At 73.0% G+C, this 55,536-nt stretch carries 57 protein-coding genes and 1 pseudogene (1 of these 58 only partly in view); 36 read left to right on the forward strand and 22 right to left on the reverse strand.

The features are described from left to right. Positions 1-73 precede the first annotated feature (73 nt). From VK501_RS11610 to nagA, 4 genes are all read left to right on the forward strand, one after another. A complete protein-coding gene (locus VK501_RS11610; protein WP_324337577.1) occupies positions 74-1,495 on the forward strand; it encodes a DEAD/DEAH box helicase in 1,422 nt (473 codons plus the stop codon). A 69-nt stretch (positions 1,496-1,564) separates the two neighbouring features. Further along, the gene (locus VK501_RS11615) at positions 1,565-2,623 is read left to right on the forward strand and encodes a hypothetical protein (RefSeq protein ID WP_324337578.1); all 1,059 of its coding nucleotides are present in this window, start codon (positions 1,565-1,567) and stop codon (positions 2,621-2,623) included. Positions 2,624-2,681: 58 nt separating this feature from the next. Then, complete coding sequence (locus VK501_RS11620; RefSeq protein ID WP_324337579.1) at positions 2,682-3,140, forward strand: peptidylprolyl isomerase; 459 nt, start codon at positions 2,682-2,684, stop codon at positions 3,138-3,140. A 53-nt stretch (positions 3,141-3,193) separates the two neighbouring features. Further along, positions 3,194-4,345 (forward strand): N-acetylglucosamine-6-phosphate deacetylase, encoded by a 1,152-nt coding sequence (nagA, locus tag VK501_RS11625; protein ID WP_324337580.1) that lies wholly within the window; start codon positions 3,194-3,196, stop codon positions 4,343-4,345. A gap of 16 nt (positions 4,346-4,361) precedes the next feature. On the opposite strand, the gene VK501_RS11630 is transcribed toward nagA, so the two are convergent. The 5 genes from VK501_RS11630 to VK501_RS11650 all read right to left on the reverse strand — a co-directional run bounded on the left by VK501_RS11630 (position 4,362) and on the right by VK501_RS11650 (position 9,521). After that, a complete protein-coding gene (locus VK501_RS11630) occupies positions 4,362-5,711 on the reverse strand; it encodes a sialidase family protein (protein WP_324337581.1) in 1,350 nt (449 codons plus the stop codon). A 239-nt stretch (positions 5,712-5,950) separates the two neighbouring features. After that, entirely contained in the window at positions 5,951-6,988 is a 1,038-nt protein-coding gene (locus VK501_RS11635) for an SIS domain-containing protein (protein WP_324337582.1), read from the reverse strand. Then, positions 6,985-7,746 carry a GntR family transcriptional regulator gene (locus tag VK501_RS11640; protein ID WP_324337583.1) on the reverse strand — a complete coding sequence of 254 codons (762 nt, stop codon included), beginning with the start codon at positions 7,744-7,746 and terminating at the stop codon, positions 6,985-6,987. Before VK501_RS11640 ends, VK501_RS11635 begins: the two co-directional genes overlap by 4 nt. Continuing rightward, positions 7,743-8,873, reverse strand: coding sequence for a substrate-binding domain-containing protein (locus VK501_RS11645; RefSeq protein ID WP_324337584.1), 1,131 nt, complete (start codon positions 8,871-8,873; stop codon positions 7,743-7,745). Before VK501_RS11645 ends, VK501_RS11640 begins: the two co-directional genes overlap by 4 nt. 117 nt (positions 8,874-8,990) lie before the next feature. After that, on the reverse strand, positions 8,991-9,521 hold the full coding sequence (locus VK501_RS11650) for a hypothetical protein (RefSeq protein WP_324337585.1): 531 nt from the start codon (positions 9,519-9,521) through the stop codon (positions 8,991-8,993). A gap of 108 nt (positions 9,522-9,629) precedes the next feature. On the opposite strand from VK501_RS11650, the gene VK501_RS11655 reads away from it, so the two are divergent. Then, complete coding sequence (locus tag VK501_RS11655) at positions 9,630-11,174, forward strand: aldehyde dehydrogenase family protein (RefSeq protein ID WP_324337586.1); 1,545 nt, start codon at positions 9,630-9,632, stop codon at positions 11,172-11,174. 18 nt (positions 11,175-11,192) lie between these two features. On the opposite strand, the gene VK501_RS11660 is transcribed toward VK501_RS11655, so the two are convergent. Genes VK501_RS11660 through VK501_RS11670 form a run of 3 tightly spaced genes read right to left on the reverse strand, consistent with a single transcriptional unit; the run spans position 11,193 to position 14,791 of the window. Continuing rightward, entirely contained in the window at positions 11,193-11,558 is a 366-nt protein-coding gene (locus VK501_RS11660; protein WP_324337587.1) for a response regulator, read from the reverse strand. Then, entirely contained in the window at positions 11,558-12,304 is a 747-nt protein-coding gene (locus VK501_RS11665) for an HD-GYP domain-containing protein (RefSeq protein WP_324337588.1), read from the reverse strand. The genes VK501_RS11660 and VK501_RS11665 overlap by 1 nt, the downstream gene beginning before the upstream one ends. An 18-nt stretch (positions 12,305-12,322) precedes the next feature. Continuing rightward, positions 12,323-14,791, reverse strand: a complete 2,469-nt coding sequence (locus VK501_RS11670; RefSeq protein ID WP_324337589.1) for a hybrid sensor histidine kinase/response regulator — start codon at positions 14,789-14,791, stop codon at positions 12,323-12,325. Positions 14,792-15,039: 248 nt separating this feature from the next. On the opposite strand from VK501_RS11670, the gene VK501_RS11675 reads away from it, so the two are divergent. Together VK501_RS11675 and VK501_RS11680 are read left to right on the forward strand one after the other, a co-directional pair. Continuing rightward, positions 15,040-15,882, forward strand: a complete 843-nt coding sequence (locus VK501_RS11675) for a DMT family transporter (protein ID WP_324337590.1) — start codon at positions 15,040-15,042, stop codon at positions 15,880-15,882. A 3-nt stretch (positions 15,883-15,885) separates the two neighbouring features. Then, positions 15,886-16,776: a cytochrome c oxidase assembly protein gene (locus VK501_RS11680; protein ID WP_324337591.1), complete on the forward strand. Its 891-nt coding sequence runs from the start codon at positions 15,886-15,888 to the stop codon at positions 16,774-16,776. An 87-nt stretch (positions 16,777-16,863) separates the two neighbouring features. Here VK501_RS11680 and VK501_RS11685 read toward each other — a convergent pair whose 3' ends face one another. From VK501_RS11685 to VK501_RS11695, 3 genes are read right to left on the reverse strand one after another with little or no spacing between them, the layout of a single operon-like run. Beyond that, the gene (locus tag VK501_RS11685) at positions 16,864-17,943 is read right to left on the reverse strand and encodes a phosphotransferase family protein (RefSeq protein ID WP_324337592.1); all 1,080 of its coding nucleotides are present in this window, start codon (positions 17,941-17,943) and stop codon (positions 16,864-16,866) included. Then, positions 17,943-19,208 carry an acyl-CoA dehydrogenase family protein gene (locus VK501_RS11690; RefSeq protein WP_324337593.1) on the reverse strand — a complete coding sequence of 422 codons (1,266 nt, stop codon included), beginning with the start codon at positions 19,206-19,208 and terminating at the stop codon, positions 17,943-17,945. Before VK501_RS11690 ends, VK501_RS11685 begins: the two co-directional genes overlap by 1 nt. Beyond that, positions 19,205-19,789: a TetR/AcrR family transcriptional regulator gene (locus VK501_RS11695; protein ID WP_324337594.1), complete on the reverse strand. Its 585-nt coding sequence runs from the start codon at positions 19,787-19,789 to the stop codon at positions 19,205-19,207. Before VK501_RS11695 ends, VK501_RS11690 begins: the two co-directional genes overlap by 4 nt. A 111-nt stretch (positions 19,790-19,900) precedes the next feature. On the opposite strand from VK501_RS11695, the gene VK501_RS11700 reads away from it, so the two are divergent. The 18 genes and pseudogenes from VK501_RS11700 (at position 19,901) to VK501_RS11780 (ending at position 35,484) form a co-directional block, all read left to right on the forward strand. Further along, positions 19,901-21,271, forward strand: coding sequence for a hypothetical protein (locus VK501_RS11700; protein ID WP_324337595.1), 1,371 nt, complete (start codon positions 19,901-19,903; stop codon positions 21,269-21,271). 51 nt (positions 21,272-21,322) lie between these two features. Beyond that, positions 21,323-21,802, forward strand: a complete 480-nt coding sequence (gene sixA / locus VK501_RS11705; protein ID WP_324337596.1) for a phosphohistidine phosphatase SixA — start codon at positions 21,323-21,325, stop codon at positions 21,800-21,802. Positions 21,803-21,843: 41 nt separating this feature from the next. Next, complete coding sequence (locus VK501_RS11710; RefSeq protein WP_324337597.1) at positions 21,844-22,449, forward strand: TetR/AcrR family transcriptional regulator; 606 nt, start codon at positions 21,844-21,846, stop codon at positions 22,447-22,449. A 57-nt stretch (positions 22,450-22,506) separates the two neighbouring features. Then, complete coding sequence (locus VK501_RS11715) at positions 22,507-24,201, forward strand: thioredoxin-like domain-containing protein (protein ID WP_324337598.1); 1,695 nt, start codon at positions 22,507-22,509, stop codon at positions 24,199-24,201. A gap of 36 nt (positions 24,202-24,237) precedes the next feature. After that, the gene (locus VK501_RS11720; protein ID WP_324337599.1) at positions 24,238-25,092 is read left to right on the forward strand and encodes a DNA-formamidopyrimidine glycosylase family protein; all 855 of its coding nucleotides are present in this window, start codon (positions 24,238-24,240) and stop codon (positions 25,090-25,092) included. A 72-nt stretch (positions 25,093-25,164) separates the two neighbouring features. After that, entirely contained in the window at positions 25,165-25,638 is a 474-nt protein-coding gene (bcp, locus tag VK501_RS11725) for a thioredoxin-dependent thiol peroxidase (RefSeq protein WP_324337600.1), read from the forward strand. Further along, positions 25,638-25,916 carry a hypothetical protein gene (locus VK501_RS11730; protein ID WP_324337601.1) on the forward strand — a complete coding sequence of 93 codons (279 nt, stop codon included), beginning with the start codon at positions 25,638-25,640 and terminating at the stop codon, positions 25,914-25,916. The genes bcp and VK501_RS11730 overlap by 1 nt, the downstream gene beginning before the upstream one ends. A gap of 123 nt (positions 25,917-26,039) precedes the next feature. Then, the gene (locus tag VK501_RS11735; protein ID WP_324337602.1) at positions 26,040-26,981 is read left to right on the forward strand and encodes an exopolyphosphatase; all 942 of its coding nucleotides are present in this window, start codon (positions 26,040-26,042) and stop codon (positions 26,979-26,981) included. A gap of 37 nt (positions 26,982-27,018) precedes the next feature. Then, positions 27,019-27,603 (forward strand): GNAT family N-acetyltransferase, encoded by a 585-nt coding sequence (locus VK501_RS11740; RefSeq protein WP_324337603.1) that lies wholly within the window; start codon positions 27,019-27,021, stop codon positions 27,601-27,603. A 109-nt stretch (positions 27,604-27,712) separates the two neighbouring features. Further along, positions 27,713-28,375, forward strand: coding sequence for an HAD family phosphatase (locus VK501_RS11745; protein WP_324337604.1), 663 nt, complete (start codon positions 27,713-27,715; stop codon positions 28,373-28,375). After that, positions 28,372-29,388 carry a lysylphosphatidylglycerol synthase transmembrane domain-containing protein gene (locus VK501_RS11750; protein ID WP_324337605.1) on the forward strand — a complete coding sequence of 339 codons (1,017 nt, stop codon included), beginning with the start codon at positions 28,372-28,374 and terminating at the stop codon, positions 29,386-29,388. The genes VK501_RS11745 and VK501_RS11750 overlap by 4 nt, the downstream gene beginning before the upstream one ends. A gap of 23 nt (positions 29,389-29,411) precedes the next feature. Next, on the forward strand, positions 29,412-29,660 hold the full coding sequence (locus tag VK501_RS11755; protein ID WP_324337606.1) for a hypothetical protein: 249 nt from the start codon (positions 29,412-29,414) through the stop codon (positions 29,658-29,660). An 88-nt stretch (positions 29,661-29,748) separates the two neighbouring features. Continuing rightward, positions 29,749-29,949, forward strand: a complete 201-nt coding sequence (locus tag VK501_RS11760) for a hypothetical protein (RefSeq protein WP_324337607.1) — start codon at positions 29,749-29,751, stop codon at positions 29,947-29,949. After that, positions 29,936-30,940, forward strand: a complete 1,005-nt coding sequence (locus VK501_RS11765; protein WP_324337608.1) for a hypothetical protein — start codon at positions 29,936-29,938, stop codon at positions 30,938-30,940. The genes VK501_RS11760 and VK501_RS11765 overlap by 14 nt, the downstream gene beginning before the upstream one ends. Before the next feature lie 50 nt (positions 30,941-30,990). Beyond that, positions 30,991-32,964 carry an acetate--CoA ligase gene (gene acs / locus VK501_RS11770; protein WP_324337609.1) on the forward strand — a complete coding sequence of 658 codons (1,974 nt, stop codon included), beginning with the start codon at positions 30,991-30,993 and terminating at the stop codon, positions 32,962-32,964. Positions 32,965-32,994: 30 nt separating this feature from the next. After that, positions 32,995-33,162: pseudogene (locus VK501_RS28925) on the forward strand (GNAT family N-acetyltransferase); the annotation flags it as partial. Positions 33,163-33,179: 17 nt separating this feature from the next. Then, positions 33,180-34,028: a hypothetical protein gene (locus VK501_RS11775; protein ID WP_324337610.1), complete on the forward strand. Its 849-nt coding sequence runs from the start codon at positions 33,180-33,182 to the stop codon at positions 34,026-34,028. Beyond that, a complete protein-coding gene (locus VK501_RS11780) occupies positions 33,940-35,484 on the forward strand; it encodes an acyl-CoA synthetase (RefSeq protein WP_324337638.1) in 1,545 nt (514 codons plus the stop codon). Before VK501_RS11775 ends, VK501_RS11780 begins: the two co-directional genes overlap by 89 nt. Here VK501_RS11780 and VK501_RS11785 read toward each other — a convergent pair. Then, the gene (locus VK501_RS11785) at positions 35,472-36,416 is read right to left on the reverse strand and encodes an NAD(P)-dependent oxidoreductase (protein ID WP_324337611.1); all 945 of its coding nucleotides are present in this window, start codon (positions 36,414-36,416) and stop codon (positions 35,472-35,474) included. The genes VK501_RS11780 and VK501_RS11785 overlap by 13 nt on opposite strands. A gap of 107 nt (positions 36,417-36,523) precedes the next feature. Here VK501_RS11785 and VK501_RS11790 point away from each other — a divergent pair, with 107 nt between their 5' ends. Then, positions 36,524-37,444 (forward strand): RNA polymerase sigma-70 factor, encoded by a 921-nt coding sequence (locus VK501_RS11790; protein WP_324337612.1) that lies wholly within the window; start codon positions 36,524-36,526, stop codon positions 37,442-37,444. A 151-nt stretch (positions 37,445-37,595) separates the two neighbouring features. On the opposite strand, the gene VK501_RS11795 is transcribed toward VK501_RS11790, so the two are convergent. Beyond that, the gene (locus VK501_RS11795; protein WP_324337613.1) at positions 37,596-38,243 is read right to left on the reverse strand and encodes an HAD family acid phosphatase; all 648 of its coding nucleotides are present in this window, start codon (positions 38,241-38,243) and stop codon (positions 37,596-37,598) included. Positions 38,244-38,253: 10 nt separating this feature from the next. Beyond that, positions 38,254-39,204: a hypothetical protein gene (locus tag VK501_RS11800; protein ID WP_324337614.1), complete on the reverse strand. Its 951-nt coding sequence runs from the start codon at positions 39,202-39,204 to the stop codon at positions 38,254-38,256. 45 nt (positions 39,205-39,249) lie between these two features. Between VK501_RS11800 and VK501_RS11805 the strand changes: the two genes are divergently transcribed. The 6 genes from VK501_RS11805 to VK501_RS11830 all read left to right on the forward strand — a co-directional run bounded on the left by VK501_RS11805 (position 39,250) and on the right by VK501_RS11830 (position 44,161). Then, positions 39,250-40,107, forward strand: a complete 858-nt coding sequence (locus VK501_RS11805; protein ID WP_324337615.1) for a 3-hydroxybutyryl-CoA dehydrogenase — start codon at positions 39,250-39,252, stop codon at positions 40,105-40,107. Positions 40,108-40,162: 55 nt separating this feature from the next. Next, a complete protein-coding gene (locus VK501_RS11810) occupies positions 40,163-41,296 on the forward strand; it encodes a carboxylate-amine ligase (protein WP_324337616.1) in 1,134 nt (377 codons plus the stop codon). Between the two features lie 30 nt (positions 41,297-41,326). Continuing rightward, positions 41,327-42,349, forward strand: coding sequence for an iron-containing redox enzyme family protein (locus VK501_RS11815; protein ID WP_324337617.1), 1,023 nt, complete (start codon positions 41,327-41,329; stop codon positions 42,347-42,349). Beyond that, positions 42,346-42,579, forward strand: coding sequence for a CDGSH iron-sulfur domain-containing protein (locus VK501_RS11820; RefSeq protein ID WP_324337618.1), 234 nt, complete (start codon positions 42,346-42,348; stop codon positions 42,577-42,579). Before VK501_RS11815 ends, VK501_RS11820 begins: the two co-directional genes overlap by 4 nt. A 50-nt stretch (positions 42,580-42,629) precedes the next feature. After that, a complete protein-coding gene (gene fabI / locus VK501_RS11825; RefSeq protein WP_349261003.1) occupies positions 42,630-43,463 on the forward strand; it encodes an enoyl-ACP reductase FabI in 834 nt (277 codons plus the stop codon). 89 nt (positions 43,464-43,552) lie between these two features. Next, positions 43,553-44,161 (forward strand): PilZ domain-containing protein, encoded by a 609-nt coding sequence (locus VK501_RS11830; RefSeq protein WP_324337620.1) that lies wholly within the window; start codon positions 43,553-43,555, stop codon positions 44,159-44,161. A 98-nt stretch (positions 44,162-44,259) separates the two neighbouring features. On the opposite strand, the gene VK501_RS11835 is transcribed toward VK501_RS11830, so the two are convergent. From VK501_RS11835 to VK501_RS11870, 8 genes are all read right to left on the reverse strand, one after another. After that, on the reverse strand, positions 44,260-44,889 hold the full coding sequence (locus tag VK501_RS11835; protein ID WP_324337621.1) for a TetR/AcrR family transcriptional regulator: 630 nt from the start codon (positions 44,887-44,889) through the stop codon (positions 44,260-44,262). After that, positions 44,886-46,247, reverse strand: a complete 1,362-nt coding sequence (locus VK501_RS11840; RefSeq protein WP_324337622.1) for an acyl-CoA carboxylase subunit beta — start codon at positions 46,245-46,247, stop codon at positions 44,886-44,888. The genes VK501_RS11835 and VK501_RS11840 overlap by 4 nt, the downstream gene beginning before the upstream one ends. 65 nt (positions 46,248-46,312) lie before the next feature. Continuing rightward, on the reverse strand, positions 46,313-47,491 hold the full coding sequence (locus VK501_RS11845) for a beta-ketoacyl-[acyl-carrier-protein] synthase family protein (protein WP_324337623.1): 1,179 nt from the start codon (positions 47,489-47,491) through the stop codon (positions 46,313-46,315). Beyond that, entirely contained in the window at positions 47,492-47,743 is a 252-nt protein-coding gene (locus VK501_RS11850; RefSeq protein WP_324337624.1) for an acyl carrier protein, read from the reverse strand. A gap of 34 nt (positions 47,744-47,777) precedes the next feature. Beyond that, complete coding sequence (locus tag VK501_RS11855; protein WP_324337625.1) at positions 47,778-48,464, reverse strand: SDR family oxidoreductase; 687 nt, start codon at positions 48,462-48,464, stop codon at positions 47,778-47,780. Then, a complete protein-coding gene (locus tag VK501_RS11860) occupies positions 48,451-49,524 on the reverse strand; it encodes a beta-ketoacyl-ACP synthase 3 (protein WP_324337626.1) in 1,074 nt (357 codons plus the stop codon). The genes VK501_RS11855 and VK501_RS11860 overlap by 14 nt, the downstream gene beginning before the upstream one ends. Further along, positions 49,524-50,303: an ACP S-malonyltransferase gene (locus VK501_RS11865; RefSeq protein ID WP_324337627.1), complete on the reverse strand. Its 780-nt coding sequence runs from the start codon at positions 50,301-50,303 to the stop codon at positions 49,524-49,526. The genes VK501_RS11860 and VK501_RS11865 overlap by 1 nt, the downstream gene beginning before the upstream one ends. A 267-nt stretch (positions 50,304-50,570) precedes the next feature. Next, a complete protein-coding gene (locus tag VK501_RS11870; protein ID WP_324337628.1) occupies positions 50,571-52,169 on the reverse strand; it encodes an FAD-dependent thymidylate synthase in 1,599 nt (532 codons plus the stop codon). Positions 52,170-52,401: 232 nt separating this feature from the next. On the opposite strand from VK501_RS11870, the gene VK501_RS11875 reads away from it, so the two are divergent. The 4 genes in view from VK501_RS11875 to VK501_RS11890 are tightly spaced (each overlapping or abutting the next) and all read left to right on the forward strand, a layout consistent with a single transcriptional unit that may run on beyond the window. Further along, on the forward strand, positions 52,402-53,427 hold the full coding sequence (locus VK501_RS11875) for a sulfate ABC transporter substrate-binding protein (RefSeq protein WP_324337629.1): 1,026 nt from the start codon (positions 52,402-52,404) through the stop codon (positions 53,425-53,427). After that, complete coding sequence (gene cysT / locus VK501_RS11880; protein ID WP_324337630.1) at positions 53,424-54,269, forward strand: sulfate ABC transporter permease subunit CysT; 846 nt, start codon at positions 53,424-53,426, stop codon at positions 54,267-54,269. Before VK501_RS11875 ends, cysT begins: the two co-directional genes overlap by 4 nt. Continuing rightward, positions 54,259-55,065, forward strand: coding sequence for a sulfate ABC transporter permease subunit CysW (gene cysW / locus VK501_RS11885; RefSeq protein WP_324337631.1), 807 nt, complete (start codon positions 54,259-54,261; stop codon positions 55,063-55,065). The genes cysT and cysW overlap by 11 nt, the downstream gene beginning before the upstream one ends. Then, positions 55,062-55,536, forward strand: partial view of a sulfate/molybdate ABC transporter ATP-binding protein gene (locus VK501_RS11890; protein WP_324337632.1) — the beginning only. Its footprint extends 533 nt past the window's final position; the window shows 475 of its 1,008 coding nt (coding positions 1-475); it begins with the start codon at positions 55,062-55,064; the stop codon falls past the right edge of the window. Before cysW ends, VK501_RS11890 begins: the two co-directional genes overlap by 4 nt.

Consider the following 55,536-nt stretch of genomic DNA (forward strand, 5'->3'; position numbering starts at 1 on the left):
CGCGCACGAGGACCTTCAGGCGCGCCGGACCAGCGGCAAGCTCCTTCTCGACCCCGCGTCCTAACCTCCCTCCGTGGCCACCTTCGCCGAACTCGGGCTGTCCAAGCCGTTGCTCGAGGCGCTCGCCCACCTGGGCTACGAAAAGCCCAGCCCCATCCAGGAGCAGGCAATCCCGCCGCTGCTCGCCGGCGGCGACATCATCGGCCAGGCCCAGACGGGCTCGGGCAAGACCGCAGCCTTCGGCCTTCCGATCGTCGAGCACGTCGACCCGTCCGTCGGCGAGGTCCAGGCGCTCGTCCTGACCCCGACGCGCGAGCTCTGCATCCAGGTGACGCAGGCGCTGCGCACCTACGGCGCGCGCAAGGGTGTCGACGTCGTCGCGGTCTTCGGCGGCGCGCCCATCCGCAGCCAGCAGTCGCAGCCGCGCGCCGGCGGCCACGTCGTGGTCGGCACGGTCGGCCGCGTGCTCGACCTGCTCTCACGGGCCTCGCTGCAGCTGCACTCCTGCCGCTTCGTGGTCCTCGACGAGGCCGACGAGATGCTCGACCTCGGGTTCCTCGAGGACGTCGAGAAGATCCTCAACATGACGCCGAACGGCCGTCAGACCGCGCTCTTCAGCGCGACGATGCCGCCGCCGATCCGCAAGCTGGCCGACCGCTACCTCTATCACCCCGAGGTCGTCGCGGTGAAGTCGCAGTTCCTCACCGTCGACACGGTCGAGCAGTTCCGCCTCGAGACGAAGGCCAACGAGAAGGCCGAGACGCTCGTGAACGTACTGCGCGCCGAGAAGCCCGCCCAGGCGATCGTCTTCACGCGCACGAAGATCCGCGCCGACCAGCTCTACCGCAAGCTGCGCGACGGCGGCATGAACGTCAAGGCGCTGCACGGCGACATGAGCCAGGGCCAGCGCGACGGCGTGATGCTGTCCTTCAAGGGCGGCCGCGTGCCGATCCTCGTCGCGACCGACGTCGCCGCCCGCGGCCTCGACATCTCGACGGTCACCCACGTCATCAACTTCGACGTCCCGACCTCGCCCGACACCTACGTGCACCGCATCGGCCGCACGGGCCGCGTCGGCCGCTCCGGCCGCGCGATCACGTTCGTGGAGCCCAAGCAGCAGAAGGAGCTGGCGGCGATCGAGGCGCATGTCGGCATGAAGCTGACCGAGTGGGCGCCCGGCGCGAAGACCGCTCCCACCACGGTGGTCGAGACGCCCAAGCGCCACACCAAGCCGCAGATCTCGCGCAACGGCGACGAGCAGTACCGCCGGGTGCTCGCCGGCGCCGGCCGCGCCGACGGCCTCGAGGTCTCCGACGTCATCCGCGCGGTGACCAGCGCCGCCGGGCTCGACGGCGAGGCGGTGCGCGACGTCCGGGTCCTGGAGCGCTTCACGCTCTTCTCGGTGCCCGACAGCGAGGCCGCCCGGATCGTCGAGGCCGTGGACGGCAGCGAGCTCGCCGGCCGCAAGCTGCGGGTGGAGCTGGCGCGCGCATAGTCCGTCTCGGAGGCAGGACCGCAACCCTGACGCCCCGAAGGGCGTTCTGGGTATGGTGAGAACTTGTTCATGAGCCTTCTGCAGCACGATCACGACCCCAAGGCCGACGCCCCGGGCGGTGGGACGCCCGAGGAGGTCGCTCCCGCGGTGCGCGCCTGCCCGACCTGCCAGGCGGAGCTCGCCGACGGCCAGGACTGGTGCCTCAACTGCGGCCAGGCGCAGCCCGGCCGGCTCGCGAACCTCCCCGGCAAGCGCGCCGCGGTGACGGTCCTCGCGCTCACCACGGTGCTCGTCGGCGGCGCGGTCGCCGCCTCCTACGCCGCGCTGCAGGACGGCTCCGCCGCGCCCGGGAGCACGCAGTTGGCCCAGGTCAGCGCGGCCGAGCCCGCCGCGCCGGTCCCCGCGCCCGCGACGGACCCGGCCGCCAGCTCCGCGCTGCCGGCCGCCCCGACGACCAGTGCGCCCGCGGATCCCGGCGGCACGCTGCCCGACACCAGCAGCACGCCGGCCACGCCGACGCCCGCGACCCCGACGCCCACGCCGTCGACCCCGTCGTCCTCGGGCTCCTCGACCTCGTCGGGCACGTCGACGTCCTCCGGATCGACGGGCACCAGCGGCTCGTCCACCGACTCCACGGCCGACACGCGGACGTCGACCACGCCGACCGAGACCGCGCCCACGGCGATCAAGCTGGACGGCAGCGCCGCCGCGCTCTACGACCCGTACACGCGCAACACCGCGACCGGTGACGTGACCAAGACGCTCGACGCCGATCCGGGGACCTCGTTCCCGATCACCGTCGCGCCCGGAAGTGGCTCGATCGGCGCCGGCGTCACGGTCGACTTCGGCAAGACGCGCGGCATCCGCGAGATCGACCTGACGACCAAGACGCCCGGCTTCAAGGTGGAGGTCTACGCGACCGACTCCGACGAGCTCCCGCCCGACGTGCTGGACACCCGCTGGGCGCACCTCAAGGACGTCACCGACGTCGGCACCGGTGCCGGCAACAAGCAGATCATCTCCCTCGGCAGCGGCACGACGAAGTACCGGCACGTACTGCTGTGGTTCACGGCGCCCCCGCCCGACGGCCTGACCGTCCGCGTGTCCGAGCTCAAGCTGCTCGGGTAGCACCGGCGGCGCCACACTCCCTTCGTCTCACCCGACCCGACCCCACGGAGGTCCCCGCATGTCCCAGGCCACGATGACCACGAGCGAGGGCCCGATCACGATCGAGCTCTTCGACGAGGACGCCCCCAAGACCGTCGCGAACTTCAAGAAGCTCGCGGGTGACGGCTTCTATGACGGGCTCGTCTTCCACCGCGTGATCAAGGACTTCATGATCCAGGGCGGGTGCCCGCAGGGCACCGGCACCGGCGGTCCCGGCTACGAGTTCGAGGACGAGATCAACGACCACAAGATCGTGCGCGGCGCGCTCGCGATGGCCAACGCCGGCCCGAACACCAACGGCTCGCAGTTCTTCCTCGTGACGATCCCCGAGGCCGGCTGGCTCGACGGCAAGCACACGGTCTTCGGCCAGATCACCGAGGGCATGGACGTCATCGACACCATCGAGGGCAAGCCCACCGACGCGCGCGACAAGCCCACCGACGACGTGCGGATCGAGTCCCTGACGATCACCGAGTAGCGCAGCGGCCGCCGGCCGGGGAGACGGCCGGAGGGTATAGTGGTCTAGACCACATGACCGGCCCTCCGACTCTCTCCTCCGGCCCGTCGCGGCGGCTGGGCGTCCGCGCCGCGCTGGTCGACGGCGAGCTCGTGCCGGGCGACGTCGTCGTCGCGGGTGCGGGCGTGCTCGAGGTCGGCGCCGGACCGGCAGGCGAGGCGGGCGTCGCGGTCCCCGGCTTCCTGGACCTGCACATCAACGGCCTCGTCGGCGTCGACTTCCTGTCCACCGACCTCGACGGCTACCGCGCCGCGAGCGTGGCGCTGGCGGCCACCGGCGTCACCGGCTACCTGCCGACGTTCATCACCTCGCCGCTGGCCGACTACGACGACGCCCTGGCCGTCGCGCTCCGCGCGGCCGCCGACGCGCCCGGCACCGGCGGCGCCCGCGTGCTCGGCGTCCACCTCGAGGGCCCGTACCTCTCGCCGCGGTGGCCGGGCGCCCACGACGCCGCGCTCCTGCGCCGTCCCGACGTCGACGAGGCGCTCGCGCTGTGCGAGGGCGGCCTGGTGAAGATGGTCACGCTCGCGCCCGAGCTCGACGGCGGGCTGGACCTCGTCAGCGCGCTGGTGGCGCGCGACATCGTGGTCTCCTGCGGCCACAGCGACGCCGACGCGGCGACCGCCGGCGCGGCCTTCGACCGCGGCGCGCGGGCGATCACCCACCTCTACAACGCGCATCGCCGCTGGGCGCCGCGCGACCCCGGCGTCGGCGGGGCCGCCCTCGTGCGCCCGGGCGTGACGGTGCAGGCGATCGTCGATCACGTCCATCTCGCCCCCGAGGCCGCGTACGCGGCGTTCCTGACCGCCCGGGACCGCTTCTCGCTGGTCACCGACGCGATGGAGGCCGCCGGCCAGGGCGACGGCACCTACCGGCTCGGCCGGCGCGCGGTGGAGGTCCACGGCGGCCGCGCGGAGCTCTCCGAGGGCCTGCTGGCCGGCAGCGTGCTCACCATGGACCAGGCGGTGCGCAACCTGGTCGGGTGCGGCGCGTCGCTGGCCGACGCCGTCGGCGCCGCGACCGCCGCCCCGGCGCGGCTGCTGGGCGACCCGGGGCTCGGCATCCTGCGTCCCGGCGCGCGGGCGAACATCACGGTGCTCGACGACGACCTGCGCGTCGTGCGCACGCTGGTCGACGGCGCCGAGCAGTTCGCGGTCACCGCGTAATCGCCGCCCGTCCCCGTCAGGGGGTGACGTCGGCGGCGTAGACGTCGGTCGGGTTGGTGCCGATCTGGGTGGTGTTGGTCTGCACGAAGAAGACCTTGAAGGTCGTGCCGGCGTGGTCGAGCCCTTCGTAGTCGCCGACGAAGTGGCCGCGGGCCATGGGCGCCTTCTTCATGTCGAACGATGTCGGGGTGACGCGCTCCGACGGTGCCCAGGTGGCGGCGCCGTCGGTCGAGGTGCGGATCCAGTAGTCGGTCAGGGCGGTCGCGGTGGTGCGCGTGTCGTTGCGGAAGTCGTAGTACGTCACGGCCACCGCCCCGGCGTCGTTGACGTCGACCGCCGCCGTGAACGCCGGTGTCCCGGTCGGCGAGCCGCTCACCTTCTGCGGCGCGCTCCATGTCCGGCCGCCGTCGGTCGACTTCGAGAGCCGGACGGCGGGCGTTCCGGAGGCCGCGTCCTGCCAGACGACGTAGATCGCGCCGGTGCGGCGATCGACGGCGATGTCGGGCGCGATGTCACCGGTACGGACCGGCCGGCGGTCACCGGGGGTGCGGACGGGGCGCTCGACGACCCTGCTGACGTTGCGCGGCTTGGCCCAGGACGCGCCGTGGTCGGTCGAGCGCATCACGGCGACGTCGAGGCGGCTGCCGGGGTGCTTCCGGCTGTTCCTGGTCAGCGTGAACACGTCGAGCAGCGTGCCGTCAGGTTGCACCGCGATCTGGTTGGCGATCGTCTGGTCGATCTTCCCGGGGTCGTAGATCATCCGCGCCCGCGACCACGTCTGGCCGTTGTCTGAGCTGGAGGCGAACCAGGCCGGGCCGTGGTAGCCGATCGCGTTCTCGCTCTCCTTCAGGTTCCTGTGCGCGTGCTCGGCGACCAGGCGGTCCCAGACCGCGTAGACGTAGCCGCTCGCCGGGTCGGCGGTGATCGACTCCTTGTCGTCGAGCACGTTGCCGCCGTGGTCCTCCTTGAGCAGCTGCGGGTCAGACCACGTGGCGCCGAAGTCGTCGGAGTGGCTGACCAGGATCCCGGCCTCGAGGCCGAGGCCCACGGACGGTTGGCTGACGCTCAGCGCGATCTGGTGAAGGCGGCTGCCGGCGCCCCACGAGACCCACGGGTCGCTGGCGCGATCGTACCTCCTGCCCGGGTCCTGCCCGCCCGGGTCGCCGGAGAGCGCGAACAGCGGGCAGCGGCTGACGTCCGCGAAGGTCGCACCGGTCCAGCTCGCGCCGCCGTCGATCGACGTGCTCGTCGCCAGGCCGTGCGCGCCGCCGTCGCTCCAGCGGTCCTGCTGCCACGCGCCGGCGATGTGATCAGGATCGGCCGGGTCGACCGCGACCCACGGCTCGACCTCGTCGTTCTCGTGCACCGTCCCCGTCCGATCGTGACCCGGACCGGCGCACCCGAGCGCAAACGGCGACGCGCCGGTCACCCGCACCAGCGGCGAGACCGCCGCCGCCGCCGGCGACGCCACAAGCACTGCGGCGCCGCAGGCCACAAGGGCCGCGAGACGACGCAACTTCTGCACTCAGCATCGGAGGCTACGCGCCGCGCGCTGGCGGTGGCAACCACGGACAGCGGGTGGGGGACTGTCCCCTCAGGTCGCGCTCAGTGCGTCTCGGTGACCTTCGACAGGCCGAACGGCGTGTCGGGCTCGATCCCGCGCTGGAGCGAGACCTCGCGGGCGAGCTGCTGGGCGCGGACGATCGCGCCGATCGCGGCCAGCCCCTCGGGGAGCACAGCGGGCAGCGGGAGGTCGGCGCCCGGGCCGGGCGCGATCGACAGCACACGGCCGCCGCGCTCCCGGGCCGCCGCGGCGAACCGATCGACGTCGGGCGCGGCCGGGCCGCCGCCCGCCAGCGTGAGCACCGGCAGCTCCCGGCGCACCACGGCGATCGGCCCGTGCAGGAAGTCGGCCGCCGACGCGCCCTCGGCGAGGATGCCGGTCATCTCCTTCAACTTGAGCGCGGCCTCCAGCGCGGCGCCGAGCAGCAGGCCGCGGGCGATCGCGACGAGGCCCTGCGCGTCGCCGATGGCCTCGGCCGCTGCGACGGCGGGCGCGCCGTCGTCGAGGATCTCCTCGACCGCCCCGGGCAGCGCCGCCCAGGCGGCCGCGTCCCACGGCAGCGTGACGCCGTCGCGCGCGACGGCCTCGGCCAGCAGCGCGAACGCCGCGAACTGCGAGGTCACGGTCTTGGTCGCCGGCACGGCGCGCTCGTGGCCCGCGGCGGTGTCGATCGTGGCGTGGGCGGCGCCGGCCAGCGGGCTCTCGCGGTCGTTGGTGATCGCCACGGTGCGTGCTCCGGCGCCGCGGAAGGACTCGAGCACCGAGACGATCTCGGGCGTCTTGCCCGACTGGCTGACGCCGACGGCCAGCCAGCCGTCGAGCTCGTCCTGCACGCCGTAGCGCGTGACGAGGCTGGGCGCGGCCAGCGCCACCGGGCGCCGCGTGGCCAGCTCGAGCACGTAGCGGCCGAAGACCGCGGCGTTGTCGGACGAGCCGCGGGCGACGAGGACGATGCCCGCGGGCGCAGCGCCGACGGCCTCGCCGACGTGGGCGATCAGCTCCTCGCGGCGGCCGGCCAGCGCCGCGAGCACCTGCGGCTGGTCGGCCATCTCGGCGGTCATCAATGCGGCAGCGGTCATGTACGGCGTTCCTGTCGAAGGCGGATCTCGTAGCGGTCACCGCGAAACAGCGACCAGGCGTAGGCGAGCGGACGCTCGCTCTCGTCCAGCAAGATGGTGTGGAACTTCAGGCCGGCGCGGCCGGGGGCGACGCGCAGCAGGTTGGCGTCCTCGCCGACGATCTCGACCGCGACGACGCGCTGGTTGGCCGTCGGGAAGCGGACGCCGAAGCGGTTCTCGAGCACGTCGAACAGCGACGCGCCCTCGAGGGAGGTCTCGGCCAGGTCGGGGAACCGGGCGGCGTCGAGGAACGCCTCCTCCAGGGCCATCGGGTCGCCGTCGGCCGTGCGCACGCGGCGCAGGCGGACGACCGGCGTGCCCGGGTCGATCTCCAGCCCGCGTGACACGACCGCGTCGGCGGGAACGGTCTCCTGCCCGAGGACGCGCGAGCCGGCGGTCAGCCCGCGGGCCCGCATGTCCTCGGTGAAGGAGCTGAGCGCCGCCGCCTGGGCGACGCGGGGCTCGGCGACGAACGTGCCGCGCCCCTGGACGCGCTCGACCAGCCCTTCGGCGGCCAGGCGCGTGATCTCCGAGCGGACGGTCATCCTCGCCACGTCGTAGCGCTCGGCCAGCTCGCGCTCGGAGGGCAGGGGGTCGCCGGGGCGCAGCGTGCCGATCAGATCCTCCAGGATCGATCGGAGCTGCTCGCCCTTCGGGCTGCGCCCGGAGAGCCGGCGCGGCATCGCCGCGCCGGTCCCCTGCCCTCCACGCGAGGTCACTGGATGCCGGCGTCCTTGCATGCCGCGGCGTAGGCCGCGGTGCACACGTCGGCGGCCTTCAGGAAGCCGTCCTTGATCACGGTGTCGTTCACGTTGTCCTTGGTGATCGACAGGGTGGGCACGAGGACGGACGGGACCTGGCCGGCGCCGTTGTCGGTCTTGCTCGTGGCGATGTTCGCCGGGACCGGCTTGCCCTGGGCCAGCGGCACGGCGATCTCGGCGGACTTGCCGGCGATCTCCTTCAGCGGCTGGTAGACCGTCATGAGCTGCTCGCCCTTGAGGATCCGCTGGACGCCGGTGACCTCGGCGTCCTGGCCGGTGACCAGCACCTTGCTCGGGTCGATCCCCGCGGCCTTCATCGCGGCGATGGCGCCGCCGGCCATGCCGTCGTTGGCGACGTAGACGGCGTCGAAGCCGGTCTTGCCGGCCGACGTGATGGTCTGCTCCATCTCCTGCTGGGCCTTGTCCGGGCTCCAGTCGGGCGTGTCATAGGACTTGACGACCGTCACGCCCGCCTTGTCGAAGATGTCCTTGGCGCCCTTCTTGTAGGGCGCGGAGTTCGAGTCGGTCGGCGACCCGTTGATCATCACGATCTTCGGGCTGGTCTTGCCCTGGGCCTTGAGGCCGTCCAGCAGGACCTGGGCCTGCTGCTGACCCACCTTGTAGGGGTCGATCGACACGTAGTAGTCCAGGGGCGCGTCCGACACCAGACGACCGTAGCTCAGCACGGGGATCTTCGCCTGCTTGGCGCGGTTGACGATGCTGCCGGCCGACGCGACGTCCACCGCGTCGAGCACGAGGACCTTGGCGCCGCGGGTGATCGCGGCCTCCGCCTGCTGCTGCTGCTTGGCGGCGTCCTGCGTGGCGTTCTCGTAGATCACCTCGCATTTGGGACACAGCTGCTTCACACGGTCGGTGAAGAACGGCCGGTCCTGGGACTCATAGCGTGCCGTCTTGTTCTCCGGCAGCAGGAACGCGATCTTGGCGCCGTCCGAGCTGCTGGACGCCGCCTTGGTGCTCGACGTGCCGGACGAGTTGTCGTCGGAGCCGCAGCCGGCGGCGGCGAGCGCGAGCGACGCGGTCAGCAGCGCGCCGACCGTCGCTCGTGGGGTCAACTTGGGGAACATCTCTCCTCCTCGGGCGATGGTGCGGTGAGCGTCCCGAGCGGGCGCCACCGTCCCTTGGGACCGTATCACCACTGGTCTAGACCAGCAAGGGGAAGTGGACTACACCACTTCGGAGGGCTACGGCTGCTGGCCGACCGACGCGTCGGGCGTCGCGGGGTTCGGGATCGTCACGCCCGCGCTGGTTCCGCTACCCGGGGTCGTGGTCTGCGAACCGGAGCCGCCGTCGGCCGGTGCGGAGGGAGACGGCGTCGTGGTGCCCGCGGCGGGGTCGACGGGCGCCGGCGTCTGGGTGCCGTCGTCGTGCGTCGTGGTGGCGGGCGGGGTCTCGCCGGGGACGGTTGGCGTCGGCGCCGGGCGCGTCGGCCCGCTGGCCGAGGACGAGGAGGGCACCGCCGCGCCACCGGTCGCGGGCTGCTTGGTGGCCGCCTGCGCCCCGGCGCTCGCGGCCGGTGCCCGGCGGCGCCGCTGGTGGCGCTGGCGCGCGATGCGCACGGAGCGCGTCAGGCGCGCCGCGTCCTGTGCTCCGGTGGTCGTCGTCTGCGCCATCGGCGCGGTGCCGCCGTTGCCGTTCGCGCCGGGATCGACGACGAGCACGGCGGCGAGCGCGAGGAGCGCTCCGGTCAGGAAGTAGACGAGGTTGCGGCGCATGGGTACGGTCCATCAACGTTTGTAGCGCGTCCAACGTGACGCTCGCGCTGGCGCAGAGAACGCCGGTAGGCTTGACACACCGTCAGCTGAGCGACCGGAGAGGCATCCATGGCAGGTACGGAGCAGGTTCAGGACGTCATCACCCCCGACGCGCCCCGCGCGAAGGAGTTCGCGGTCGAGAACCCCGCCACCGGCGAGGTCATCGCGCACTGCCCCGACGTCGGGCCGGAGGAGATCGCCGCGATGGCGCGCCGCGGCCGCGAGGTGCAGCCCGCCTGGGAGGCCCTGGGCTTCGAGGGTCGCGCCCGCATCCTGACGCGCATGCAGAAGTGGGTCATCGACCACCAGGACGAGATCATCGAGGTCATCCGGTCCGAGACCGGCAAGACCTACGAGGACGCGCTGATCGCCGAGATCTCCTACGGCGCCGCCGCGTTCGGCTTCTGGGCCGGCAACGCCGAGAAGTACCTCGCCGACGAGAAGGTCAAGTCCTCGGCGGTGCTGGTCAAGGGCAAGAAGCTGATGCTGCGCTACCGCCCGCTCGGCCTCGTCGGCGTCATCGGCCCGTGGAACTACCCGCTCACCAACTCCTTCGGCGACTGCATCCCGGCGCTGGCCGCCGGCAACAGCGTCATCCTCAAGCCGTCGGAGATCACGCCGCTGACATCGCTCAAGCTGGCCGAGGGCCTGAAGGCGTGCGGGATCCCGGACGGCGTCTTCCAGGTCGCCACCGGCCTCGGCGCCACCGGCGCCGCGCTGGTCGAGCAGGTCGACATGATCATGTTCACGGGCTCGACGGCGACCGGCAAGAAGGTCATGAAGACGGCCGCCGACACGCTCACGCCCGTCTCGCTGGAGCTCGGCGGCAAGGACCCGATGATCGTCCTGGCCGACGCCGACGTCGACCGCGCCGCCAACACCGCGCTGTACTACGGCATGCTCAACGGCGGCCAGACGTGCATCTCGGTCGAGCGCGTCTACGTCGAGGAGCCGGTGTACGACGAGTTCGTCGCGAAGGTCACCGAGAAGGCCAGGGCGCTGCGCCAGGGGACGGGCGCGGCCGGCTCGGTCGACGTCGGGTCGATGACGTTCCCGCCGCAGGTCGACACGGTCGAGCGTCACGTCGAGGACGCCAAGGCCAAGGGCGCCCGCGTGGTCGTCGGCGGCTCGCGCGGCCAGCACGACGCCGGGTACTGGTTCGAGCCCACGGTGCTGGTCGACGTCGACCACACGATGCTGGCCATGACCGAGGAGACGTTCGGCCCGACGCTGCCGATCATGAAGGTCCGCGACGAGGAGGAGGCCATCCGACTGGCCAACGACTCGCCGTACGGGCTCGGCGCATCGGTGTTCGGCAAGGACACCAAGCACGCCGAGGCGGTCGCGCGCCGCGTCGACGCCGGCGCCGTCTGCGTCAACGACGCGCTGGTCAACTACAGCGCGCTCGAGCTGCCGATGGGCGGCGCGAAGGCCTCCGGCCTGGGCTCCCGCCACGGCGCCGGGGGAATCCGCAAGTACTGCCAGCAGCAGGCGATCCTCGTCACGCGCTTCGCGACGAAGCGCGACCCCCACATGTACCCCTACAGCGCGAAGATGACGGGGCGCCTGAGCAAGTTCTTCAAGTTCCTCTACGGGCGCGGCAAGCGAGACTAGGCCGCGGCCGCCGCCCGCTCAGGCCAGGTCGTCGACCAGGCGGAGCAGGTCGAGCGGGCTGAACGGCTTGGTGAGGAAGAGATCCGCGCCCGCCGAGCGTGCGCGGATCTCGTTCTCCGAGGCGCCAGCGGCGGTCAGCATCACGATCGTCGCGCCGGACGCGCCCTCGTCCTGCTCGCGCAGGAGCCTGCAGGCCTCGATGCCGTCCATGCGGGGCATGTCGATGTCGAGGAACACCAGTTCGGGGTGGATCTCGGCGGCGCGCGCCACGGCCTCCAGGCCGTTGGCGGCCTCGTGGAGCTGAAAGCCCGCGACGTCCTCGAGCGTCGTCGCGACGAGCTTGCGGATGAAGGGGTCGTCGTCGACGATCAGCACGCTGCGCATCAGTCGCCGGCCTCGAGGCGGATGCGGTCCAGGCGCTCCAGCGGGATCTGCAGGAACGCGCCGACCACCTCGGGGTCGAACTGGGTGCCGGCCGTCTCCTCGATCATCGAGCGCGCCTCGATCAGCTCCGACGGCGCGCGGTAGGGCCGCACGGTCGTCAGCGCGTCGAGCACGTCGGCGACCGCGAAGACGCGGGCGGCCAGCGGGATGCTGTCGCCCGACAAGCCGTCGGGGTAGCCGGCGCCGTCCCAGCGCTCGTGATGGTGGCGGACGACGAGCTTGGCCTCGCCGAGGAAGTCGATCTCGCGCAGGATCTCCCAGCCGACGAGCGGGTGGCGCTCCATCAGCGTGCGCTCCTCCTGCGTCAGCGGCTCGGGCTTCCACAGGATCGCGTCCGGGACCGCGACCTTGCCGACGTCGTGCAGCAGGAAGCCGAACTCGACCTCGGGGTCGTCGGCGAACGGCGCGTCGAGCACGCGCGCGATCTCCATGCCGTAGGCGGCGACGCGCTCGGCGTGCTTGCCCGTGTAGGCGTCGCGCGCCTCGACGGCGTTGCAGAGCGCGCGCACCGTGGCCATGTAGGAGCGGCGCAGCTCGTGGCGGCGATCGCGCTCGCGCTTGAACGTCTCGCGGAGGTCCGCGGCGTAACGCTCGAGCTGCTGCTCCTTCTCAGCGGCAGATCGCTCGACCGTGGCCAAGCGCTCCTGCAGCACCGAGATGTCGGTGGTGATCCCCTTGCCTGGCATGTCCTCCAGCCGACGAGCCTACAAGTCCGCCGCGGCGGCGGGTTCCAAGAGCGCCAGGACGGCCGCCCCCGCCTCGCCCACCGACACCGGGTCGGCATCGAGCCGCGCGAGCCCCGGGACGCCGTGCTCGTCGGCGGCGACGAGCACGACCGAGCGCCGCAGGCGCCGTCCGCGCAGGTCCAGGCCCGCCAGGGCCGCCTCGACGTCGGGGAGCCCCGCGTCGACCAGCGCGACCTCGAAGCGCCGCATCGCGCACAGCCGCGCCGCCTCCAGGGGCGTGCCGGCCCACTCGTGCTCGATGGCCAGATCGTCCAGGGCCTCGCGCATGTGGTTGCGCATGCCGGCGCGACCGACGGCGAGCACGCGCACGCGCCCGGCCATCACCGCGGAGCCCAGCGCGTCGGCCAGCTCCTCGGCGTCGATCGGCTTGCTGACGACCCACTCGCCGGCGAGCGCCTCGCGGCCGGAGAAGACCGAGACCACCACGACAGGCATGTCGGCCAGTCGCGGGTCGGCGCGCAGCTCGCGCAGCACCTCGAAGCCGCTCATGCCGGGCATGAGGACGTCCAGGGTCATCGCGTCGAAGGCCTCCGTGCGCAGCCGCTCGAGCGCCGTGGCGCCGTCGTTGACGACCTCGCACTCGACGCCGAACGGCTCCAGGCGCTCGACGATCAGCCGCGCCGTCTCCGGCTCGTCGTCCATGACCAGCACGCGGCGGCCGCGCAGCGCGTCGCTAGGGCGCGTGACGACGCCCGGCGCGGGCGCGGCGGGCAGCGTGACCGCGAACGTGGTGCCCTCGCCGGGCGTGGAGGCGACGTCGATGGTCCCGCCGTGCAGGTCGACCAGCGACTTGACGATCGACAGCCCCAGGCCGGTGCCGGGCGTGCCGGTCGAGCCCGAGCCGCGGGAGAAGCGCTCGAAGACGTGCTCCAGCTCGGCCGAGCTCATGCCGCGGCCGGTGTCCGAGACCTCGATCCGCACGCCCGAGGGCGACGTCCCGGCCCTGAGCGTGAGCGTGCCGTGCTCCTCGGTGTAGAGGTGCGCGTTGGTCACCAGGTTGGTGAGCATCTGGCGCAGGCGCGTCGCATCGGCCAGGACCCGCGGCGTGCCGTCGTCGACCTCGATCACCACGCGCTGGTGCTTGGCCTCGATGCGGCCGCGCAGCAGCGTCGTCACGTCGTCGAGCACCTCGCCGATCTCGATCGGGCGGCGGTGGACCTCGACGCGGCCGGCCTCCAGCCGGGCGACGTCGAGCAGATCGTTGACGAGGTCGACCAGGCGGTTCGTGGAGACGAGGACGATGTCGAGGAACTCGCGCTGGCGGTCGTCGAGCGTCTCGCCGGTGCGCAGCAGCTCGACGAAGCCCTTGATCGAGGTCAACGGGGAGCGCAGCTCGTGCGAGGCGGTCGCCACGAACTCGCTCTTGAGGCGCTCGAGGCGCGCGCGCTCGGTCGCATCGCGCATCGTCCACACCACGCCGCCGTCGGCGTGCTCCTCCAGGCGCGCCGAGGTGACGGCCAGCGTGCGGCCGTCGTGCTCGAGCAGCACCTCGACGCCCAGCGCCTCGTCGGTGTTGGGCAGCGCGAGGCCGCCGAGCTCGGGCGGATGTCCGGTCTGCAGGTCCGGCGCGAGGCGCAGGGCGCGCGGATTGGCCGAGGCGACCAGCCCCTCGTCGTCGACGATGACGAGGCCGTCGCCGAGGCTGTGGACCGTCACCGCCAGCCGCCTTCGCTCCGCGTCCAGGCGCCCGTTGGCCTGCTCGAGGTCGGTCGCCATCGCGTTGAACGAGCGGCCGAGCTGGCGGAGCTCGTCGGGGCCGGTGTTCTCGTTGACGCGCGCGGTCAGGTCGCCGCCGGCCAGGCGCCCCGAGGCGTCGACGAGGCTCTCCAGCGGGCGGCGCACGCCGGCCAGCAGGAGGGCGACGAGCGCGATCGCGCCCGCCAGGGCGAGGCCGCCGGCGGCCGTGATCGACGCCAGCGCCTTGCGCGAGTCGTCGCGCGCGTCGTGGTCGGCGGCGGCGAGGCGCTGGTCCTGGCGGCGCGACAGCGCGGTGATCGGCGCGCGCGCGGCGAGCGCCGCGCCCGACGGGGCGCGCGGGCGCCGCAGCTCGGCCTGGGCGGCGCCGGCACGGTCGACCAGCCTGAGGCTCTGCGGGTCGTCGTCGGCGCGGCGGCGGGTGTCGGCGAGCTCCTGCGCGTAGGCGCGGCGGGCGCGCTGCTCGGCCGCCGCCGAGGCGCCGCCGGAGCGCTGGGCGCGCAACGTGGCCTCCTCGACGACCGATGCCGCGAGCAGATTCCCCGATTGCGCCTTGACCTCGAACGCCCGGGCGAGCTGGTCCTCGTAATGCTGCCGGGAGGAGTACAGGGCGCCCACGCCGAAACCAGCGATCGCCGTGAGAGCGATCGTCAATCCCAAGAGCGCCAGTTGGATGGAGCGCGCGATGGAAAGCCGGCGCACGCGCACGAAGGTACCGGGGACGGGGGACACGCGTACGCGGATCTCCCGCGCGGCGCTTCCGGGCGTGCTCGTCGGCGTCGCGGTGGTGGCGGTCGCGACGGCGGGGACGGGCGGGTTCGGGCGCGCCCACTACCTGCGGCAGCTGATCTTCGGGCCGGCCGGCCCCGGCGTGTCGCAGCGGTCCGCGCCGGCCGCCGAGAGCGCCGGGACGAGCGTCCCCGCCATCCCCCTGCAGGGCGGCGACCTCGAGCCGCGCGCCCTGCCACGATCCCCGGTCCATGGCCATCGCCCTCGCGATCACCGCCGCGGCGTGCTGGGGCCTGTCGGACTTCCTCGCCGGGCTCGCTAGCCGCCGCGTCGCGGTCCCGATCGTCCTGCTGCTCGTCGAGGGCGGCGGGCTGCTGGTCGTCGCGACGATCACCGTCGCCTCCGGGGAGCCCTTCTTCACCGAGACCCGCGACGCGCTTTCGGCGATCGGCGGCGGCCTCGCGGGCGTGCTGGCCCTCGGCTGCTTCTACCGCGCGCTGGCGATCGGGACGATGAGCGTGGTCGCACCGATCTCCGCGACCGGCGCCGCGCTGCCGGTCGTCGCCGGCGTCATCTCGGGCGACCGGCCGTCGCTGATCGCCGCGGCCGGCCTCGCCGCGATCGTCATCGGCGTGGTGCTCGCCTCGCGCCAGGAGCACGCCGACGCCGAGGCCGCGGCCGCGGGGCGCACGGCCATCGTCCTCGCGCTGATCTCCGCCGTCGGCTTCGGCGGGTTCTTCGTGCTGACCAACGCGCCGGCCGACGCCTCGGTGCTGTGGACGATCACGCTGGCCCGCGCCGCGCCGATCCCGCTCGTCGCGGCCGTGGTGCTGGCGCAGCGCCCGCGTGCGCGCCCGAGCCGGCGCCTGGCGCTCGGCATCGCCGCGGTCGGCACGATCGACCTCGCCGCCACGTCGCTGGTCATCCTGGCCAACACGAAGGGCGACCTCAGCGTCGTCGGCGTCCTCGGCGGGATGTACCCGGTGGCGACCGTGCTGCTGGCGGCCGTGGTCCTCCACGAGCGCCTCGCGCGTCTGCAGCAGGTGGGCGTGGTCCTGGCGCTCGGCGGCATCGCCGCGGTCGCGGCGGGGTGAGCGATGCTTGCCGCCGCGTTCCAGGTCGCACCGCTGCAGCTCGCCCCGGCGCTGATCAGCGTCGTGCTCTACGCGCGGCGCGTCGCGACGCTCCGCGGGACCCCGCGCGCGGTGCCGCCGATCCGGCAGGCGGCGTTCTCTGCGGGCGTGCTGGTGATCGCCGGCGTGCTCGTCTCCCCGCTGGGGTCGCTGAGCGAGGAGCTCTTCTGGGCGCACATGGCCGAGCACCTGCTGATCGCCGACGTCGGCGCGCTGCTGCTCGTGCTCGGCCTCACCGGCCCCGTGCTCGCGCCGATCCTGCGCATCAGGGCCTTCGACCGGCTGCGCATCCTGGCGCATCCGCTGGTCGCGCTGCCGCTGTGGGCGATCGACCTGTACGCCTGGCACGTCCCGGCGCTGCACGAGGCGGCGCTGCACCACGACGGCATCCACGCGCTGCAGCACCTGTGCTTCGTCTACTTCGGCGCGAACGTCTGGATGTGCCTCTTCGGCCCGCTGCCGATGCCGGCGTGGTTCACCACCGGCTGGAAGGCGGGCTACATCCTCGCCGTGCGGCTCGTCGGCGCGGCGCTGGCCAACGCGCTGCTGTTCGGCGGCAGCGCCTTCTACCACGCCTACGCGGCCGGCGAGGCCGCGCACGGCCTGTCGCCCGACAGCGACCAGGTCGCCGCCGGCGCGGTGATGATGGTGGAGGAGTCGCTGCTGACGATCGGCCTGTTCTGCTGGCTGTTCCTGCGCGCCGCCCGCGAGAACGACGAGCGCCAGGAGCTGCTGGACCTCGCCACCGCGCGGGGCGTGCCGCTGACCGACGAGCGCGCGGGGCGGGCGGTGGCGGCGGGCCGCACGGCCGAGCTGCGCGCGCGGATCGAGCGGGAGGGCGGCGGGGAGGAGTGATGGTCGCGGCGCCCTACGCGCTTGAGACTCCGGTTTGCGGCTCGATGCGCACGCGGTCGCGGCCGCGGCCGCGACCGGCCGGCCTGATCAGCGGGCCCGCGTCAGCCCCTCGGCCCGCTCGGCCAGCGCGGCGACGCCGTCGCCGAAGGCCTTGAGGTACGGGTCGTCGCTCATGCCGGAGGAGGCGCGCTTGAAGTTGCCCTCCATGAACACGATCGACTTCCACAACGCCAGCGTCTGGTACCAGCGGATGTCGGTCATCGAGCGCCCCGAGCGCTCCTCGTAGCGCGCGATCAGCTCGGCCCGCGACAGCCAGCCGTCGTCGCGCGTGACGCTCGACATCTCGAACTTCCCGAGCGACGGGTCGTCGCGGTCGACGTACAGCGTGCAGAGGTAGCCGAGGTCGGCGAGCGGATCGCCGATCGTCGACATCTCCCAGTCGAGCACGGCCAAGACCTCAGCGGGCGCCTCGGGCGCCAGCAGCACGTTGCCCAGCCGGTAGTCGCCGTGCACGATCGTCGCCGGCGGCGACGCGGGCCGGTGCTCCGCCAGCCACGCGCCGACGCGCTCGACCGCCGGGATGTCGCGCGTCTTGTTGTGGTCCCACAGGCCGAGGAAGCGGCGCAGCTGGCGCTCGAGGTAGCCGTCGGGCTTGCCGAAGCCCTCCAGCCCCGCCGCGCGCCAGTCGACGGCGTGGATCTCCACGAGCGCGTCGATCAGCTCCTCGGCGGTGCGGCGGCGCTGCTCCGGCGTGTCCAGGATGTGCGGCATCGCCGTGGTGACGACGTGGCCGATCACCTCCTCCATGACGTAGAACGGCGCGCCGAGCACCGCCTCGTCGTCGCAGACTGCGAGCACGCGCGGCACCCGCGCGCGGCCCTCCAGCGCGCCGAGCACGCGCGCCTCGCGCAGCATGTCGTTGGCCGAGGGTGGGATCGGCGGGCGCGGCGGCCGGCGCAGCACGAAGCGCGACCCGCCGCGGTCGAACAGGTACGTCGCGTTGGAGTGCCCGTCGCCGATCGGCCGGATCTCGGGCTCGCCGTCGCCGAGGTCGTGCCGATCGAGGAACGCCAGCAGCGGCTCCAGCACGAGCAGCGGCGGGCGCTCGCCGGCCGCGGCCTCCTCGTGGGTGCGGACGACGTCGTCGGGAGCGATCTCGTGGGCCATCAGGCGAGATCTCCGGTCGCGGCCTTCGTGGACTCGCCCTGCATGGCGAGCTTCAGCAGCTCGCGCGCGATGGTCATGCGGTGCACCTCCGAGGCGCCGTCGTAGATGCGCGCGGCACGCGCGTCCTGGTAGATCCGCCCGACCGGCAGGTCGAGCGCGATGCCGGCGGCGCCGTGGATCTGCACGGCGCGGTCGGCGATGCGGCCGAAGGCCTCCGACACGAAGGTCTTGGTCATCGCGACCTCCTGGCGGTGGGGGAGCCCGTGCTCGAGCTTCCAGGCCGTGTGGAGCACCATCAGCCGCGAGGCGTAGAGGTCCATCGCGCTGTCGGCGATCATCGCCTGCAGCATCTGGTGGCGCGCGAGCTCCTTGCCGAACGACTCGCGCTGCAGCAGCCGCGCGGTGCTCAGGTCCAGCGCGCGCTGCGCCATGCCGATCCAGCGCATGGAGTGGGCGAGCCGGCCGCCGGCCAGGCGCTTCTGGGCGATGACGAAGCCCTCGCCCTCGGCGCCGAGCAGGTTGCCGACCGGCACGCGCACGTCGGTCAGGTCGATGATCGGGTGCCCGCCGGGCGAGTGGCTGCCCATCCACTGCGGATCGCGCTGCACCGTCCAGCCGGGCGTGTCGGTCGGGACGAGGATCAGCGAGTAGTTGCGATGGCCGGCGGCCTCGTCGGTCCCCGTCTTGGCGACCACGATCGAGAAGGCCGCGCCGATGGCGCCCGTGATGCACCACTTGCGGCCGTTGATGATCCACTCGCCGCCGTCCTCGGAGCGGACGGCGCTGGTCTCCAGGTTGGTGGGGTCGCTCGAGGCCACGTCGGGCTCGGTCATCGCGAAGCACGAGCGGGTGCGTCCCTCGGCCAGCGGGCGCAGCCAGCGCTCCTTCTGCTCCTCGGTGCCGGCCAGCAGGAGGGTGTGCATGTTGCCCTCGTCGGGCGCCATGCAGTTCATGCCCAGCGCGGCGAGCGGCGCCGCGCCGACCTCCTGGGAGATCAGCGCCATGCCCAGCACGCCGATGCCGAGGCCGCCGTACTCCTCGGGCAGGTGCGGGGTGAAGACGCCGCGCTCGCGCGCGCGGTCGCGCAGCCGCTCCACGACGTCCCAGGACGCGAGCACGTCGTCGGGGTCGGCGATGTCGCCCTCGGCGGGGAGCACGTCCTCGGAGATGTAGGCCTTGATCCGGCCCAGCAGCTCCTGCAGCTCGGGCGGGATGGTGAAGTCGATGCTGCCGGCGTCGGCGCGCGGCGGGGCGGCGGTGCTCACAGGAGGTCCTCCATCAGGGAACGGAACTTGGCGATCCACCGGCGCTGCGCGGTGGGTGGCTCGAGCTGCTGGGTCAGGAAGCCCTCGAGCGCGGCGTTGACGGTGAGGCCGACGGCCTCGGCGTCGAGGTCGGCACGGATCGACCCGTCGCGCTGACCCTGGCGCACGAGCTCGATCATGAAGTCCCGCTGGGTGCGCTGCGCGCGCCGGGCGGTGTCGGCGAGCGCCGGGCGCTCCATCGCGGCGGCGAGGTGCAGCGAGACCAGCAGGCGGTAGAACGGCGTGCGCGAGCCGTAGAGGCGGGCGGACGCGTCGACCAGCGCGAAGAGCCGCTCGCGTCCGGCGCCGCTCTGCGACGCCTCGATCACGCGGCCGGCGTGGCGGCGGATCGCCTCCTTGTAGACGGCCTCGACGAGGCCCTCCTTGGAGCCGAAGTGGTGGTACAGCGCGCCCTTGGTGACGCCGACGTCGGCGGCCACCGCGTCGAAGCTGGCGCCCAGGCCGTCGGCGGCGAAGCGCTCGATCGACGCGTCGATCAGGCGCGCGCGTGTGACCTCCGCGGCGGCGGCGCGAGTTGACATACCTACTCGAAGGTATGCCAATACGGCGGCCGGCGCAAGCTCCGCGCAACTTCCTTCGTCGCTAGCGTGTCCCAACCTGTGATGACCCGACTTCTCCGCCTGCTTCCGTTGATGCTTGCCGCGCTCCTGCTCGTGGCGGTGCCCGCCGCGCACGCCAGGACGAGCCAGGAGGTCACCTTCGAGGCGCCGCGCGACCTCTTCGATCCCGCGCAGCGCGAGGGCGCGTTCAACGAGATCGACGGCCTCGGCGCCCACGCGCTGCGCATCGTCCTGTACTGGCACGACGTGGCGCCCGACGCCGACTCGCGCGTCAAGCCCAAGCTCGACATGACCGACCCGGCCTCCTACGACTGGTCCAAGTACCAGCCCGTGCTCGACGAGGCCAAGCAGCGCGGCTGGACGGTGCAGCTCACGGTGTCGGGCTTCGTGCCGCGCTGGGCGACCAACGGCGCGGTCGACACGGTCACGCGCCCGAGCCCGAACGAGTTCCGCATGTTCATGACCGCGGTCTCCAAGCACTTCGGCGACGAGGTCACGCGCTGGTCGATCTGGAACGAGCCCAACCATCCGCAGTTCCTGCTGCCGCAGTACGACAGCAAGGGCCGCCCGGCCTCGCCGGCGATCTACCGCGGGCTCTACGCCGCCGCGCTGCGCGGGCTCTCCGCGGCCGGCGACACCAAGCCGGTGCTGATGGGCGAGACCGCCCCGACCGGCACGGGCAAGGACGTCGCGCCGCTGACCTTCCTGCGCGGCGCGCTGTGCCTCAACGACAAGTACAAGAAGACGGGGAGCTGCACCAAGCTGCGCGTCGACGGCTACGCGCATCACGCCTACACCAGCGCCGCGGGCCCGCAGTTCAAGACCACCAAGCCCAACGACGTGATGATCGGCGTGCTGCCGCGGCTGGTCTCGGCGGTGGACAAGGCGGCGAACGCCGGCGTGCTGAGCAAGAACCTGCCGATCTACCTCACCGAGTTCGGCATCCAGAGCACGCCGGACCCGATCTTCGGCGTCAGCCTCCAGCGCCAGGCCGAGTACCGGTCCTACTCGGAGCGCATCGCCTATTACAACTCGCGCGTCGCGGCGTTCTCCCAGTACCTGCTCACCGACGACCTGCCCAAGGAGGGCGTCGCCGCCAGCGAGAAGTACAGCGGCTTCGAGTCCGGACTGCGCACCTCGGACGGCAAGGCGAAGCCGTCGCTCGAGGGGTTCCGGCTCCCGCTGGTGGCCAAGGAGTCGGCCAGCGGCGCCAAGGTGACGCTGTGGGGGCTGGCCCGCCCGGCCACGGGCGCGACCAAGGTGACCGTGCAGCAGCACGAGGTCGGCAGCTCGTGGAAGACGCTGACCACGGTGACGACCAACAGCCACGGCTACTGGACGCGCAGCGCCAGTCGCGGCGACGCCAAGCGCGAGTGGCGCGTGCGCTGGACCGCTCCCGACGGCAAGCAGTACACCGGCCCCGCCACGCGGGCGATGAAGTAGCGGGACGGCGTGTCCCGGCCCGGGCCGCGCGCCGTCGCTAGATTGGCCGCCATGGCGAATCAGCTCTGGTTGCTGCGGCACGGCGAGGCCGAGCCCCACGATGCCCGGCCCGACGACGAGCGGCGGCTGACGCCCCGCGGCGAGGAGCAGTCGCGCGTCGCGGGCGCCGCGCTCGCGGCCCTGGGCCTCACGTTCCAGCACATCTACACGAGCCCGAAGGCGCGTGCGCGCGACACGGCGCGCCTCGCGGCCGAGGCGCTGGGCGTCGAGCCGGCCGAGCGGCCGGCGCTCGCGGAGGGCTTCGACGGCGCGGCCGCGCTCGAGCTGCTCGCGGGCGCCGAGCACCAGGAGCGCGTGCTGATCGTCGGCCACAACCCCGACTTCGCCCAGGTCGTATACGACCTCACGGGCGGGCGGGTGGACTTCAAGAAGGGCGGCGTCGCGGGCATCCGCCTCGACGGGACCCGGGGCGAGCTGATCGCCCTGCTGCGTCCCCGCGAGCTGGAGAGGATTAGCCGTTCGGGTCGTTGATCGGAGGCCACCGGGAGGCGTACGCTCCGCGCATCGGTCCCATGCTCGACTCCGTGAACGTCACCCCACTGGACGGTCGCGTCGCCCGGTCGGTGCGCACGCGTGCGGCGATCGTCGACGCGCTGGTCGCGCTCCTCGAAGAGGGCAGCGCGCAGCCCACGATCGAGGAGATCGCGGTGCGCGCCTCGGTCGCGCCGCGCACGGTGTTCCAGCACTACGCCGACCGCGAGGCCCTGTTCGCCGCGGTCAGCGAGAGCCGCTCGGCGCACCTCACGGTGCTCATGGGGGCGATCGACGCCGGCGGCGAGCTCGAGGAGCGCGTGGCCGCGATCGTCGCCCAGCGCGCCCGGGTGTACGAGTGGATCGCGCCCGTGCGACGGGCCGCGCTGCTCATGGAGCCGTCCTCCGAGAGCGTCCACGCGGCGCTGGAGAGCTTCCGGGCGACCAAGCGCGAGGAGCTCGCCCGGGTCTTCGCGACGGAGATCGCGGCCTACCCGCAGCGCGGGCGCGCCACGTTGGTGGCCGCGCTCGGCGCCGCAGCGTCCTACTCCTCGTGGGCGGCGCTGCGCGAGCAGCAGGGCCTCGACGTCGAAGCGGCGTCCGCGGCGCTGGAACGCACGCTGCTCGCGCTGCTGACGTCCTGCTGAGCCGCGCGCGACGGCGGCCCGACCGAGCGGCCATGTCGAACGCGGCACACTGAGGGCATGGATCGCGTACGCGTGCGCGCGCCCGACCTGGAGGGCGAGGGCGGATGGATCGGCGTCGACGACCTCACGCTGGCGCAGCTGCGCGGCAAGATCGTGCTGCTCGACTTCTGGACGCTGGCGTGCGTCAACTGCCAGCGCGTGCACGAGGAGCTGCGCGGCCTGGAGCGCCGGTTCGCCGACGTGCTGACCGTCGTGGGCGTGCACTCGCCGAAGTTCCCCCACGAGCACGAGCACGCCGCGGTGCGCGCCGCCGTCGCCCGCCACCGCATCGAGCATCCGGTGCTCGACGACCCCGCGAAGACCACCTGGAGCGCCTACGCCGTGCGCGCGTGGCCGACGCTCGTGCTCATCGACGCCGAGGGCCGCGTCGCGCTCACGGTCTCCGGCGAGGGCCACGTCGTCGCGCTGGCGAGCGCGATCGAGCGGCTCGTCGTCGAGGCGGAGGGCAACGGCACGCTGCGGCGCGGCGCGCTCGAGCTCGACGGCGATCCGCAGGGCACGGGCGAGCTGGCGTTTCCGGGCAAGCTCGCGATCGAGGACGGCGCGACGACCGCGCCGCGCCTGGCGATCGCCGACACCGGCCACGACCGCGTCCTGGTCTGCACGCTGGGCGGGGAGGTGCTGCAGGAGCTGGACGGCCTCTACCAGCCGCAGGGCGTGCGCTTCGACAGCGTCGGCGACACCGCGTCGGTGCTGGTGTGCGAGACGGGCGCCGACCGCGTGTGGCGCATCCCGCTGGACGGCCGCAGCCCGCGCGAGCTGATCACCGACCGCCTGCGCTCTCCGTGGGACGTGCTGCGCTGGCACGGCCACGTCGTGATCGCCGAGGCGGGCCGGCACCGGCTGTGGGCGGTCGATCGCGCGGGCGAGCTGCAGATCCTGGCCGGGACCGGCGCCGAGGCGCTCGTCGACGGCCCGGGCCTGGAGGCGGTGCTCGCCCAGCCGTCGGGCCTGGCGGCCACCAGCGACGGCGACCTCGCGTTCGTCGACGCCGAGGCCAGCGCGCTGCGCCTCCTCCGTGCGCAGACCTTCGACGTGCAGACGCTGGCCGGCGCCGGCCTGTTCGCCTGGGGCGCCGAGGACGGCGAAGGTTCCCGCGCGCGGCTGCAGCATCCGCTCGGCCTCGCGCTCGGCCACCGGGGCGAGCTCTACGTCGCCGACACCTTCAACAGCCGGATCCGCGTCTGGCGCGGCTCGCACCTGTGGACGGTCCCGGTCGACGGCCTCTCCGAGCCCGGCGGGCTCGCCGTGCTGCCCGACGGACGCCTGCTCGTCGCCGACACCGGCAACCATCGCGTCGTGCTCGTCGATCCGGTGCGCGCTCGGGCCCGCACGCTGAACGTGGGCCGGCCGGGATCGAGCGACCTGCCCGAGGAGCTTCCGGCGTCGGTCGCCGAGACGATCGTACAGGAGGCGGGCGCGACGGTGACGATCGACCTCGACCTCGACGCGGGTGACGACGCGCTCGACGGCGCCGCGGGGCCGCCGGTGCGGGTCCGCGCCGTCGCCAGCGATCCGGACCTGCTGCGCGAGCCGACGGCGTGGACGGCCGCGGCGCTGCCCGCGAAGATCGACCTGGCCCTCGGTCACGGCTCGGGCCGCGTGACGATCGAGGTGCTCGTCGCGACCTGCGGTCCCGACGCCTGCCGCCTGCGTCGCACGCAGCGCGCCTACGACGTGTTGCTCAGCTGACCCGAGCGCTTGACGGCGCCTTCTACCCTGGAGGGCGTGCCCGAGCTGCCCGAGGTCGAGATCACCGCGCGCCGGCTGAGCGACGCGCTCGCCGGCGAGACCATCGAGTCGACGCTGGCCCCTGGGATCAACGCGCTCAAGACGTTCGACCCGCCGCTGCACGCGCTCGACGGGCGCAGGGTCGAGGGCGTGCGCCGCATCGGCAAGCACCTCGTCATCGACGTCGAGGGCGACCTGCACGTGCTGGTCCATCTCATGAGCGCCGGGCGCCTGCAGCTGTGGACCAAGCGCGCCGGGCTGCGCGACCGCACCTCGCGGCTGCTGATCCGCTTCTCCGACGACCGCGAGCTGCGGCTGCGCGAGTTCGGCACCAAGCAGGCGGCCTGGGTCAAGGTGCTGACGCCCGAGGGGCTGGCCGCCGACGAGGCGATCGCCAACCTCGGCCCCGAGGCCTGGCCCGACCCGCCCGACGACCTCGCCGCGCTGCTCGCGCCGGTCGGCGCCCGGCCCCTGCAGGCCGCGCTGCGCGACCAGCGCGTCATCACCGGCATCGGGCGGTCGTGGGTCGACGAGATCCTGTGGACCGCGCGGCTGTCGCCCTTCAAGCGGGCCAACGACCTCGACGCCGACGAGGCCGCCCGGCTGCGCGCTGCGATCGTCGAGCGCCTCGGCGACGCGATCGCGCACTACGAGGAGGTCGTGCACCTCCCGATCCCCGACAAGCTGCCGCTGCCCCTGCAGGTCCACCGCCACCAGGGCGAGCCGTGCCCGCGCTGCGGGACGACGATCGAGGCCGTGCACTACGAGGACTACGTCCTCTGCTACTGCCCGCAGGAGCAGACCGGCGGCCGCGTGCTCAAGGACCGCCGGCTGTCGCGGTTGTTGAAGTAGTCGGTCGGCGGCTGCGCAACGACAGCCACGCCGCGCGCATCGCAGGGGTTCGGCGCGCCGTATCATGGAGGCATGATCAAGGAGGGCCAGCCGGCGCCGGACTTCGAGCTTCCCGATCAGTCGGGCAACCCCGTGCGCCTTTCGAGCTTCCGCGGCCGCAGGGTCGTGCTCTACTTCTACCCCAAGGCCAACACGCCGGGGTGCACGACGCAGGCCTGCGGCGTGCGCGATCACGAGCTGGACTACGAGGCCGCCGACGCGGTGGTGCTCGGCGTCTCCCCGGATCCGGTCAAGGCCGTCAAGAAGTTCTACGAGAAGCAGCACCTCAACTTCGAGCTGCTCGCCGACGAGCACCACGAGGTCTCCGAGACCTACGGCGTGTGGGTCGAGAAGTCGATGTACGGCAAGACCTACATGGGCGCCCAGCGCTCGACCTTCGTCATCGACGAGGACGGGATCGTGCGCAAGGTCATCAAGAAGGCCAAGCCGGAGACGCACGACGAGCAGGTCCTGGCCGCCCTCGGCGACATGACCGCGGCAGCGTAGTGTCGCGCCGGGAGGAGCTCGAGGCGCTCAGCTCCAAGGAGCTGCACGACCGCGCCGTCGCGCGCGCCCAGAGGCACCTCGACGTCAAGTTCCTCTGGAACCTGATGAAGCTGGTTCCGGCCGCCGAGGCCGCCGCCGGCCAGGGCGATCAGGCCGACTACGACGTCGCGCACTGGTCGGGCCAGGTCGCCGACACATTCCGCGACGACGATGGCGCCCTCTCCGACGCCCTGCGTCCGGTCTACCTGGACTACCTCGAGCGGCACGCCGACGGCTGAGCCGCCACCGCTGGGCGCGCCCGTGTCCGCGCGGCGCAGCCCGATCCTCAGGAATCCGCGCGGGATGCCGACCATCCGGAGGAGCACCGTGACGAACTCCGTGAAGGGACGAGGACACTCCGCATGACGACCCAGGTGGCCGAGCGATACCGGCTGGTGACGCGCTCCGACTTCGACGGGCTCGTCTGCGCCGCTCTGCTCAAGGAGCTCGGGATCCTGGACGACATCAAGTTCGTCCATCCCAAGGACATGCAGGACGGCCTCGTCGAGCTCACCGACCGGGACATCACGACGAACCTGCCCTACGTCGCCGGCGTCCACCTGGCGTTCGACCATCACGACTCGGAGACGGTGCGGGTCCAGGACTCGCCTGAGAACCACGTGATCGTCGCCGGCGCCAAGTCGGCCGCGCGCGTGGTCTACGACTACTACGGCGGCGCCGGGCGCTTCACCGCCATCGGCGAGGACATCATGGCGGCGGTCGACAAGGCCGACGCCGCGGACTTCACGCGCGAGGACATCCTCGAGCCGCAGGGCTGGGACTACATCTCGTTCCTCATGGACCCGCGCACCGGCCTGGGCCGCTTCCGCGACTTCCGCATCTCCAACTACCAGCTGATGATGCAGCTGATCGACGACATCACGGCCAAGACGATCGAGGAGATCCTCGAGACGCCGGACGTCGCCGAGCGCGTCGAGCTCTACCGCGAGCACGCCGACGCCGCCATCGATCAGGTCGCCCGCTGCGGCACGCGCCACGGCAACCTCGTGGTGCTGGACTTCCGCGACGAAGACCTGATCTACGCCACGAACCGCTTCACGGCCTACGCCCTCTGGCCCGACTGCAACGTCTCGATCCACGTGCTCTGGGGCCTGCGGCAGCAGAACACCGTCTTCGCGACGGGCAAGTCGATCCTCGACCGCTCGTCGCGGACCGACGTCGGCGAGCTCATGCTGGCCTACGGCGGCGGTGGCCACGAGGCCGCCGGCACCTGCCAGGTGGCCAACGAGGACGCCGAGCGCGTGCTCGGCGAGCTGATCGCCCGGATCAACGCCGACGGGTAGGGCCGTGGCGCCGGAGCACCACTAGAGTCCGGCCGCAATGGCCGTCCGACCGGTACGCCACGACGACGTCGAGCCGCTGGCCGCGATGCTCGCCCGGTCGTTTCACGACGATCCGGTCACCGCCTGGGTGTACGCCCGGGAGCAGCGGCGGGCGCATTGGGCGCTGCGGTTCTTCGGCTGGCAGCTGCGGCGGCTGCGCGACCAGGACGTCGCGTGGACGAGCGAGGACCGCGCCGGCGCCGCGCTGTGGGCGCTCCCCGAGCGCTGGCGCGAGGACACGCGCGAGACGCTCGCGCTGCTGCGGCTCACGCTGCCCGGCGTGCTGCCGCGGCTGCCCCGCGTGCTGGCCGGCCTCGGCCAGGTCGAGGCGCGCCATCCCACCGAGCGCCACTTCTACCTCGCGGTCCTCGGCGTCGACCCCGGTCGCCAGGGCGAGGGCGTCGGCTCGCAGGTCATCCGCCCGGGCCTCGACCTCTGCGACGCCGAGCGCATGCCCGCCTACCTGGAGACCGGCAAGGAGCGCAACCTCGCGTTCTACGGGCGCCACGGCTTCGAGGTCGTCGACCGCCTCGACCTCCCCAAGGGCCCGCCGGTCTGGTTCCTGTGGCGCGAGCCACGCTGATCCACGACGTGCGCCGCATCGAGCGGTCGCCCCATTAAGGGGTCTGACCCCTTCATGAAGGGGTCAGACCCCTTAATGAACGGCGGAGGGGTGTCCTAGGGTGGAGGGGGTGACCCCGCCCGACGCGATCGTGTTCGACAACGACGGTCTCCTGCTGGACACCGAGGAGGCGTGGACGCGCGCCGAGAGCGCGCTGTTCGCCCGCTACGGCGGCACGTTCACGGTCGACCACAAGCGCGAGCTGATCGGCTCGTCGCACACCATCGCCGCCGGCAAGCTCGAGGTCATGCTCGGGCGGCCCGGCGAGGGGCAGGCCCTCATCGACGAGCTGCATGCGCTCGTCATGGCCGAGGCCGCGCACGACGTCGAGCCGCGGCCGGGCGCCGTCGCCCTGGTCGACGCCCTGCTCGCCGCGGGCATCCCGGTCGCCGTCGCTAGCAACTCGCCGCGCGAGTTCCTGGATCGCGTGCTGCAGACCTCGGGCATGGCGGAGCGCTTCGCGGTCACCGTCGCCGGCGACGAGGTGCCCAGCCCCAAGCCGGCGCCCGACATCTACCTCGAGGCGTGCCGGCGCCTCGGCGCCGATCCGGCGCGGTCGGTGGGCCTCGAGGACTCGCCGACCGGCGCGCAGGCCGCCAAGGCCGCCGGCCTCACCGTCATCGGCGTGCCGTATTTCGCCGACATGGACATCCCGGACGCGGACATCACCGCGGCCTCGCTGGCCGACGCGATCGTCTCCGAGACGGTCGGGCTCGTACCCTCCCGCGGGTGACCGCAGCTCCGCCCGCCCCGATCGTCGCCGGCCTCGGCGGCTTCTTCGACGCGGTCGGCCAGTTCGCCAGCAGCCTGGCCGAGATCAGCTGGGGATCGCTGGCGCTCGGGCTGCTGTGCTTCGGCACGTACCTGACGATCCGCTCGCGCGCCTTCTACAACGTGCTGCGCGCCGCGTACCCCACCGAGCAGATCGAGTTCAAGCGGATCTGGGGCGCGTACATCGCGGCCTACGGGTTCAACAACGTCGTCCCCGCGCGCGGCGGCGACGTCATCAAGCTCTTCCTGGTCAAGACCTCGATCCCGAACTCGACCTACTCGGCGATCGCCGCGGCGTTCTTCGTGGAGTTCGGCTTCGACGCGTCGATGGGCGCGCTCATCCTGCTGTTCGCCTTCTCGCAGGGCGTGTTCCCCAAGCCGCCCGACTTCTCCACCCTGGGCGCGTTCGACCTGAGCTTCTTCGCGTCGCATCCGCGCTTCCTGCTCTTCGCGCTGACGTTCCTGGCCATCGCCGGCCTCGTCGGCTTCGCGCTGCTCAGCACGCGCGTCAAGGCGTTCTGGGCGCGGGTGCGCCAGGGCCTGACGATCATCTTCGACCGCAAGCGCTACTTCCGCGAGGTCTGGCTCGTGCAGTTCGTCGGCTGGCTGTTTCGCTTCGCGGCGTTCTGGTTCCTGCTCGACGCGTTCCACATCGGCGGCTCGGTCCGCAACGTCCTGCTCGTCCTCGGCGTCAACGCGGTCGCCGCGGTCGTGCCGTTCACGCCCGGCGGCGCCGGCGTCCAGCAGGCGTTCCTGGTCAAGGTCTTCGCCGGGACCGCCGCCGGCGCGACGGTCGCGGCCTACTCCGTCGGCCAGCAGATCGCGATCGCCGCCTTCAGCCTGGCGGTGGGCTTCGCGGCCCTGGCGACGATCTTCAAGTTCCGCTCCTTCAAGGAGGTCATCGCGGCCGGCCGGGAGCACCGCGAGGCCGAGAAGGCGGCGGCTGGGAACGCGGTCGGCGGCGGGGTACCCTAGAGCCCATGGAAGGCTTTGGTGGAATGTTCGGAGACCCCGAAGAGCTGCAGCGCCGCATGGCGGAGTTCGCAGATCAGATGCAGGGCCAGCAGCGTCTGGCGTGGGCCGACAACGCGATCGGCCTCGCGGTCCAGATGACGGTCGCGGCGGTCAACCGCGTCAACATCCAGGGGACGACGGCCGAGCAGGCCGAGCAGATCCGCGGCGTGATGGCGACCGTCTTCCCGGAGGCCGTCACCCTGGTGCGCGAGGCGCGCGCGGGCCTGCAGTAGCCGCGTCCGGCACCGGGCGTCCCCGCGCGTCGCGGCGCGCCGCTGACCCCAGCCGCGACGCGGAGCGCGCGACGGTAGGATCGAAGACGTGGCGCAGCTCTCGTCAACCCAGCTCCTATGGCGCGGTCGCATCGAGACGGGCCTGCGGTTCGCCGCACCCGTCCTGGACCTCGTCCTCGCCGCCGGCGACCGCCTCTCGCGCGTCGTGGACCGCGACGACCCCGAGCTCGTCCTCCCCGGCCGCCTCGGCCGCGACGACCAGCGCGCGCTGACCGATGGCCGGGACTGACGCCGCCACCGTGCCCGTCGAGGACATCCTCGCGCGGGAGCGGACCAGCAAGCCGCGCGTCGGCCTCGCCGCGCTGGCCGCTGCCGTCCTGGCGGTGCTCGCCGGCGTCCTGCCGCAGGCGATCTACTCGGACTTCCCGCGCGTCTTCGTGCTCGACGCGGTGCGCGACGCCGCGGGCGAGAGCATCGGCCGCGAGGGCCTGCGCACGGCGCAGATCCTCTTCATCGACGACCACGCGCTCTCGCTGCTGCTCGTCGCGGTGGCGCAGGCCGCCACCGCCGTGCTCATCGGCGTGCTGCTCGTCTTCCTCTTCGACGCCTCCGTCGCCCGCGGCGCGGCCACGCCGCGCATCGCACGCCTGCTGGCCCTGCTCGGGTCGGGCGCGACTGCCCTGAGCGCCGTCGTGCTGCAGGTCGCGGTCATGATCAGCGCCAGCGACTTCGCGTCCTCGAGCGACCACAGCACCGCCGCCGCCCACGACGCGCTGCGCGGCGGCGTGGTCGTCGCCGCCAGCGGCCTCGGCTTCTTCGGGAGCATCTCGGTCGCCGCGGCCTTCGTGCTGATCACGATCGGCGCCATGCGCGTCGGGCTGCTCACCCGCTTCCTCGGCGTCCTCGGCGCGATCGTCGGCGCCCTGATCCTGCTGGGCCCGCTGTCGGGCTCGCCGACCTTCATCGTCCAGGCGTTCTGGCTGGCGATGATGGGCGCGCTGCTGCTCGGCAAGTTCCCGCGCAACATCCCGCCGGCGTGGACCTCGGGCGAGGCCATGCCCTGGCCGACGCAGCAGGAGCTCCGCGAGGAGCGCGGCCGCGGCCGGGCCGACAGTGGCGGCGGCGGCTTCGGCGGCTTCGGCGGCTTCGGCCGTGGGCGCCTGGGCCCCTCGCCCTCGCCCTCGCCGGCGCCGCCCGCGCCCAGCGCGCCCGCCGGGCCGTCGAGCGAGGCCCCGAGCCCGGCGACCTCCGCGCGCAAGAAGCGCAAGCGCCGCGGCTGAGCCACACTGCGACCATGGTGATCTGCACCGCGACGGAGGGGGACCCCCACATGGCTGGCACCACGACCGACCTCGAGCGGCAGCTCGACGAGCTGCTCCGGCAGGAGCGCTTCGAGCCGCCCGAGGAGTTCCGGCGCAACGCCCTGGTCAAGGACCTCTCCGTCCACCAGGAGGCCGCCGCGGATCCCGTCGCGTGGTGGCGCAGGCAGGCCGACGCCCTGCACTGGTTCACCGCGCCGCAGCAGACGCTCGACGACGAGAACCCGCCGTTCTACAAGTGGTTCGAGGACGGCACGACCAACGCCTCCTACAACTGCCTGGACCGCCACGTCGAAGCCGGGCTCGGGGACCGCGTCGCCTTCCACTGGCGCGGCGAGGAGGGCGAGGAGCGTGAGATCACCTACGCCTGGCTGCTCGAGCAGACCCAGCGCGCGGCCAACGCGCTCGCCGACCACGGCGTGGGGCAGGGCGACGTCGTGGGGATCTTCCTGCCGATGATCCCCGAGGTGGTCGTGGCAATGCTCGCCTGCGCGCGCATCGGGGCGCCGCACAACGTCGTCTTCGGCGGCTTCAGCGCCGAGTCGGTCAGGGAGCGGATGGAGTTCTCCGACGCCAAGGCGCTCATCACCGTCGACGGCGCGCGCCGCAAGGGCAAGGTCGCGCCGGTCAAGGCGTCGGTGGACGAGGTGGGCATGCCGGTGCAGACGACGTTCGTCGTGCGCCACGTGGGCCTGGACGACACGCCGATGGGCGACGGCGACGTCTGGTGGCACGACGCGCTCCAGGCGGCCGACCCGGAGTGCCCGGCCGTCGAGCTGCCCGCCGAGCACCCGCTGTTCATCCTGTACTCGAGCGGCTCGACGGCCAAGCCGAAGGGCATCCTGCACACCACTGGGGGCTACCTGACCCAGGTCGCGTGGACGCACAAGTACGTCTTCGACCTCAAGCCCGAGTCCGACGTCTTCTGGTGCTCGGCCGACGTCGGCTGGATCACCGGCCACAGCTACATCGTCTACGGACCGCTGCTCAACGCCTGCACGTCGGTGATGTACGAGGGTGCGCCCGACTACCCGCACAAGGGCATCTGGTGGGAGCTGTGCGAGCGCTACGGCGCGACGATCTTCTACACCGCGCCGACGGCGATCCGCGCGTGCATGAAGTGGGGCGTCGAGCACGTCGAGAAGGCCGACCTCTCCAAGTTGAGGTTGTTGGGCACCGTCGGCGAGCCGATCAACCCCAAGGCCTGGCTCTGGTACTGGAAGGTCATCGGCGGCGAGCGCTGCCCGGTCGTCGACACGTGGTGGCAGACCGAGACGGGCGGCATCATGATCACGACGCTGCCGGGAGCCCAGGCGATGAAGCCGGGCAAGGCGGGGACGCCGCTTCCCGGCATCGACGCCGCCGTGCTGGACGAGGCGTCCGGCGAGGAGCTGCCGCGCAACACGCAGGGGCTGCTGGCCCTGCGCCGGCCGAGGCCCGGGATGCTGCGCACGCTGGCCGGCGACGACGAGCGCTACGTGCAGACCTACTGGAGCAAGTGGGACAACAAGACCTACCTCGTCGGCGACGCGGCCAAGCAGGACGAGGAGGGCTACGTCTCGGTCATCGGGCGCGTCGACGACGTGCTCAACGTCTCCGGGCACCGCATGTCGACGGCCGAGATCGAGTCGGCGATCGTCTCGCACGGCAAGGTGGCCGAGGCCGCGGTCATCGGCGCCGCCGACGAGGACAGCGGCCAGTCGGTGGTCGCGTTCGTCACGCTCCACGGCGACCTGGAGGGCACCGACGCGCTCGTCGCCGAGATCCGCGAGCACGTCGCGGTCCGGATCGGCAAGCTCGCGCGTCCCAAGCGGATCATCTGGGCCGACGACCTGCCCAAGACGCGCTCGGGCAAGATCATGCGCCGGTTGCTGAAGGACATCGCCGAGGGTCGCGAGCTGGGCGACGTGACCACGCTGCGCGACCCCGACGTGATGGCCCAGCTGCAGGACAAGGTCAAGGACCGGGCGGACGACGAGGCCTAGCGGCCGCGCGTCGGCGGGCGCTCGGACCTGATCTCGCGCGACTACGCGCACGCCGACGGGGACACGCGCGTCACGCTGCTCGCCCACCTCGGCGACGAGGTCGTCGCGGTGTCGGGCTACGACCGGCTCAACGAGCCCGACGCGGCCGAGGTCGCCTTCGCGGTCGCCGAGGACCTGCAGGGCCGCGGGCTGGCGACGCGGATGCTCCGTTGTTGGTGGTGTCGACCGGCTTCGGCGACACCGACGAGCCCGAGGGACGCGCCCGCGAGGACGCGCTGCTGGCCGAGGTGCGCGCGCACGGCCTGCGGCTGGTGGGCCCCAACGCGCTCGGCGTCGTCAACACCGATCCCGCGGTCAGCCTGCAGGCGCTCATCGGCCGCGTGCCGGTCCGTGCCGGCGGCCTGGGCCTGTCGTCGCAGTCGGGCGCGCTCGGGCTGGCGCTGCTCGGCCACGCCGCCGGGCGCCGCATCGGCGTCTCGTCGTTCCTGGCGCTCGGCAACCGCGCCGACGTGTCGACCAACGACGTCCTGGAGCACTTCGCCGACGACGAGCGCACCACGGTCGTCGCGTTCTACGTGGAGTCCTTCGGCAACCCGCGACGCTTCCCCCAGGTCGCCCGGCGCGTGTCGCGCCGCAAGCCGATCCTGGCGGTCAAGGGCTCACGCCGCGACGCCGACGCGGCGCCGGGCAAGCTGCGCATCGCGGCGGCGCTGACCGACGCGGCGGCCACCGAGGCGCTGCTGCACCAGGCCGGCGTGCTGGGCGTCGAGAGCACGCAGACGCTCTTCGACGCCGCCGAGCTGCTGGAGCGCCAGCCCCGGCGCAGCGGGACCGTCCGAAGACCTGGTGAGGGCGGGCCCGGGCGGGCGCCGGTGCCGCGCAACGCCGAACCTCCCGGTTGCTCGCGCTCCACGCCTCTGACAGGCTCGCCGCATGGGTCGTTACGAGGACGAGGTAGCGAAGCACGCGTGGCACGTGCCCGACCGCTACAACATCGCGCAGGACGTCTGCGACAAGCATCCGCGCGACAAGCCGGCGATGATCTGGGAGCGGTTCGACGGTGAGCGGCGCGACGTGACGTGGGGCGAGCTGCAGGATCTCGCCAACCAGGCGGCGCACGTGCTCGGCGACCACGGGGCCGACGCCGGCGAGCGCGTCGCGGTCGTGCTGCCGCCCACGCCCGAGACGGCCGCGATCTTCTTCGGGACGTGGAAGCGCGGGGCGATCCTGCTGTCGATGTCGGTGCTCTACGGCGACGACGGCATCGCCCACCGGCTGCGCGACTCGCGGCCGCGCGTGCTCATCACCGACGCGGCCAACGCCGACCGCTTCCGCGCCCACGTCGGCGACACGGTCGGCGAGCTGCTCGTGCTCGACGAGGGCGACGGCCTGCTCACCGGCGCGTCGACCGAGCCGGTGCAGGCCGACACCTCGGCCGACGACCCGGCTCAGCTGTACTACACCTCGGGCACGACCGGGCTGGCGAAGGGCATCGTGCACGCCCATCGCTACCTGCTCGCCCACGAGGAGTTCGTCTACTGCCACGACGTGCAGGACGGCGAGCGCTTCCACGGCATGGGGGAGTGGGCGTGGGCCGCGGGCATCGCCCCGCTGCTGGGACCGTGGCGCTACGGCGCGGTGCAGGTCGTCCTGCAGCGCCAGGGCGGCTTCGACCCGCGTGTCCAGCTCGACTTCCTCAGCCGCCACCGGGTCACCAACGTGTTCACCACGCCGACGGCGATGCGCTCGATGATGTCGATCGACGACGCCGGCACGCAGTACCCGTGCGACTTCCGGATCGTCTGCAGCGCGGGCGAGCCGCTGAACCCCGAGGCGATCCGCTGGTTCCGCGAGCAGTACGGCACGACCGTGCTCGACTACTACGGGCTGACCGAGTCCTATCCGCTGGTCGGCAACTTCCCGTGGATGGAGGTCCGCGAGGGGTCGATGGGCCGGCCGATGCCCGGCTGGGACGTGCGGATCCTCGACGAGGACGAGCACGAGGTCGCCGAGGGCGAGCGCGGCGAGATCTGCCTGCGCGCCCGGTCCAACCCGCACTATCCGCTGGGCTACTGGCGCAACGAGGCGGCGGCGCAGGAGACCTTCGGCGGCGACTGGTTCCACACCAAGGACGCCGCGACCGCCGACGCGGACGGCTACGTCTGGTACGCCGGCCGCGCCGACGACGTGATCATCTCGGCCGGCTACCGCATCGGCCCGTTCGAGGTGGAGTCGGCGTGCATCGAGCACCCGGCCGTGCGCGAGGCCGCGGCGGTCGCCTCGCCCGACGAGCGCCGCGGCATGGTGGTGAAGGCCTTCATCGTGCTCGCCGAGGGCCACGACGGCTCCGACGAGCTCGCCGGCGAGATCAAGGCCTTCGTCCGCGATCGCCTGTCGGCCTACGCCTACCCGCGCCGGATCGAGTTCGTCGCCGACCTGCCCAAGACGCTGACGGGCAAGATCCGGCGCATCGAGCTGCGCGAGCGCGAGGCCGAGCAGGCGGCCTCTCAGAGCGCGTGACGGAAGCCCTCCCGCCACGTGGCGTACCGCGGCGTCCAGCCCAGCTCGCGCCGGGCCTTGGCGTTCGACGCCGCCCGGCTCGTGGTCATCATCGTCGCCACCGCCTCGCCCGCCGCCAGCCGGCCCACCCAGGCCGGCACGCGGCGCGGTGCGGGGGCGCCGATCGCCGACGCCAGCCCGGGGATCCACTCCGCCGTCCGCGCGGGCTCGTCGTCGACGATCGCGAACACGCCGGTCGGACCGCCCGGCGCCAGCGTTGCCAGGACGCCGCCGGCCGCGTCGTCGATGTGCGTGAACGACCAGAGGCCGTCGCCGTCGCCGACGACGAGGAGCCGGCGCCGGCGTACGAGCGCGGTCATCTCGCCGTCGGCGGCGAGGCTCGTCCGCGGCCCGTAGAGCCCGCCGTAGCGCAGGACCACGCCCTCGACGTCGGGCCCGGCGCCCGTGACCATCGCCTCCAGCTCGCGGATCGCCGCGAGCGTCTCGCGCTGCGCCCGGGGCGGCTCGGGGTCCAGCGGCGCGTCCTCGTCCTTGACCGGCCCGCCGGTGCGCGCGAACGGCCAGCCCGTGAAGCTCTGGGCGATCATCCGCCGGGTGCCGGCCGCGCGCGCGGCCTCCAGGAGGTGGGCCGTGCCCTCGGTGCGCAGCCGGTTGGTCGTCGCGAAGACGCGATCGAAGTGCCGCATGTCGGTCACGCCCGTCAGGGCGGTCATCTGGTGGACGATCACGTCGGGCTGCGCGCCGACCACCGCGCCGAGCACCGCCTCGCGGTCCAGCGCGTCGGCCACCACCGGCAGCGCGCCCGCCGCCCGCAGCCCGTCGGCCTTGGCCGCCGTCCGCGTCATCGCCACGACCTCGTGGCCCTCGTCGATCAGCCGCGGCACCAGACGCTGGCCCACCGCGCCCGTCGCACCCGCCAGGAAGACTCGCATCGCTCTTGCTCCTCGTCGTCGGACTTCTGCGTTTCGAGCCCTGAGACGAGACAGACGGCACGGCTGTGACATGTCACGGCCGACTTGTCAGGATCGTCGTCGATCCCATGACCGATACGACTGCGCTGAACGAGCTCCGCCCGCTGGTCTTCTCCATCGCCTACCGGATGCTCGGCTCGGTGGCCGAGGCCGAGGACGTCGCGCAGGAGACGCTGCTGCGCGCGCACCGCGAGGTGCGGGACGGCACCGAGATCGCGTCGCCCAAGGCGTACATGACGGCCGTCGCAACCCGCCTGGCGATCGACGAGCTGCGCTCCGCGCGCGTGCGCCGCGAGGCGTACGTCGGCCCGTGGCTGCCCGAGCCGCTGCTGACGCGCGCCGGCGCGGACCCGAGCGTCGACCTGGTCGCCGACGCCGAGCTGGCCGACGACTTGTCGATGGCCTTCCTGCTCGTTCTCGAGCGCCTGACGCCGACCGAGCGCGCGGTGTTCCTGCTGCGCGAGGCGTTCGACTACACCTTCGCCGAGATCGCCGAGGTGGTGGACAAGACGCCGGACAACTGCCGGCAGATCGCCGCGCGGGCGCGCCGGCACGTGATCACGGCCAAGCCGCGCTTCGAGTCGTCGCGCGCGGCACGCGAGTCGCTGGCCAAGCGCTTCCTGACCGCCGCGCAGGAGGGCGACATGGAGGGGTTGGTGTCGATGCTCGCCGAGGACGCGGTCTTCACCGGCGACGGCGGCGGCAAGGCGACGGCGTTCCCCGAGCCGCTCGTGGGGGCGGAGCGGATCGCCCACGCGATGCGCGCGCTGTTCCGTCAGCGGGCGCGCCTCGGCGCGAGCGTGGAGCCGGTGGAGGTCAACGGGCAGCCCGGCTGGCTGGCGCGCGACCGCGAGGGCGCGGTGATCGTCGTCATGGCGCTGGAGATCGCCGGCGGCGCGGTCACCGGGATCCGGTCGGTCGTCAACCCCGACAAGCTCGGCCACCTCGGGCCGGTGTCGGACGTCGCGCGACGCGGGCGGGGCGCGTAGGGCGCGGCGCGTAGGGCGTTCCGCTCGGGCGCCGCATGGTCCAGGTCGATCTGAAAGGAATAATTGCGCACGAAGCGACCCGGATCTTCGTTCACGCCCGAACGACGCGCGCCAAGACCAGCGCTCGCGTGGGGCGCCCCTACGCCCGGGCCTACGCGCTCGTGTAAACGGGATTCGGCAGCTTCACGGTGGCCCTGGCAGCGCCGCCGGCCAGATCGCTCTGCTGGTCGCCGACGTTGAGGACGATCGTCGCGCCCGCCTTCTGCAGCGCCTTGCGCGCCTTGCTCTTGTAGGGCACGAGCGTGTCGGCGTGGTCGTCGGCCGGGCGGCAGGCCAGCGTGAACGGCGCCGTGATGCCCTGGGCGACCAGGTTCTGGCGCCGGCCGGCGCAGACGAGCTGCGGCGCGCCGGTCACGAACGCGATCGCGACCTTCCTGGCGCGCGCATGCTTGATGAAGGCCTTGGCCGCCGGGTAGGCCACCGACGTCCCGCCGACGACGCAGTTCGCGATCCCGATCAGGTCGAAGTCGACGGCGTCCAGGCACGTCCAGTTCGACATGGTGGTCTCGTCGATGTCGAGGACGACCGTCGGCTTCTTGGGGTGCTTCTTCAGCTGGGCGTCGAGCTGCTTGGTGGCCTTGGCGAAGCCGGCCGTGATCGCCTTGTCGTAGGCGACCTTGCCGGCGCGCAGCTGGGCGGGCGTGGCCGACGTCCTGACGGTCGCGGCCGACGCGACGGCGGCGAGGACGAGCGCGAGGACGGCGGCGAGCGCGAGGGCGCGGAGCGAGAGGCGGGTCACCGCCGGCAGGCTACTCGTAGACGACCACGTCGGGCCGTGGCGTGAGCGCCATGACCTGCCGTGGGGTCATCGTCTGCACGTCCTCCTTGTAGAACAGCTTGAAGCCGCGGCCCATGCGCGGCGTGCCGGCGACAAAGCTCCTGTACTTGGCCATCTTCACGCTGTTGGAGCCGAAGCCGTCGACGTTGACGACCGTCCGCACGCCCGCGAACTGCTGCAGCCGCTGCGGCCGGGCGATCATGTCGTCGGTGAAGCGGTGCACGAGCAGCAGCTTGTCGGGCAGGTTGCGCTCGCGCACGAGGCGCGCCATGAAGCGCGCCGCGGAGTTGACGACGTCGGCGTCGGTGGACCCGATGACCTTGCCCGGCAGCTGGTCGGGCCCGACGTGCCACTCGGCGTCGAGCGCGAGGCCGACGTCGGGCTCGCGCAGGAACGGCTCGAGCCGCTCGATCTCGGGGCCGAACTCGCCGCGGCCGGGCTGGACGTCGAGGATCAGCAGCGCCTCCACGCGGCGCGCGGCCTTCAGGTACCGGCGGATCGTCGAGAAGGCCATGCGGTCGCGGTACAGGCCCGACCGCCCGGGCGCGGCGGTGGCGACCGTCGAGATCAGCTCCATCGCGGGCAGCACGCGGCGCGACGCGCGGTCATACGGCATGGCCTGCCGGACGAGCCGCCGGGCGGCCCGGCTCGGCGTGCCGATGCCCAGCGCACCGAGCTCGTCGTCGCGCGGGTTGCCGTAGAACGCCACGACGCGCCGGTCCGGGAAGAGGCGCCGTCCGCCGCCGGGCAGGTGGTTGGGCCGCACCGCGACCGTGGTCGCCTTTGCGCCGGCTGCGCTGCCGCCGGCATCGCGGCCGCCGTCCCCGGCGCCGGCCCCCGCGACGGCGCCGGCGAGCCCGGCCAGCAGGGCCACGCCCGCAAGGGCGGTGAGCCGCCGGCGCCGCACCAGGTCGGGTTGCACCGTCCGATCATGCCCCGTTGCGGGTCATGTCATAACGTGGCGGCCATGAGCGAACCGGGGGACATCGGGGTGATCGGCGCGGGCTTCATGGGCTCGGGCATCGCGGAGTCGGCGGCGCGCGCGGGCGCCCGCGTGCGCCTGCACGAGCCCGAGCAGGCGGCGCTGGACCGGTCGCGAGCGCGCCTGTCGACGTCGCTGGATCGCGCCGTGGCGCGCGGCAAGATGGATCGGGAGGCGGCGCAGGCGCTGACCGATCGCATCTCGTTCCACACCGATGTCGAGGCGCTGAAGGACTCCGAGATCGTCATCGAGGCGGTGTTCGAGGACCCCGAGGTCAAGGGCTCGATCTTCCGCGCGCTGGACGAGCTGCTGCCCGCCTCCTCGATCATCGCGTCCAACACCTCGTCGATCCCGATCGCGCAGCTCGCGTCCTGGACCGAGCACCCGGAGCGTGTCGTCGGGCTGCACTTCTTCTCGCCGGTCCCGGTCATGGACCTCGTCGAGGTCGTCGTCGGACTCGACAGCTCCGACGAGACGGTCGGCAAGGCGGAGGCCTTCGTCCAGGCGATCGGCAAGACGCCGATCCGGACCAAGGACCGCTCGGGGTTCATCGTCAACATGCTGCTGGTCCCGTACCTGATGGCGGCGGTGCGGATGTACGAGGACGGCTTCGCCAGCCGCGAGGACATCGACCAGGGGATGAAGCTCGGCGCGGGCCACCCGATGGGGCCGCTGACGCTCTGCGACTTCATCGGCCTCGACGTCCTCTATGCGGTCTGCGACTCGCTCTATGAGGAGTTCAAGCGCCCCGAGTACGCACCGCCGCCGCTGCTGAAGCGCATGGTCGTCTCCGGCCACCACGGCCGCAAGACCGGCCGCGGCTTCTACGCCTACGCCGGCTAGTCGCCGGAGCGCTCCGGCAAGCGTGACGAGGCGCATGATCGGGGACATATCGAGGGTGGCCGCCACCACGAACGCCGACGTCGAGCGCCTCCGCGCGCCGTTTCAGGCCGAGCGTCCCATGACCGTCGGGCTCGAGGAGGAGCTCATGCTCCTGGACGCCGCGACGCTCGACCTGCTTCCGGTGGCGTCCGCCGTGCTGGCGCGGCTTCGCGGCGACGCGCGCTTCAAGGAGGAGCTGCCGGCGGCACAGCTAGAGATCGCGGGGCCGGTCGCGGCCACGGTCGGCGAGGCGGCCGCCGCGCTGGGCGAGGCGCGCCGCGTCCTGGCGTCGGCCGCCCGCGCGGCCGGCGCGCGCGTCGGGGGCTCTGGCATCCACCCGTTCGCGGCCGCCGAGGGCGAGCTGAACGGGGGCGTGCGCTACGACGCGATCGCCGGCGAGTACGGCATGATCGCGCGGCGCCAGCTCGTCTTCGGCCTGCACGTCCACGTCGCCGTCGCCGGGGCCGACCGCGCGCTGGCCGTCTACAACGCGGTCCGCGAGCAGCTCCCGGCGCTCGCCGCGCTCGGGGCGGCGTCGCCGTTCTACGAGGGCCGCGACACCGGCCTGGCGTCGGTGCGGCCCAAGGTCTGCGACCTGCTGCCGCGCCAGGGCGTGCCGCCCGCGGTGCCGACCTGGGAGGCGCTGGCCGAGGCGTTCGCCTGGGGCCGCGACACCGGCGCGTTCGCCGATCCCAGCCAGTGGTGGTGGGAGGCGCGCCTGCACCACCTGCACGGCACGATCGAGGTGCGGGTGCCCGACGCGCAGGCCACGGTCGGGGACTCCGCGGCGCTCGGCGCCGTGGTGCACGCGCTGGTGGCGACGCTCGCCGAGCGCTTCGACGCCGGCGAGGCGCTCGGCGCCGCGCCGACCTGGAAGATCGGCGAGAACCGCTGGTCGGCGTGCCGGCACGGGGTGGAGGGCCGGTGGATCGACGTCCACACCGGCGCGGTGCGGCCGATGCGCGACCACCTGCACGGCCTGCTCGACGCGCTGGCGCCCGCGGCACGGCGCCTGGGCTGCGCCGCCGAGCTGCGCGATGCCCGCGACCTCGTGGAGCGCCCGCGCGCCGCGCTGGTGCGCGAGGTCGCCGGCGACGGCGGCCCGCGGGCGGTGGTCGGCTGGGTCGCTGACCGCTTTCTCGGCGCCTGATCGCGCTCCGCGTCGGGTAGGTCCGTTGGCATGCCCGCTCTGCCCACCCCGCGCGGATCCCTGTCCGAGGCGGTCCTCGACGCGCTGCGCCGCGCGCCGGGATCGCTGCCCGCGTCCGCCGTCGCCGTCCCCGCGCCCGCCGACCCACTGGCCGACGACGACCTCCACCTCGCGCTGTACGCGTGCTACGAGCTGCACTACCGCGGCCTGGACGGCGTCGACGAGCGCTGGGAGTGGGATCCCGGCCTGCTCGCCCTGCGCGCCGAGCTGGAGGCGATCTTCGAGGCCGGCGTGCGCGCCGCGCTGGCCGGCTGGTCGCCGCCGGAGGCCGATGCCGCGACCATGGACCTCGCGCTGCGGGCGATCGCCGACGCCGACGAGGCGCCGTCGCTCTCGTGCCACCTCGAGCGCCACGGCACGCTGAAGCAGTTCACCGAGCTCGTCGTGCACCGCTCGGCCTACCAGCTCAAGGAGGCCGACCCGCACTCGTGGGCGATCCCGCGCCTGTGGGGCGGGCCGAAGGCCGCGCTGATCGAGGTGCAGACCGACGAGTACGGCGGCGGCGACCCGCAGCGCATGCACGCGCGGCTGTTCGCCGACACGATGGAGGAGCTCGGGCTGGACCCGAGCTACGGCGCCTACATGGACGTGCTCCCCGGCGTGACGCTCGCCACCGTCAACCTGATGTCCCTGCTCGGCCTCCACCGCCGCCACCGCGGCGCGATCGTCGGCCACCTGGCGCTCTTCGAGATGACGTCGTCGATCCCCAACCGCCGCTACGCGACCGCGCTGCGCCGCCTGGGCGTGCGCGCCCGGCGCGCGACCGAGTTCTACGACGAGCACGTGACCGCCGACGCGATCCACGAGAACATCGCGGCCGTCGACCTCGCCGGCGGGCTCGTGCGCCAGGAGCCGGCGCTGGTCGGCGACGTGCTGTTCGGCGCACGGGCGCTCGTGGAGCTCGAAGGGCGGTGGGCGACGGCGCTGATGGACGCCTGGAAGGCGGGCGGCAGCGCGCTGCGCAGCCCGCTGGGCGAGGCGGTCGCGGCATGAGCTCCGGCGGCGCCCGCATCACGCCCTACCGCGACGGTCCGCTGCTGGTGCGCGGGACGTTCACGCTGACCGACCAGGAGGGCGAGGAGATCGACGTCCGCGGCGGCACGATCGCGCTGTGCCGCTGCGGCCGGTCGCGGCGCAAGCCGTTCTGCGACGGGACGCACAAGGTCACGAACTGGCGCGCGGCCAGCGAGGCCCAGCCGCCGCCATCTTCGACATCTGGGTGATCCTGCGTCGAACCCGTGGAACCCGAAGGCGGTCGGTCGGTAAGGATGGGGTGATGGCTCTCCTCGACGGCAAGAAGCTCCTGATCACCGGTGTGCTGACGGACCGCTCGATCGCGTACTCGGTCGCCCGGCGCGCGCAGGAGGAGGGAGCCGAGATCGTCCTGACCGGCTTCGGGCGCGCGCTGCGCCTGACCGAGCGGATGGCCCAGCGGCTCCCCACGCCGCCCGACGTCCTCGAGCTCGACGTCACCGACGAGGCGCAGATCGCCGCCGTCGCCGCGCAGCTGGACGAGCGCTGGGGCGTCGTGGACGGCGTGCTGCACGCGATCGCCTTCGTGCCCGGCGACGCGCTCGGCGGGCGCTTCCTGGAAGCGCCGGTGGCCTCGGCGACCAGCGCCTTCGAGATCAGCGCGTTCTCGCTGAAGTCGCTCGGCGCCGCGTTCGCCGACCTGCTGGCACGCGCCGAGAACGGCGGCTCGCTGGTCGGACTGGACTTCGACGCGACCAAGGCGTGGCCGATCTACGACTGGGCCGGCGTGTCGAAGGCCGCGCTGGAGTCGGTGAACCGGTACCTCGCGCAGTACCTCGGCCCGCGCGGGATCCGGTCCAACCTCGTCGCCGCGGGGCCGCTGCGCACGATGGCCGCCGGCGCGATCGAGGGCTTCGACGTCCTCGCGCAGGCCTGGGAGCAGGGCGCGCCGCTGAAGTGGGACCTCACGGACCCCGAGCCGGTCGCCGACGCCTGCCTCTTCCTGCTCTCCTCGCTCTCCCGGGCGGTCACCGGCGAGATCCTGCACGTCGACGGCGGCTTCCACGCGCTCGGCGTCCACGGAGCCGCGGTCGTCGCCGCCCAGGAGTCGGCGGCCGCCGCGGGCGAGGCCTGACGTTTGAGGCCTAACGCCGTAAGGGAGCGGCGAGCGGACCGCCGCCCGGTTTGGGAGTATGGACAGCGGTGCGTCGAATCCACGACTTCATGCCCGCCACCCTGAGCGTCGGTGTGCGGCCGATGCCGGCGATCGTCGCGGCGACCTCGAAGGACGTGGCCTGGCTGCTGCCGCGCGATCCGCGTGACGCGACGCCCGGGCTGCTGCCCCGGGCCGCGCAGATCTCGTTCCAGCACCAGGGCCACCTCGTCGTGCTCCACGGCAACGCCGAGCGCGCGCCGCAGGGCACCGTCGCGTTCCACGCCAACCGCGAGGGCCGCGTCGACAACCTGCGCGCCTCGCCGCGCCTCGACGTCCAACTGCCCGTGCAGGTCGGCGCCGCCGGGGCGACGCACGCGACCACGACCGTGAACCTCTCGGCCGGCGGCGCGCTGCTGGAGGGCAAGACGTTCGGCGGCGCCGCGGGCGCCGTCGAGGTCGAGATCTCGATGCCGCAGGACACGGTCGTCACGGCGCGCGGCGTCATCGTCCGCGTCCACGACAAGGGCACCGGGATCCGCTTCACCGAGCTGGATCCGGCCGCCGAGCACCACATCGACTCGATGGTGCTGTCCATCCGCGCGGCGCTCGCCCGCCGCTTCGCCGAGAAGGCCGACCGCGACGACGCGGCCCGGGCCGGCGGCCGGCGGGGCGGCTAGGGGTGCCGTAGGCGGCCGGCGAGGCCGAGGCCCACGACGGCCAGCCGTCGCCGCCGGAGGTGGGTCCCCAGTCGCGATAGCGACATAGTCTCCTAGCCCTATCCCGCCGGCGGCGGCTCGGCCGGCTTGGAGTACACGGCGCGCCACCACAGCTCGGCGAGCACGCGGATCGACTGGTGCGCGTCGCCGCCGCCCTGGATGAGCTCGAGCGTGACGTGGCGCTCGACCATCGCCAGCAGCGCCTGCGCCGCGAGGCGTGGCGGGATGTCGGCGGGAGCGATGCCGCGCGCCTGGTCGCGGGCGATCCGCGCGGTGGCGCCCTCGACGAAGCGCACGACGTACGGCGCCCACTGCGGCGGCAGGCGGTCCTCCTCGCCGGAGAGCATCGCGGCCAGCGTCAGGACGTGGGCGTCGCGGTCGATCACCTTGACGGTGCGCGCCAGGCCGCGGCGCAGCTCGGCGCGCGGGTCGCCGGCGCCGTCGAGATACGGCGAGGCCGCCTCGTACATGTCCAGGAACGCGCGGAGGATCAGGCGATCGATCAGCGCGCGCTTGTTGGGGAAGTAGAAGTACAGCGCCGTGCGGCTGGTGAACGCGCGCCGCGCGATCACGTCCATCGTCAGGCGGCGGTACTCGGTGTCGGCGAGCGCGTCGCGCGCGGCGTCGAGGATGGCCTCCTCGGTCGCGTTGCGCGACTCGCTGATGAGCGGCTCGCCGTCGTGGGTCACGCGGTGCCGGCGAGCTCGAGGACGTGGGCGATCCGGTCGCGCGTCTCGGACGGCGCGATCACCTCGTCCACGAACCCCGCGGCAGCCGCGATGCGCACCGGGAGGTGCTCGGCCTCGTAGGCCTCGGCCAGCACTGCGGCGTCGGCGCCCGCCTCGATCTCACGGCGGCGCACCAGCTCGACGGCCTGCCGCGCGCCCATCACGCCGATCCGGGCGTCCGGCCAGGCGAGGGTGAGGGTGGCACCGAGGTCGCGGGAGTTCATGACGATGTGCGCTCCACCATACGCCTGCCGCAGCGTCACGGTCACGCGGGGCACCGTCGCGGCGCCGAAGGCGCGCAGCAGCGAGGCGCCGTGGCGCAGCACCCCCGCCTGCTCCTGCATGGCTCCCGGGAGGAACCCGGGCGTGTCGGAGAGCACCACGAGCGCGATGCCGAAGCGGTTGCACATGTTCACGAACCACGCGCCCTTCTCGGCCGCGGCGGCGTCGAGGCAGCCGCCGAGGTAGCGGGCCTGGTTGGCGATCACGCCGACGGCACGGCCCTCGACGCGGCCGAAGGCCACCGTGAGGTTGCGCGCCCACTTGGGCGCGAGCTCGAACAGCGTGCCCGCGTCGAGCACCGCCGCCGCGACGTCGCGGACGTCGTAGACCTGGCGGTCGGAGTCCGGCAGCGCGTCGCTCGGGTCGCCGCTCGGGGCGTCGACCGGCGGCACGAGCGGCGTGCCGGCGCCGATCGTGTTCGGCAGGAAGGTCAGCAGCTCGCGGACCAGCTCGGCGGCGTGGACGTCGTCGCGGGCGACCATGTGCGAGACGCCGTTCGTGCCGTGCACCTTCGGACCGCCGAGGTCGGCGGCCGAGATCTGCTCGCGCGTGACGCGCTCGATGATCTTCGGGCCCGTGAGGAACATCACGGCGTCCTGGGTCATGACGACGAAGTCGCCCAGCGCGGGGGAGTACGCGGCCCCGCCGGCGCACGGGCCCGAGATGACGCTGATCATCGGGACGCGGGCCAGCGCCTGCGCGCGGAAGATCGACCCGTAGGCGGTGAGCGCCGCGACGCCCTCCTGCAGCCGGGCGCCGCCCGAGTGCGGGAAGCCGACGACCGGCACGCCCATGGAGTCGGCGCGCTGGATCGTGCGGGCGATCGTCTCGCCGCCCGCCGAGCCCAGCGAGCCGCCCTTGAACGAGCCGTCCTGGGCCCACGCGCAGACGGCGCGGCCCTGGACGCGCCCGGAGCCCGACAGCACGCCGTCGCCGACCGCGGAGCGGATGGCACGGAACGTGCCGGCGTCGAACAGCAGCTCGAGACGGGCTCGCGCTGCGAGGTGCTCGGGAAGGACGTCGAAGACCGCACTCATGCCGGAGCTCCGTTCTCGAAGGTTCGCGCGGGGGTTGGGCGGCTGAGTGCCGAGCTCATTGGGTATCAGGCCGCCTGGAGGACGAGGCTTGCGTTCTGGCCGCCGAAGCCGAAGGAGTTGCTCATGGCGACCTTGAGGTCCGGCGCTTCGCGGGGGGCGCCCGCGACGTGGTCGGCCTCGCACTCGGGGTCGACCTCCTCGAGGCCGAGCGTGGGCGGCAGCGCGCCACGGCGCAGCGCCTCCACGCAGGCCAGCGCCTCGATCGCGCCGGCGGCGCCGAGGGTGTGGCCGATCGCGCCCTTGCACGAGGAGACCGGCGGCCCGTCCTCGCCGAGGACCTTCTTGATGGCCTTGGCCTCGATGCGATCGTTGAACGGCGTGCTCGTGCCGTGCGCGTTGACGTAGCCGACGTCGGACGGGGAGAGGTCGGCGTCGCGGAGCGCGGCCTTCATGGCCTCGATGGCGCCGCGGCCATTCTCCTCGGGCTGGGTGATGTGGAAGGCGTCGTTGGACGCGCCGTAGCCGGTGACGCGGCCGAGGATCTTCGCCCCGCGCGCCCGGGCGTGCGCCTCACGCTCGAGGACCAGGACCGCCGCGCCCTCGCCCATCACGAAGCCGTCGCGCTTGACGTCGAACGGCCGGGAGACGCCCTCGCGGGAGAGCGCGCCCATCTTGCGGAAGGCCGCCAGGCACAGCCCGACGAGCGCCGCCTCGGTGCCGCCGGCGACGACCACGTCGACCTCGTCGCGCTCGATCATGCGCTTGGCCTCGCCGATCGCGTGGGCGCCGGTCGCGCACGCCGACGCCACCGAGAAGCCGGGGCCGTGTGCGCCGAGGCGCATCGCGACCTGGCCGGCGGCGGCGTTGGGCATCATCATCGGCACGAACAGCGGGGAGACCGCGCGGTCGCCCCCCTCGAGCCAGACCTCGCACTCCTTCTGGAGCGTGGTGAGCCCGCCGACGCCGGTGCCGACGATCACGCCGACGCGCGACGGCTCGACCTCGCCCATGAGGCCGGCCTCGGCGGCCGCCTCGTCGGCGGCGCCGACGGCGAGCTGCGTGAAGCGGTCGTTGCGACGCGCCTCCTTGGCGCTCATCACCGTCTCCGCGTCGAACTCGGCGCAGGGGGCGACGCCTTCATCGGTGATGCCGCCCTGCATGTTGAGCAGCGCGTCGAAGAAGTTGTCCGCGCCGGTGGCGACCGAGGAGACGATGCCCCTCCCGGTGACGACGATGCCGTCCATCTACGCCGTTGCGGTCTGAAGGCGCTCGACGAGCGTGATCGCGTCGCCGACCGACGCGATGCCCTTCAGGTCCGGGTCCGCGATCTGGACGTCGAAGCGGTCTTCGAGCGCCTTGACGAGCTCGACGAGGTCGAGCGAGTCGACGTCGAGCTGCTCCCACGTCGTGTCGGGCTGCGCCGTGTCGGCGTCCGGGACCTTGATCGCAGACAGCTCGGCGCGGATGGCCTCGAGGATCTCCTGCTGGCTTGCCATGGTGGTGTCGTGCTCCTGATGTTCGGGTTCTTGGCTAGGCGCCCAGGCCGCCGTCGACGGCCAGGGTGGCTCCGTTGATGTAGGCCGCCTCGTCGCTGACGAGGAAGCTCACCGCCGACGCCACTTCTTCGGGCTTGCCGATGCGGCCGGCCGGCACCGCGCCGGCGAGGTCGCCGTTCAGCTCGGCGGTCATGTCGGTCTCGATCACGCCGGGCGTGATCGCGTTGGCGGTGATGTTGCGCTTGCCCATCTCCCGCGCGACGACGCGCGTGAAGCCCAGCAGGCCCGCCTTGGAGGCGACGTAGTTGGCCTGGCCGGCATTGGCGCGCTCGGCGACGACCGAGGACACGTTGACGATGCGGCCCCAGCGGGCCTTCAACATGTCCTCGAGGCCGCGCTTGGTGCAGTTGAAGGCACCGTTCAAGTTGGTGTCCACGACGCTCGTCCAGTCGGCGTCGGGCATGCGGATGGCCAGCCCGTCGGCGGTGATGCCGGCGTTGTTGACCAGGACGAGGACGGGGCCGAAGCGCTCGCGGACCTCGTCGAAGGCCGCCTGCACCGCGGCGGGGTCGGCGACGTCGGCGCGCACGTCGGCGCCGTTGCCGTTGCGGCCCAGCGTCACGACGGTGAAGCCGTCGGCGCGCAGCCGGTCGGCGATCGCGGCGCCGATGCCGCGGGTGCCGCCGGTGACCAGGGCGACCGCTCCCTCAGGCGCAGACATACCGGCGCTCCTTCCAGCTCACGATGCCGGCGCCCCAGACGAAGCCGGCGCCGAAGGCGGCGAGGGCGACCGTGGCGCCGGGCTTCAGCAGCCCGTCGTGCTCGGCCTGCGCGAGCGCGAGCGGGATCGACGCCGACGACGTGTTGGCCACGCGGTCGACGTTGATCGCGAGCTTCTCGTGCGGCACGCCGAGCTCGTGGGCGGCGGCCTCGATGATGCGCGAGTTGGCCTGATGGGCGACGAAGAGGTCGAGGTCGTCGGTGGTGAGGCCGGTCGCTTCGAGCGCCGCGAGCGTCGCCTCGGTCATCCGTGCGACGGCGTGGCGGTAGACCTCGCGGCCCTCCATCCGGAGCTTGCGGTCGACGTTGTCGGCGTAGAGGAGGTCGCCCTGCGCGGGATCGCAGCCGAGGACGAAGCGCGAGACGCCGCGGTCCAGCTCGCCGGCGGCGACGACCACGGCGCCGGCGCCGTCGCCGAAGAGCACGGCGGTGCCGCGGTCCTCGGTGTCGGTCAGGCGGCTGAGCGCCTCGGCGCCGCACACCACGACGACGCGGGCGCGCCCGGTCTCGACCAGCGCGGCCGCCTGGTCCAACCCGTACAGGAACCCGGCGCAGGCGGCGTTGAGGTCGACCGCCGCGGCGCCGTGGGCGCCGATCAGCCGCGCGACCTCGGGGGCGAGGCCCGGCGTGATCCGGTCGGGGGTGATCGTCGTGACGATCACCTGGTCGACCTCGTCGGGCGTGCGCCCGGCGTCGGCCAGGGCGGCGGCGCAGGCTTGGGCGGCCAGCGGCGCGAGCGGCTCGCCCTCGTCGAGCCAGCGGCGCGTGCGGATGCCCGTGCGGCGGACGATCCAGGCGTCGTTGGTCTCGAGGCGGCCCTCGAAGTGATGGTTGTCGATCTCGCGCTCGGGCAGTGCGGCGCCCACGCCGAACAGGCCGGCGGTGAGCCCGCGCGGCAGCGGGCGGCGGAAGCGGGTACGCGGGGTCGCCGCCGGCGTCGTCGCCGGGGCGGGCTCGGTGCGGGTGGTCGTCGTCGTGTCGGTGACCGTCGCCGCCTGCATCACGCCGCCGCCAAGGTTCGCTTGACCAGACCGGTGAGCACCGCGCCGGGCCCGTGCTCGACGTAGCGCTCGATGCCCGCGGCCCGCAGCGCCAGCATCGTCTCGCGCCAGCGCACGGCGCGCAGCAGGTTCTCGCTCAGCTCGCGGCGCACGTCGGTGAACGGCGACGCGGTGCCGTTGGCGTACACGGGGAAGGCGGCGACGCCGATGTCGATGCGCTCCAGCGCGGCCGCGAGGCGCGAGGCGGCCGGCTGCATCAGCGGCGAGTGGAAGGCGGCGGAGACCGGGAGGCGACGGGCGCGCGCGCCGGCCTCGTCGCGGGCGAGCTCCTCGGCCTGCGCGACCGCGTCGGACGCGCCGGAGAGCACGAGCTGGCCCGGCGCGTTGTCGTTGGCGATCGTCAGCGACAGGCGCCGCGCGAGCGCGCGGATGGCGTGGTCGTCGCCGCCGAGCATGGCGACCATCGAGCCGTCCTGCAGGTCGCCGGCGTCGGCCATCGCGGCGGCGCGCTCGGCGACGAGGCCGACCGCGTCGTCGAAGGCCAGGACGCCGGCGGCGACCAGCGCGGCGTACTCGCCGAGCGAGTGGCCGGCGGCGGCGCGCACCTCGGCGGCCTCGTCGGGCGCGTCCTCGCGCCAGAGGTCCCAGGCGGCGACGCTGCACAAGAAGATCGCGGGCTGCTGGTAGCGGGTGCCCTCGTCGAGCCGCTCGAAGGGGTCGAAGTCGAGCAGCTCCAGACCGCGCTCGAACGCGGGCAGGCCGCGGTACGGCTCGTCCATGTCCGGGGCGTGGCTCCCCTGCCCGGGGAAGATTGCGGCAATCGAAGGCACCGACCATACGTAGCGCGTACGGGCTCGATGGTTTCCCCATCTCGACAGACGGTGTCGAGAGTGTCGAATCGCGCGGGGGTCACCCGTTCAGGCATCTGAAGCCCGCCCACGGCGCGGCGGCCCCGGCCCGCGACGCTCCGGGCGTGGGCGATGCGCCGCGATGACGGTAGCGGGTGGCCCGGCGGGCCATCACCGAGATGGGCTACGCGCGGTGCTCTACGCGCCGGAGCGCGCCTCGAGCTTTGCCTGCGTGCGCATCTCCGACAGGATGCGCTCCAGGCGCGGCTCGGTGTCGTGGTCGACATGGACCATCGCCGCCGCGACCGCGGGGTGGACCTCGGCGATCTGGCGGTGCATCTCGTGCGCGACCGCGCGGTAGCTCGGGTGGCCCTCGCGCCCGGAGCGGAGCTCGATGAGCTGCATCGCCTCGCGGGCGTTGAGGTCCAGGACGTAGCGGATGCGGTAGCCGAGCGACAGCGCGTACGGCGCGGCGCGGTCCTGGCCCGCGTCGACAAGCGCCTGCCAGGCGTCGCGCGAGACCGCGAACGCCCGGCGGACCTCGTCGCCCACGCCCGCGCCGTCGAGCTCCTCGGGGACCTCGGCGCCGAGATGCGGCGTGAGCTGCTGCCACTGCACGGTGAGCATCCGGTGGCGCTGCAGGTCGCGGAACGCGCCGTAGTCGGTGACGACCTCGAAGCGGTAGCGCAGCGCCTCGAACCCGCGGCCGGGCCGGTGGCGGCGGTTGCGCCGCTCCCCGACCAGGTCGGCCAGCAGCCGCGCACGCTCGTCGCCCGACAGGGCCGACAGCCGCGTGCGCGTCAGGTCCTCGCTCACGCCCGACGCCTCGAAGAGCAGCGACGCCAGCAGCGCCTCCTCGTCGCCGTCGACGTGCAGCAGGCGCACCGAGGCGCGGTCGCCGGCGGGCATCTCGGCGCCGTCGAGGCCGAGGCGCTGCACCCAGCGGGCCGCGCCGGCGTCGCGTTCCTGCAGGTAGGAGATCCAGTCGCCGCCGCGGTCGGGCCGCTCGACGCGCGTGACGAACGAGGGCATCACGGCCTGCACGGCGTCGAGGATCCCGGCGCCGTAGACGCGCGCCTCGGGCAGCGGGTGCGCGAGCAGGTGCAGGATCAGCTGCTCGTAGCTCTGCCCCGACGCGTAGATGCCCATGTGCGACAGGGACGAGGCCGGCAGCAGCCCGCGCAGCAGGTCGAAGGCCTTGGCCTGGATCGCGCGTGTGCGCGCGGGGGAAGCGTCGCCCGGGAACTGCCCGTCGAGCCACGCCGTCACCGCGGGCAGCGAGCGCGAGTACACGCCGAAGATGTCGTCCATCGCCGCCGCGTAGCCGGCGCCCAGCGACGGGTCGCGGTAGTAGCGGTACTCGCCGCCCGGCATCGGCGTGTCGTAGGCGATGTAGCGCGTGGACTGCTCCAGGTAGGCCGCCAGCCGCGGGCGCTGCAGCACCTTGGTGAGCACGTTGGACGTCCACTCGGCCGCGACGTGCATGCCGCCGAGCTGGGCGACGGAGTCGTCGCCGTAGCCGAGGAAGATGCGCTCGTAGAGGTCGGCGGCGCGCTTGCCCTCGACGCCGTGGGTGGGTGGGTCCGATTCGAGGTCGCCCTCCGGCGCACCCTCGGCGAACTCGTCGAGATAGAGGCGGCGCAGCGTGCCCTGGTAGCGGGAGTAGCGCGCGAACAGCGCGCCCTTCAGCGTCTCGGGCAGGTTGACCAGCGCGAACACCGGGCGGTCGAGGTTCGTGACGTGCGGCGCGAGGCGGGCGCGCTCGTCCTCGGTGAAGGTCTCGACGGGGTAGTCCACGGGGCGGGCGATGCTAGCGAGCCTCCCGGCGGCGCGCCGATGGGGACAGTCCCCCTCCGAGGCGGTCGTCGCGCCGCCGCGACGGCGGCGGGGACTGTCCCCCATCTCCACGCCTTCTGCACTTTGTCCACCGGTTCGATCACCACTATTCCCATCACTCCACCCGGCTTCGTGTACACTGCCGAACCTCCGAAACCCGACCGCGTTTACCCCCTTTTGGAGGTTCGACCCCGTGAAGCCCAAGATCCTGCTCTCCCTCCTGGCCGTGACCGCGCTGGTCGCCGCCGGCTGCGGCGGGGCGTCGGACGACAGCAGCTCGTCTGACGCCAGCGCCAGCAGCGGAGGCAAGAGCACGTCGTCGCTGTCGCTGGTCGCGTACTCGACCCCCGAGGTCGTCTACGACGAGATCATCCCCGACTTCCAGAAGACGCCCGAGGGCAAGGGCGTGGCGTTCAAGACGTCCTACGGCGCGTCGGGCGAGCAGAGCCGCGCGGTCGCCGCGGGCCAGAAGGCCGACATCGTCGCCTTCTCGCTGGCGCCCGACGTCGACAAGCTCGTCAAGGAGAGCCTCGTCCCGGCCGACTGGGTCGACCAGACCACGGCCGACGGCGGCACGGGCGGCTTCGTCACCACGTCGCTCGTCTCGTTCGTCGTCCGCAAGGGCAACCCGAAGGGCATCCACGGCTGGGACGACCTGCTCAAGCCCGGCGTCAAGGTCGTCACGCCCAACCCGTTCACCTCGGGCGCGGCCAAGTGGAACATCATGGGCGCCTTCCAGCACGGTGGGCTGGACTACGTCAAGAAGCTGATCACCGACCACGTGCCGGTCCAGCCGAAGTCCGGTCGCGAGGCGCTGCAGACGTTCACCGGCGGCGAGGGCGACGTCCTCATCTCCTACGAGTACGAGTACACGACGGCCGTCAAGAAGGGCGAGAAGGGCATCGAGCTCGTCCAGCCCGACGACACGTTCCTGATCCAGAACCCGATCGCCGCCACCAGCGCGACCGGCGCTGCGGGCAAGGCCTTCGTGAAGTACACGCTGAGCGACGCCGCCCAGCAGCACTTCGCCGACTGGGGCTACCGGCCCGTCAACCAGGCGGTGTTCGACAAGAACAAGGCCAAGTTCCCGGACCCGGGCACGGTCAAGACCATCGACGACTTCGGCGGCTGGTCGAAGGTCAACGACGAGCTGTTCGACCCTGAGAAGGGCTCGGTCGCCAAGATCGAGGACGACGCGGGCGTCTCCACGGCGAAGTGAGCACCGCGGCCGTCACCTCCGAGGCGCCCGCCCGGCGCCGCCGCCGGACCGCGGCACGGTCCGGCGGGGTGGGCGGGATCGGCCTCGGCATCGTCACGCTCTGGCTGAGCCTGATCGTGCTCCTGCCGCTCGCGGCGGTGACGGCCAAGTCGCTGGACGGCGGCCTGTCGGCGTTCTGGGACTCGGTCTCCAGCCGGCAGGCCGTCGCCGCGCTGCGGTTCACGATCGTCGTGTCGGTGGCCGTCGCGGCGATCAACGCCGTCGCGGGGCTGGCCATCGCGTGGACGCTCGTGCGCGACAGCTTCCCGGGCCGCCGGATCGTCAACGCGGTCATCGACCTGCCGTTCGCGATGCCGACGATCGTCGCCGGCATCACGCTGCTGGCGCTGTGGGGGCCGACGAGCCCGGTCGGCGTCAACCTCGCCTTCACGCAGCTCGCCGTCGCGCTCGCGCTGCTGTTCGTGACGCTGCCGTTCGGCGTGCGCGCGGTGCAGCCGGTGCTGATCGAGCTCGACGAGGACATGGAGCAGGCGGCGGCGTCGCTGGGCGCGCGGCCGCTGACGATCTTCCGGCGGATCATCCTGCCCAACCTCGTCCCGGCGATCCTGTCGGGCGCGGCGCTGTCGTTCGCCCGCGCGGTGGGCGAGTTCGGCTCGATCGTCCTGATCTCGGGCAACAAGCCGTTCGACACGCAGGTGTCGTCGGTCTTCATCTTCAAGCAGATCGAGAGCGACAACACGCGCGGGGCCGCGGCGGTGGCCGTCGTGCTCCTCGCCGTGTCGCTGTCGATGCTCATCGCGCTGCGCTTCATCGAGTATTGGGGCGACCGCCATGACCACTAGCCGCGCGGGCCGGCTCTCCGTCCGCTTCCTCGCGCTCGGCTACCTGGCCCTGCTGCTGCTGGTCCCGATCGGAATCGTGCTCTACCGGACGTTCGAGCCCGGCATCGGCGCGGTCTGGTCGTCGATCACGACGCCCGCGGCCGTCCACGCCTTCTGGCTGACGATCGAGATCACCGCCATCGCGGTGCCGCTCAACACCGCGTTCGGGATCGTCGCCGCGCTCGTGCTCGTGCGCTCGCGCGTGCGTGGCAAGCGCGTGCTCGAGGCGCTGATCGACCTGCCGTTCGCGATCTCGCCGGTCGTCATCGGCCTGTCGCTGATCCTGCTCTACGGGCGCCAGGGCTGGCTCGGCCCGACCCTGAGCGACGCCGGCATCCAGGTCATCTTCTCGCTGCCCGGCATGGTGCTGGCGACGATCTTCGTCTGCCTGCCGTTCGTCGTGCGCGAGGTCGTGCCGGTGCTGCGCGAGATCGGCGACGAGCAGGAGCAGGCCGCGGCGACGCTCGGCGCCACGCGCTGGCAGACCTTCTGGCGCATCACGCTGCCGGCGGTCCGCTGGGGCGTCGCCTACGGCGTCGTGCTCTCGACCGCGCGGGCGATCGGCGAGTTCGGCGCGGTCAGCGTCGTCTCGGGCAAGATCGCCGGCGAGACGATCACGCTGCCGCTGCTCGTCGAGAACCGCTTCTCCAACTTCGACCTGGCCGGCGCCTACGCGGCGTCGGCGCTCCTGGCCGTCATCGCGCTGGCCACGCTGCTCGCGATGACCGTCCTGCAACGCAAGGGTGATGCCCGATGATCTCCGTGTCCTCCGTCTCCAAGCACTACGGCGACTTCGCGGCGTTGAGCGACGTCTCGGTCGACATCGCGCCGGGGTCGCTGACCGCGCTGCTCGGGCCTTCGGGGTCGGGCAAGTCGACGCTCCTGCGCGTGATCGCGGGGCTCGAGGTGCCCGACGAGGGCCGGGTCGTCCTGGAGGACGTCGACGTGACGACGCTGCCGCCGCAGCGCCGCGACATCGGTTTCGTGTTCCAGCACTACGCGGCGTTCAAGCACCTGTCGGTGCGCGAGAACGTGGCGTTCGGGCTCAAGGTGCGCAAGCGCCCGAAGGCCGAGGTCACGGCGAAGGTCGACGAGCTGCTCGGCATCGTCGGGCTGGCCGGCTACCAGGACCGCTACCCGTCGCAGCTGTCGGGCGGCCAGCGCCAGCGCATGGCCCTCGCCCGCGCGCTGGCCATCGAGCCGAAGCTGCTGCTGCTCGACGAGCCGT

Source organism: Baekduia sp. (genome assembly GCF_035318805.1).
Lineage (GTDB): Bacteria > Actinomycetota > Thermoleophilia > Solirubrobacterales > Solirubrobacteraceae > Baekduia.

Excerpts from the sequence above, each read along its gene's own strand:
- VK501_RS11615 (WP_324337578.1), top strand. The coding sequence starts at position 1,565 with ATGAGCCTTCTGCAGCACGATCACGACCCCAAGGCCGACGCCCCGGGC.
- VK501_RS11620 (WP_324337579.1), top strand. The coding sequence starts at position 2,682 with ATGTCCCAGGCCACGATGACCACGAGCGAGGGCCCGATCACGATCGAG.
- nagA (WP_324337580.1), top strand. The coding sequence starts at position 3,194 with ATGACCGGCCCTCCGACTCTCTCCTCCGGCCCGTCGCGGCGGCTGGGC.
- VK501_RS11635 (WP_324337582.1), bottom strand. The coding sequence starts at position 6,988 with ATGACCGCTGCCGCATTGATGACCGCCGAGATGGCCGACCAGCCGCAG.
- VK501_RS11645 (WP_324337584.1), bottom strand. The coding sequence starts at position 8,873 with ATGTTCCCCAAGTTGACCCCACGAGCGACGGTCGGCGCGCTGCTGACC.
- VK501_RS11650 (WP_324337585.1), bottom strand. The coding sequence starts at position 9,521 with ATGCGCCGCAACCTCGTCTACTTCCTGACCGGAGCGCTCCTCGCGCTC.
- VK501_RS11655 (WP_324337586.1), top strand. The coding sequence starts at position 9,630 with ATGGCAGGTACGGAGCAGGTTCAGGACGTCATCACCCCCGACGCGCCC.
- VK501_RS11660 (WP_324337587.1), bottom strand. The coding sequence starts at position 11,558 with ATGCGCAGCGTGCTGATCGTCGACGACGACCCCTTCATCCGCAAGCTC.
- VK501_RS11665 (WP_324337588.1), bottom strand. The coding sequence starts at position 12,304 with ATGCCAGGCAAGGGGATCACCACCGACATCTCGGTGCTGCAGGAGCGC.
- VK501_RS11675 (WP_324337590.1), top strand. The coding sequence starts at position 15,040 with ATGGCCATCGCCCTCGCGATCACCGCCGCGGCGTGCTGGGGCCTGTCG.
- VK501_RS11680 (WP_324337591.1), top strand. The coding sequence starts at position 15,886 with ATGCTTGCCGCCGCGTTCCAGGTCGCACCGCTGCAGCTCGCCCCGGCG.
- VK501_RS11685 (WP_324337592.1), bottom strand. The coding sequence starts at position 17,943 with ATGGCCCACGAGATCGCTCCCGACGACGTCGTCCGCACCCACGAGGAG.
- VK501_RS11695 (WP_324337594.1), bottom strand. The coding sequence starts at position 19,789 with ATGTCAACTCGCGCCGCCGCCGCGGAGGTCACACGCGCGCGCCTGATC.
- VK501_RS11700 (WP_324337595.1), top strand. The coding sequence starts at position 19,901 with ATGCTTGCCGCGCTCCTGCTCGTGGCGGTGCCCGCCGCGCACGCCAGG.
- sixA (WP_324337596.1), top strand. The coding sequence starts at position 21,323 with ATGGCGAATCAGCTCTGGTTGCTGCGGCACGGCGAGGCCGAGCCCCAC.
- VK501_RS11710 (WP_324337597.1), top strand. The coding sequence starts at position 21,844 with ATGCTCGACTCCGTGAACGTCACCCCACTGGACGGTCGCGTCGCCCGG.
- VK501_RS11715 (WP_324337598.1), top strand. The coding sequence starts at position 22,507 with ATGGATCGCGTACGCGTGCGCGCGCCCGACCTGGAGGGCGAGGGCGGA.
- bcp (WP_324337600.1), top strand. The coding sequence starts at position 25,165 with ATGATCAAGGAGGGCCAGCCGGCGCCGGACTTCGAGCTTCCCGATCAG.
- VK501_RS11735 (WP_324337602.1), top strand. The coding sequence starts at position 26,040 with ATGACGACCCAGGTGGCCGAGCGATACCGGCTGGTGACGCGCTCCGAC.
- VK501_RS11740 (WP_324337603.1), top strand. The coding sequence starts at position 27,019 with ATGGCCGTCCGACCGGTACGCCACGACGACGTCGAGCCGCTGGCCGCG.
- VK501_RS11755 (WP_324337606.1), top strand. The coding sequence starts at position 29,412 with ATGTTCGGAGACCCCGAAGAGCTGCAGCGCCGCATGGCGGAGTTCGCA.
- VK501_RS11765 (WP_324337608.1), top strand. The coding sequence starts at position 29,936 with ATGGCCGGGACTGACGCCGCCACCGTGCCCGTCGAGGACATCCTCGCG.
- acs (WP_324337609.1), top strand. The coding sequence starts at position 30,991 with ATGGCTGGCACCACGACCGACCTCGAGCGGCAGCTCGACGAGCTGCTC.
- VK501_RS11785 (WP_324337611.1), bottom strand. The coding sequence starts at position 36,416 with ATGCGAGTCTTCCTGGCGGGTGCGACGGGCGCGGTGGGCCAGCGTCTG.
- VK501_RS11790 (WP_324337612.1), top strand. The coding sequence starts at position 36,524 with ATGACCGATACGACTGCGCTGAACGAGCTCCGCCCGCTGGTCTTCTCC.
- VK501_RS11805 (WP_324337615.1), top strand. The coding sequence starts at position 39,250 with ATGAGCGAACCGGGGGACATCGGGGTGATCGGCGCGGGCTTCATGGGC.
- VK501_RS11815 (WP_324337617.1), top strand. The coding sequence starts at position 41,327 with ATGCCCGCTCTGCCCACCCCGCGCGGATCCCTGTCCGAGGCGGTCCTC.
- VK501_RS11820 (WP_324337618.1), top strand. The coding sequence starts at position 42,346 with ATGAGCTCCGGCGGCGCCCGCATCACGCCCTACCGCGACGGTCCGCTG.
- VK501_RS11830 (WP_324337620.1), top strand. The coding sequence starts at position 43,553 with ATGCCCGCCACCCTGAGCGTCGGTGTGCGGCCGATGCCGGCGATCGTC.
- VK501_RS11840 (WP_324337622.1), bottom strand. The coding sequence starts at position 46,247 with ATGAGTGCGGTCTTCGACGTCCTTCCCGAGCACCTCGCAGCGCGAGCC.
- VK501_RS11845 (WP_324337623.1), bottom strand. The coding sequence starts at position 47,491 with ATGGACGGCATCGTCGTCACCGGGAGGGGCATCGTCTCCTCGGTCGCC.
- VK501_RS11850 (WP_324337624.1), bottom strand. The coding sequence starts at position 47,743 with ATGGCAAGCCAGCAGGAGATCCTCGAGGCCATCCGCGCCGAGCTGTCT.
- VK501_RS11855 (WP_324337625.1), bottom strand. The coding sequence starts at position 48,464 with ATGTCTGCGCCTGAGGGAGCGGTCGCCCTGGTCACCGGCGGCACCCGC.
- VK501_RS11860 (WP_324337626.1), bottom strand. The coding sequence starts at position 49,524 with ATGCAGGCGGCGACGGTCACCGACACGACGACGACCACCCGCACCGAG.
- VK501_RS11865 (WP_324337627.1), bottom strand. The coding sequence starts at position 50,303 with ATGGACGAGCCGTACCGCGGCCTGCCCGCGTTCGAGCGCGGTCTGGAG.
- cysW (WP_324337631.1), top strand. The coding sequence starts at position 54,259 with ATGACCACTAGCCGCGCGGGCCGGCTCTCCGTCCGCTTCCTCGCGCTC.